51 protein-coding genes (2 of these 51 running past the window's edge) are annotated in these 55454 nt (G+C 66.0%); 20 read left to right on the top strand and 31 right to left on the bottom strand.

The genetic code is table 11. The annotated features are described in order from the left end of the window. Window positions 1-303 carry the 5' portion of a succinate dehydrogenase, cytochrome b556 subunit gene (sdhC, locus tag ACWPMZ_RS08705; protein WP_455703612.1) on the bottom strand. The gene continues 93 nt to the left of window position 1, outside the view, so 303 of the gene's 396 nt are visible here — the first part of the coding sequence; the start codon lies at window positions 301-303; its stop codon lies beyond the left edge, outside the window. 79 nt (window positions 304-382) lie between these two features. On the opposite strand from sdhC, the gene ACWPMZ_RS08710 reads away from it, so the two are divergent. From ACWPMZ_RS08710 to ACWPMZ_RS08725, 4 genes are read left to right on the top strand one after another with little or no spacing between them, the layout of a single operon-like run. Beyond that, complete coding sequence (locus ACWPMZ_RS08710; protein WP_455703613.1) at window positions 383-1093, top strand: SDR family NAD(P)-dependent oxidoreductase; 711 nt, start codon at window positions 383-385, stop codon at window positions 1091-1093. Continuing rightward, window positions 1083-1991, top strand: coding sequence for a subclass B3 metallo-beta-lactamase (bla, locus tag ACWPMZ_RS08715; RefSeq protein ID WP_455703614.1), 909 nt, complete (start codon window positions 1083-1085; stop codon window positions 1989-1991). Before ACWPMZ_RS08710 ends, bla begins: the two co-directional genes overlap by 11 nt. After that, a complete protein-coding gene (locus ACWPMZ_RS08720) occupies window positions 1984-2895 on the top strand; it encodes a 50S ribosomal protein L11 methyltransferase (protein WP_455703615.1) in 912 nt (303 codons plus the stop codon). The genes bla and ACWPMZ_RS08720 overlap by 8 nt, the downstream gene beginning before the upstream one ends. Beyond that, complete coding sequence (locus ACWPMZ_RS08725) at window positions 2868-3569, top strand: TIGR02117 family protein (protein ID WP_455703616.1); 702 nt, start codon at window positions 2868-2870, stop codon at window positions 3567-3569. The genes ACWPMZ_RS08720 and ACWPMZ_RS08725 overlap by 28 nt, the downstream gene beginning before the upstream one ends. Here the strand turns inward: ACWPMZ_RS08725 and ACWPMZ_RS08730 are convergent. The 5 genes from ACWPMZ_RS08730 to recN all read right to left on the bottom strand — a co-directional run bounded on the left by ACWPMZ_RS08730 (window position 3566) and on the right by recN (window position 9502). Continuing rightward, window positions 3566-4114 carry a hypothetical protein gene (locus ACWPMZ_RS08730; RefSeq protein ID WP_455703617.1) on the bottom strand — a complete coding sequence of 183 codons (549 nt, stop codon included), beginning with the start codon at window positions 4112-4114 and terminating at the stop codon, window positions 3566-3568. The two genes, ACWPMZ_RS08725 and ACWPMZ_RS08730, sit on opposite strands and share 4 nt — an antisense overlap. A gap of 82 nt (window positions 4115-4196) precedes the next feature. Continuing rightward, a complete protein-coding gene (locus ACWPMZ_RS08735) occupies window positions 4197-4751 on the bottom strand; it encodes a hypothetical protein (RefSeq protein ID WP_455703618.1) in 555 nt (184 codons plus the stop codon). A 75-nt stretch (window positions 4752-4826) separates the two neighbouring features. Further along, window positions 4827-6935: an NAD-dependent DNA ligase LigA gene (gene ligA, locus ACWPMZ_RS08740; RefSeq protein ID WP_455703619.1), complete on the bottom strand. Its 2109-nt coding sequence runs from the start codon at window positions 6933-6935 to the stop codon at window positions 4827-4829. Then, complete coding sequence (locus ACWPMZ_RS08745; protein WP_455703620.1) at window positions 6932-7837, bottom strand: alpha/beta hydrolase; 906 nt, start codon at window positions 7835-7837, stop codon at window positions 6932-6934. Before ACWPMZ_RS08745 ends, ligA begins: the two co-directional genes overlap by 4 nt. Then, window positions 7838-9502 carry a DNA repair protein RecN gene (recN, locus tag ACWPMZ_RS08750; protein ID WP_455703621.1) on the bottom strand — a complete coding sequence of 555 codons (1665 nt, stop codon included), beginning with the start codon at window positions 9500-9502 and terminating at the stop codon, window positions 7838-7840. It abuts the gene before it with no gap. A gap of 135 nt (window positions 9503-9637) precedes the next feature. Between recN and ACWPMZ_RS08755 the strand changes: the two genes are divergently transcribed. After that, window positions 9638-9964, top strand: a complete 327-nt coding sequence (locus ACWPMZ_RS08755; protein ID WP_455703622.1) for a PilZ domain-containing protein — start codon at window positions 9638-9640, stop codon at window positions 9962-9964. A gap of 9 nt (window positions 9965-9973) precedes the next feature. On the opposite strand, the gene ACWPMZ_RS08760 is transcribed toward ACWPMZ_RS08755, so the two are convergent. From ACWPMZ_RS08760 to ACWPMZ_RS08770, 3 genes are all read right to left on the bottom strand, one after another. Continuing rightward, entirely contained in the window at window positions 9974-10780 is an 807-nt protein-coding gene (locus ACWPMZ_RS08760; RefSeq protein WP_455703623.1) for an outer membrane protein assembly factor BamD, read from the bottom strand. A gap of 65 nt (window positions 10781-10845) precedes the next feature. After that, entirely contained in the window at window positions 10846-13404 is a 2559-nt protein-coding gene (locus ACWPMZ_RS08765; RefSeq protein ID WP_455703624.1) for a M10 family metallopeptidase, read from the bottom strand. A 167-nt stretch (window positions 13405-13571) separates the two neighbouring features. After that, entirely contained in the window at window positions 13572-14489 is a 918-nt protein-coding gene (locus ACWPMZ_RS08770) for a CmcJ/NvfI family oxidoreductase (protein WP_455703625.1), read from the bottom strand. Window positions 14490-14664: 175 nt separating this feature from the next. Here ACWPMZ_RS08770 and ACWPMZ_RS08775 point away from each other — a divergent pair, with 175 nt between their 5' ends. The 3 genes from ACWPMZ_RS08775 (at window position 14665) to ACWPMZ_RS08785 (ending at window position 18482) form a co-directional block, all read left to right on the top strand. Then, window positions 14665-16401 (top strand): serine hydrolase, encoded by a 1737-nt coding sequence (locus ACWPMZ_RS08775; RefSeq protein WP_455703626.1) that lies wholly within the window; start codon window positions 14665-14667, stop codon window positions 16399-16401. A gap of 53 nt (window positions 16402-16454) precedes the next feature. Then, window positions 16455-17516 carry a methyltransferase gene (locus ACWPMZ_RS08780; protein ID WP_455703627.1) on the top strand — a complete coding sequence of 354 codons (1062 nt, stop codon included), beginning with the start codon at window positions 16455-16457 and terminating at the stop codon, window positions 17514-17516. A 69-nt stretch (window positions 17517-17585) separates the two neighbouring features. Continuing rightward, entirely contained in the window at window positions 17586-18482 is an 897-nt protein-coding gene (locus ACWPMZ_RS08785) for a hypothetical protein (protein ID WP_455703628.1), read from the top strand. Window positions 18483-18575: 93 nt separating this feature from the next. Here ACWPMZ_RS08785 and ACWPMZ_RS08790 read toward each other — a convergent pair whose 3' ends face one another. From ACWPMZ_RS08790 to ACWPMZ_RS08815, 6 genes are all read right to left on the bottom strand, one after another. Continuing rightward, the gene (locus ACWPMZ_RS08790; RefSeq protein ID WP_455703629.1) at window positions 18576-20624 is read right to left on the bottom strand and encodes a hypothetical protein; all 2049 of its coding nucleotides are present in this window, start codon (window positions 20622-20624) and stop codon (window positions 18576-18578) included. Then, window positions 20621-21094 (bottom strand): hypothetical protein, encoded by a 474-nt coding sequence (locus ACWPMZ_RS08795; protein ID WP_455703630.1) that lies wholly within the window; start codon window positions 21092-21094, stop codon window positions 20621-20623. The genes ACWPMZ_RS08790 and ACWPMZ_RS08795 overlap by 4 nt, the downstream gene beginning before the upstream one ends. Then, window positions 21091-21816 carry a hypothetical protein gene (locus ACWPMZ_RS08800; RefSeq protein WP_455703631.1) on the bottom strand — a complete coding sequence of 242 codons (726 nt, stop codon included), beginning with the start codon at window positions 21814-21816 and terminating at the stop codon, window positions 21091-21093. Before ACWPMZ_RS08800 ends, ACWPMZ_RS08795 begins: the two co-directional genes overlap by 4 nt. Window positions 21817-22144: 328 nt before the next feature. Beyond that, window positions 22145-23962: a translation elongation factor 4 gene (gene lepA, locus ACWPMZ_RS08805; RefSeq protein ID WP_455703632.1), complete on the bottom strand. Its 1818-nt coding sequence runs from the start codon at window positions 23960-23962 to the stop codon at window positions 22145-22147. A gap of 56 nt (window positions 23963-24018) precedes the next feature. After that, window positions 24019-26247, bottom strand: a complete 2229-nt coding sequence (locus ACWPMZ_RS08810) for an EAL domain-containing protein (RefSeq protein WP_455703633.1) — start codon at window positions 26245-26247, stop codon at window positions 24019-24021. 111 nt (window positions 26248-26358) lie between these two features. After that, the gene (locus ACWPMZ_RS08815) at window positions 26359-29076 is read right to left on the bottom strand and encodes an EAL domain-containing protein (RefSeq protein WP_455703634.1); all 2718 of its coding nucleotides are present in this window, start codon (window positions 29074-29076) and stop codon (window positions 26359-26361) included. 129 nt (window positions 29077-29205) lie between these two features. Between ACWPMZ_RS08815 and ACWPMZ_RS08820 the strand changes: the two genes are divergently transcribed. Continuing rightward, entirely contained in the window at window positions 29206-30522 is a 1317-nt protein-coding gene (locus ACWPMZ_RS08820; RefSeq protein ID WP_455703635.1) for an FAD-dependent oxidoreductase, read from the top strand. Here the strand turns inward: ACWPMZ_RS08820 and dnaN are convergent. The 4 genes from dnaN to ACWPMZ_RS08840 form a co-directional block, all read right to left on the bottom strand. Continuing rightward, window positions 30519-31646 (bottom strand): DNA polymerase III subunit beta, encoded by a 1128-nt coding sequence (gene dnaN / locus ACWPMZ_RS08825; RefSeq protein ID WP_455703636.1) that lies wholly within the window; start codon window positions 31644-31646, stop codon window positions 30519-30521. The genes ACWPMZ_RS08820 and dnaN overlap by 4 nt on opposite strands. A gap of 180 nt (window positions 31647-31826) precedes the next feature. Beyond that, complete coding sequence (fabG, locus tag ACWPMZ_RS08830; protein ID WP_455703637.1) at window positions 31827-32588, bottom strand: 3-oxoacyl-[acyl-carrier-protein] reductase; 762 nt, start codon at window positions 32586-32588, stop codon at window positions 31827-31829. Between the two features lie 2 nt (window positions 32589-32590). Continuing rightward, window positions 32591-33526: an ACP S-malonyltransferase gene (gene fabD, locus ACWPMZ_RS08835; RefSeq protein WP_455703638.1), complete on the bottom strand. Its 936-nt coding sequence runs from the start codon at window positions 33524-33526 to the stop codon at window positions 32591-32593. Window positions 33527-33568: 42 nt separating this feature from the next. Beyond that, window positions 33569-34375: an LD-carboxypeptidase gene (locus tag ACWPMZ_RS08840; RefSeq protein ID WP_455703639.1), complete on the bottom strand. Its 807-nt coding sequence runs from the start codon at window positions 34373-34375 to the stop codon at window positions 33569-33571. Between the two features lie 54 nt (window positions 34376-34429). Here ACWPMZ_RS08840 and ACWPMZ_RS08845 point away from each other — a divergent pair, with 54 nt between their 5' ends. Beyond that, entirely contained in the window at window positions 34430-35851 is a 1422-nt protein-coding gene (locus ACWPMZ_RS08845; protein WP_455703640.1) for a glutamate ligase domain-containing protein, read from the top strand. On the opposite strand, the gene ACWPMZ_RS08850 is transcribed toward ACWPMZ_RS08845, so the two are convergent. Both ACWPMZ_RS08850 and ACWPMZ_RS08855 read right to left on the bottom strand, forming a co-directional pair. Next, complete coding sequence (locus tag ACWPMZ_RS08850) at window positions 35848-36798, bottom strand: DUF808 domain-containing protein (protein ID WP_455703641.1); 951 nt, start codon at window positions 36796-36798, stop codon at window positions 35848-35850. The two genes, ACWPMZ_RS08845 and ACWPMZ_RS08850, sit on opposite strands and share 4 nt — an antisense overlap. Window positions 36799-36834: 36 nt before the next feature. After that, window positions 36835-37353, bottom strand: coding sequence for a DUF3237 domain-containing protein (locus ACWPMZ_RS08855; protein ID WP_455703642.1), 519 nt, complete (start codon window positions 37351-37353; stop codon window positions 36835-36837). A 196-nt stretch (window positions 37354-37549) separates the two neighbouring features. On the opposite strand from ACWPMZ_RS08855, the gene rpsF reads away from it, so the two are divergent. From rpsF to ACWPMZ_RS08880, 5 genes are all read left to right on the top strand, one after another. Continuing rightward, complete coding sequence (rpsF, locus tag ACWPMZ_RS08860) at window positions 37550-37912, top strand: 30S ribosomal protein S6 (RefSeq protein ID WP_455703643.1); 363 nt, start codon at window positions 37550-37552, stop codon at window positions 37910-37912. After that, on the top strand, window positions 37912-38136 hold the full coding sequence (rpsR, locus tag ACWPMZ_RS08865) for a 30S ribosomal protein S18 (RefSeq protein ID WP_455703644.1): 225 nt from the start codon (window positions 37912-37914) through the stop codon (window positions 38134-38136). Before rpsF ends, rpsR begins: the two co-directional genes overlap by 1 nt. Window positions 38137-38149: 13 nt before the next feature. After that, a complete protein-coding gene (gene rplI, locus ACWPMZ_RS08870; RefSeq protein WP_455703645.1) occupies window positions 38150-38764 on the top strand; it encodes a 50S ribosomal protein L9 in 615 nt (204 codons plus the stop codon). A 98-nt stretch (window positions 38765-38862) separates the two neighbouring features. After that, on the top strand, window positions 38863-40299 hold the full coding sequence (locus ACWPMZ_RS08875; RefSeq protein WP_455703646.1) for an AMP nucleosidase: 1437 nt from the start codon (window positions 38863-38865) through the stop codon (window positions 40297-40299). A gap of 62 nt (window positions 40300-40361) precedes the next feature. Continuing rightward, entirely contained in the window at window positions 40362-40766 is a 405-nt protein-coding gene (locus tag ACWPMZ_RS08880; protein ID WP_455703647.1) for a PilZ domain-containing protein, read from the top strand. Window positions 40767-40787: 21 nt separating this feature from the next. Here the strand turns inward: ACWPMZ_RS08880 and ACWPMZ_RS08885 are convergent, their stop codons facing one another. The 3 genes from ACWPMZ_RS08885 to ACWPMZ_RS08895 form a co-directional block, all read right to left on the bottom strand. Further along, a complete protein-coding gene (locus ACWPMZ_RS08885) occupies window positions 40788-42653 on the bottom strand; it encodes a M2 family metallopeptidase (RefSeq protein ID WP_455703648.1) in 1866 nt (621 codons plus the stop codon). Window positions 42654-42718: 65 nt separating this feature from the next. Continuing rightward, window positions 42719-43474 carry an alpha/beta fold hydrolase gene (locus ACWPMZ_RS08890; protein ID WP_455703649.1) on the bottom strand — a complete coding sequence of 252 codons (756 nt, stop codon included), beginning with the start codon at window positions 43472-43474 and terminating at the stop codon, window positions 42719-42721. Continuing rightward, complete coding sequence (locus ACWPMZ_RS08895) at window positions 43471-43917, bottom strand: GFA family protein (RefSeq protein WP_455703650.1); 447 nt, start codon at window positions 43915-43917, stop codon at window positions 43471-43473. The genes ACWPMZ_RS08890 and ACWPMZ_RS08895 overlap by 4 nt, the downstream gene beginning before the upstream one ends. Before the next feature lie 107 nt (window positions 43918-44024). Between ACWPMZ_RS08895 and ACWPMZ_RS08900 the strand changes: the two genes are divergently transcribed. Both ACWPMZ_RS08900 and ACWPMZ_RS08905 read left to right on the top strand, forming a co-directional pair. Beyond that, a complete protein-coding gene (locus ACWPMZ_RS08900; RefSeq protein WP_455703651.1) occupies window positions 44025-45083 on the top strand; it encodes an HlyD family secretion protein in 1059 nt (352 codons plus the stop codon). Between the two features lie 2 nt (window positions 45084-45085). Beyond that, a complete protein-coding gene (locus tag ACWPMZ_RS08905) occupies window positions 45086-46645 on the top strand; it encodes a DHA2 family efflux MFS transporter permease subunit (protein ID WP_455703652.1) in 1560 nt (519 codons plus the stop codon). Window positions 46646-46657: 12 nt separating this feature from the next. Here ACWPMZ_RS08905 and ACWPMZ_RS08910 read toward each other — a convergent pair whose 3' ends face one another. The 6 genes from ACWPMZ_RS08910 to ACWPMZ_RS08935 form a co-directional block, all read right to left on the bottom strand. Next, window positions 46658-47260, bottom strand: a complete 603-nt coding sequence (locus ACWPMZ_RS08910) for a hypothetical protein (RefSeq protein WP_455703653.1) — start codon at window positions 47258-47260, stop codon at window positions 46658-46660. Then, window positions 47260-48285 carry an aspartate-semialdehyde dehydrogenase gene (locus ACWPMZ_RS08915; RefSeq protein ID WP_455703654.1) on the bottom strand — a complete coding sequence of 342 codons (1026 nt, stop codon included), beginning with the start codon at window positions 48283-48285 and terminating at the stop codon, window positions 47260-47262. Before ACWPMZ_RS08915 ends, ACWPMZ_RS08910 begins: the two co-directional genes overlap by 1 nt. A 114-nt stretch (window positions 48286-48399) precedes the next feature. Continuing rightward, complete coding sequence (locus ACWPMZ_RS08920) at window positions 48400-50616, bottom strand: DPP IV N-terminal domain-containing protein (RefSeq protein WP_455703655.1); 2217 nt, start codon at window positions 50614-50616, stop codon at window positions 48400-48402. A gap of 115 nt (window positions 50617-50731) precedes the next feature. Continuing rightward, window positions 50732-51100, bottom strand: coding sequence for a 50S ribosomal protein L19 (gene rplS / locus ACWPMZ_RS08925; protein ID WP_455703656.1), 369 nt, complete (start codon window positions 51098-51100; stop codon window positions 50732-50734). After that, window positions 51097-51834 (bottom strand): tRNA (guanosine(37)-N1)-methyltransferase TrmD, encoded by a 738-nt coding sequence (gene trmD, locus ACWPMZ_RS08930; protein ID WP_455703657.1) that lies wholly within the window; start codon window positions 51832-51834, stop codon window positions 51097-51099. The genes rplS and trmD overlap by 4 nt, the downstream gene beginning before the upstream one ends. After that, complete coding sequence (locus ACWPMZ_RS08935; RefSeq protein WP_455703658.1) at window positions 51831-52748, bottom strand: LysR substrate-binding domain-containing protein; 918 nt, start codon at window positions 52746-52748, stop codon at window positions 51831-51833. Before ACWPMZ_RS08935 ends, trmD begins: the two co-directional genes overlap by 4 nt. A 102-nt stretch (window positions 52749-52850) precedes the next feature. Here ACWPMZ_RS08935 and ACWPMZ_RS08940 point away from each other — a divergent pair, with 102 nt between their 5' ends. The 3 genes from ACWPMZ_RS08940 to ACWPMZ_RS08950 all read left to right on the top strand — a co-directional run bounded on the left by ACWPMZ_RS08940 (window position 52851) and on the right by ACWPMZ_RS08950 (window position 55048). Further along, window positions 52851-53153, top strand: coding sequence for a hypothetical protein (locus tag ACWPMZ_RS08940; protein WP_455703659.1), 303 nt, complete (start codon window positions 52851-52853; stop codon window positions 53151-53153). Window positions 53154-53243: 90 nt separating this feature from the next. Continuing rightward, window positions 53244-54176, top strand: coding sequence for an NAD(P)/FAD-dependent oxidoreductase (locus tag ACWPMZ_RS08945; RefSeq protein ID WP_455703660.1), 933 nt, complete (start codon window positions 53244-53246; stop codon window positions 54174-54176). Further along, window positions 54173-55048 carry an oxidoreductase gene (locus ACWPMZ_RS08950; RefSeq protein WP_455703661.1) on the top strand — a complete coding sequence of 292 codons (876 nt, stop codon included), beginning with the start codon at window positions 54173-54175 and terminating at the stop codon, window positions 55046-55048. Before ACWPMZ_RS08945 ends, ACWPMZ_RS08950 begins: the two co-directional genes overlap by 4 nt. Here ACWPMZ_RS08950 and ACWPMZ_RS08955 read toward each other — a convergent pair. Next, window positions 55045-55454 carry the 3' portion of an SRPBCC family protein gene (locus tag ACWPMZ_RS08955; protein ID WP_455703662.1) on the bottom strand. It continues 85 nt past the right edge of the window, so 410 of the gene's 495 nt are visible here — the last part of the coding sequence; the start codon falls outside the window, past its right edge; its stop codon occupies window positions 55045-55047. The two genes, ACWPMZ_RS08950 and ACWPMZ_RS08955, sit on opposite strands and share 4 nt — an antisense overlap.

Genomic DNA, 55454 nt, shown 5'->3' on the forward strand with positions numbered 1-55454 from the left:
GTTGGTCGTCAGTTCGTAGCCGGCGCCCATGTCCATCACGAAGTGGCGAATGCCCGATGACATGTGGCTGAAGAAGGCCCAGGTCAGCCCGACCAGCACGATCAGACCGTACCAGCTTCCCGCGTGCCCGGCGAAAGTGGCATAGGCTTCCGGCCCGCTCGCCAGCGCGCCGAGCCACCACAGCAGCACCGGCAACCCGACCAGCGCCATTCCGTCGCCGGTGACGCGGTGAAGGATCGAGACCGCCATGTGCGGCCCCCATTTCCAGATCGAGAGGTGCGGGGAGAGTGGGCGTTGGGCCATGGGCATTCCGTGGGATTTCGCTGGACGCGCCCCCCTTAGCGCAATGGCCAAGCGAGGCAACAGGGGCTAGAGCCCGCAAATGCCAACAGTTCTCGTTACAGGGTCGTCGCGCGGGATCGGCAAGGCCATTGCCGACGCGCTAAGGGCACGCGACTGCACGGTGATCGGCCACGCCACCCGCGCCGGCGATGCCGACACCCTTGCCGCTGACTTCCTCGATCCCCCCGCGCCGCAGATCCTCTGGCAGGCTGCGACCGAGCGCTGCGGCGGGCAGATCGACATCCTCGTCAACAATGCCGGCCTGTTTGCCGCCGACCCGCTCGACCTGTCGGACATCGAATGGCTCGACCGGTGGGAAGATATGCTGCGGATCAACCTGACCGCCGCCGCCCAGCTCAGCCGCTTCGCCGTGCGCGACTGGCTGGCCAGGGGAAGCGGGGGGCGCATCGTCCACGTCGCCAGCCGCGCAGGCCACCGCGGCGATTCTCCCGATCACTGGCACTATGCGGCCAGCAAGGGGGGCATGCTGGCGCTGCACAAGACGATCGCCCGCGCCTACGCCGCGCAAGGCATCTACAGCTATGCCATCACGCCCGGCTTCACCGACACCGCGATGGCCGGGGACTACCTCGCCAGCCGCGGCGGTGCGGGCCTGCTGGCCGACATTCCGCTCGGCCGGGTCGCCACGCCCGAGGAGATCGCGGCCTGCGCCGTGTTCTGCGCGCTCGACGCGCCGCCGAGCCTGACCGGAGCCACGCTCGACGCCAATGGAGCCAGTTATGTACGTTAGAACCCTGGGGGCCGCCCTGCTCGTGGCGGCCTGCGCGGCGCCCTCTCCTGCCCCGGCACCGCCGGCCAAGGCGCTGACCAATCCGCCGTCCGCCTGGGCTGCGCGCTGCGCCGACAACGACGAGTGGGACAAGCCCGGCCCGCCGTTCCGGCTCTACGGCAACACCTATTACGTCGGCACCTGCGGGATCAGCGCGATCCTCGTCACCGGCGAGGCGGGACATGTCCTGATCGACGGGTCGACCGACGCCGGGGCGTCCGTCGTCGCGGCGAACATCGAACAGCTCGGGTTTAAACTGTCCGACGTGAAGATCCTGCTCATCAGTCACGAGCACATCGACCACGCCGGCGGCGTGGCGCGATTGCAGCAAGCGACGGGCGGGCGGCTGCTGGTCTCTGCGCCGGCCAAGCCGGTGATGGAAACCGGCGCTGTCGGGCCGGACGATCCGGTGGCGGGCATGTTCGAGCCCTTCCCCGCCGCCAGGGTCGACGGCACGGTGCGCGACGGCGAGGTCGTCCGCCTGGGCAATATCGCCATCACCGCGATTGCGACGCCCGGCCATACCGACGGTGCGTTCTCGTGGACCTGGGACACCGACCCCACGGGCCCCGATCGCTGGCCGATGGTCTACGCCGATTCGATGACGCCCGCCTCGAACGACAGTTACCGCTTCACGGCCCACCCCGAGCGGGTCGCGGCCCTGCGGCGCAGCATCAACCGGGTCGGCGCGCTGGATTGCACTCGCCTGGTCACGCCGCACCCTTCGGCCGCGGGCCTGCGCCAGGCCATCCTCGACACCGGCGCGCCCGCCGTGCGCGAGGGGGCGTGCCGCGACTACGCCGCGGCGCTGCGCAAGCGGCTCGACGGTCGCCTCGCCGAGGAGGCCAGGGGTGGCTGACGCCTGGAAGCTCACCGCCTTCGGCCCCAAGGCGGTGATCCAGGCAGCACTGGTCGCGCAGGAGGAGGCGTGGGACTGGGACCACGCCATCGTGCTGACCGGGTTCGAGGTGGCGGAGAACCGGCCGGAGGACTGGCGGCTCGACGCCTATCTCCCGCGCAAGCCCAGCGCGGCGGACCGCAGCGCCGTCGCCCGCCTGTTCGGCGCCAGTGCGCCCGACCTCAGCGCCGAGCGCCTGCCGGACAGCGACTGGGTGACCCAGAGCCAACAAGGGCTCGAGCCGATCCGCGCGGGCCGCTTCCACGTCCACACGCCGGAGCGCGAGGCGAGCGACGAGCCCGGCGTGCGCAATTTCAGCATCCCCGCCAGCCAGGCCTTCGGCACCGGCCAGCATGCGACGACCGCCGGATGCCTCGCCATGCTGACCGCGATGAAGCGCCGCGGGCTCTCTCCGCGCCGCATCGCCGACATCGGCACCGGCACCGGACTGCTCGCCTTCGCCGCGCTCGATCTCTGGCCCCGCGCCCATGCGGTCGCCAGCGACATCGATCCGGTCTGCGGCCCGGTTGTGGCGGAGAATGCCGCGGCCAACGGCTTCGCCATCGGCCCGCGCGCCGGGCAGCTTGCGGTTGCCATCGCGGCGGGCATGGACGACCCGCTGCTGCGCGCCTGCGGACCCTACGACCTGCTCATCGCCAATATTCTAGCCGGGCCGCTGGTCGAACTGGCGCCCGATTTCGCCGTTGCCGTGCCGCCGCGCGGCAATCTCCTGCTGGCGGGCCTGCTCGAAACGCAGGAGGCAGCGGTTCGCCGCGCCTATCGCGCCGAGGGGTTCCACCTCGTCTCGCAGCTGGTCAACGGGGACTGGTCGATCCTGTGGCTGCGCCGCCGCATCGTCGGCTGATCTGGCGCCCGGCCAGGTGGATTGCCGGGGCGATCGCCGCCGCGGTCGTCCTGTTCCTGCTAGCCGCCTGGATCGGCAGTTCGATTCCGCGCAACGACGACTGGCAACAGCCGACCCCGACCGATCCCGGCGCGGTCGAGATCATGGTCGAGACCAACGGCGTGCACACCGCTCTGGTGCTGCCCGCCATCACGCCCGAGCGGAATTGGCATGCGACCTTCCCGCCGGCCGACGTCGCCCGGCCCGACCGCGAATACAGCCACGTCTCGATCTCCTGGGGCGAGCGGCAGGTGTTCCTTGAAACGCCGACCTGGTGGGACCTGAGCCCCGTCACCGTGCTGCGCATCCTCGGCGTGGGGGGTGACGGATTGCTGCATGTCGCGCATTACGTCCGCCCTGCCCCGGGCGCCGATATTCGCACCCTGCGCCTGACCCGAGCGCAGTATCGCCGGCTGGTCGCGCGGATCGACCGCGTCATCCCGCGCGGCAACGCGGTGCGCCATGCGGGCTACGGCCACTACGACGTGTTCTACGATGCGCCGGGCCGCTACACTTTCCGCAACACCTGCAACCAGTGGACCAGCGACACGCTGGCCGCGGCGGGGGTGAAGACCGGGTGGTGGACGCCGTTCGCGGGCGGCGTCATGAAATGGGTCCCTCGCCCGGCCGGCTAGGCGCCCTGCGCCGCCTGCGCCAGGCGGTCGGTGTGCGAGGTGCAGGCATGCTGGCGCACGATCTTCGCCCGCGCCGGAACCTTGATGACCAGGTTGATCGAGCCGTAGTCGGGACACGGCGGCACATGCCCCGGCTCCTCGAGGAAGGTGCGCGAGGCGAGAATGGCGTCGATCTCGGCCGCCTGCTCCGTGCGCGCCTGGCGCCAGCCGCCATTCTCGGCGACCAGCCACTGCCCGTCGCGCCGCATCATCAGCGCCATGGGGGGCGTGGGCCGCCAGGTGGGATTATCGGGAGGCGGCGGGGGCAGCATCCCGAAATAGCGCTTGGTGGCGAGCCAGGCCGGCGCGCGCATCGCTTCGTCCACCAGCGTCGCCCCGAACCGTTCGCGCGCGCTGGAAACGACATCGGTTTCGACGCGGGCGAGGTCATACCCCGGCTGCGTCGAAGGATTGCGCGGATCGTCGCCGTCGCCGGTCGCCGGGACGGTAGCGCAGCCGCCAAGCTGCAGGGCGAGGAGCGCAAAAGCGAGAGTTCGCAAGGTCATGCCGGCACAAAGCCCCCGGCACCGCCCCGGTTCCATCCGCCATCTGCGAACGGCATTCCCGCCACGTCCGGCGAAGCGCTCGTCAGCTGCTGCTCCACTTGTCGAGCTTTGCCTTGTAGCTCTCGCGCGCCTTGTCCAGCTCGCGCTGCAGGCGGCCGATCGCCTTTTCATGGCGCGCTTCGAGTTCCGCGCGCTTTTCCTTGATTTCGGCGATCTGCTGCTCGAGCGCCCGGCTTTCCTGCGCGTTGCTGTCCTCCGCTTCCGCCAGCGCCTGTTCCGCCGCCTCCAACGCGTCGCGGCTGGGCGGGCGCGGCCGGGGTTTTGGTTTGGGTGTGGGCTTTGCCTTGCCCGCAGTCGGCGCCAACGTTGCTTCGGGCTTGGGCTTGGCGGCTCGCTTCTTCGGGCCGAGTGCGGCGATCTGCGCCGCTAGATCCCCGCGCGAGACCGCGATCACCTCGCCGGGGCGGGCGAGCGGATCGGCGGTCAGCGCGGGATCGGTGACTTCCTCCGCCATACCGCGAGCGAACAGGTCGGCGGTCGCGCCCCAGGCTTCCAGCGCGGCCTTGCGACTCGGGGCGGCGACATAGGCGTCGTGAAACCCCGTCGCGGTGCGGAAGACCTTGAGCTTTCGAGCCATACCCCTTGTGGTCGGCGGCAGATCGCCGCGCCCCTTTCGCCGCAATCAACAAGGCACCAGGTGCCCGGTTCCGCGCTATCCGGCAGCGGCGACGATCGCGGCCCAGGCGGCTTCGTCGATCACCTCGATGCCCAGCTCGGCCGCCTTCTTCAGCTTGCTCCCCGCGCCCGGCCCGGCGACCACCAGGTCCGTCTTCGGGCTGACCGACCCGGCCGACTTGGCGCCCAGCCGCTCGGCCTGCGCCTTGGCCTCGTCGCGGCTCATCGTCTCCAGCTTGCCGGTGAAGACGACGGTCTTGCCCGACACGGCGCTGGCCTTCGTTTCGACCACATAGGGCGGTGGCGACACTTCGGACAGCAGATCGTCCCACACCGCGCGGTTGTGGTCCTCGTGGAAGAAGTCGCCCAGCGCCTCGACCACGACCGGCCCCACGCCGTCGATGCTGGTCAGTTCGCCCGCCGCCTCCGCGTCTCCGCCCCGCGCCGCGACGGCAGCCGCACGCAACGCCGGCAGATCGCGGAAGTGCTTGAGCAGGTCGCGGGCGGTGACCGCCCCGACATGGCGGATGCCCAGCCCGAACAGCAGCCGCGCGGCATCGGGCGCGCGCTTTGCCTCTATCGCCGCCAACAGGTTGTCCACAGACTTGTCCTGCCATCCCTCGCGGCCGAGCAGATCGTTCCGATGGTCCTTCAGGCGAAAGATGTCGCCCGGCCCGCGCTCCAGCCAGCCCAGTTCCATGAACTCGGCGATGGTCTTCTCGCCGAGGCCCTCGATATCGAGCGCCGCGCGGCTGACGAAATGGCGCAGGCGTTCGAACTGCTGCGCCTTGCACACCAGCCCGCCGGTGCAGCGCACGTCGACCTCGCCATCCTCTGCCACCGCCTCACTGCCGCAGACCGGGCAATGGTCGGGAAAGGCATAGGCCGGGCGGCTCTCCTCGCGCGTCAGATTGTCGACCACCTGCGGGATCACGTCGCCCGCGCGTTGAATGACGATCCGGTCACCCTCGCGAAGGCCCAGCCGGGCGATTTCGTCGCGGTTGTGCAGCGTGACGTTGTAGACGGTGACCCCGCCCACCAGCACGCCAGCAAGCCGCCCCACGGGCGTGAGCTTGCCGGTCCGCCCCACCTGGATGTCGATCCGCTCCAGTGTCGTCTCGGCCCGCTCGGCGGGAAACTTGTGCGCCAGCGCCCAGCGCGGCGCCTTGGCCACGAAGCCGAGCCGCTGCTGCAAAGCCAGATCGTCGACCTTGTAGACGACTCCATCGATATCGTAGCCGAGCCCGCCGCGCCGCTCGCCGATGCTGCGGTAATGCTGCAGCATTTCGTCGGTCGAACTGCACAACCGCAGGTCTGGCGAGATCGGCAGGCCCCATTCGGCGATGCGCGCCATCATCTCGTGCTGCGATCCTGCCGGCACCTCGCTCGCCGCACCCCAGCCATGCGCCAGGAAGCGCAGCGGGCGCGCGGCGGTGACCGCGGCATCCTTCTGTCGCAGCGATCCGGCGGCGGCGTTGCGCGGCGTGGCGAACTGTCGGACAGTGGCTTCCTCGAAAGCCTCCCCTTTCGCCTCGGCCCGCTCGCGCGCCTCGTCCATCAGCCGTTCGTTGAGCGCGGCAAACGCCTGTTTCTCCATGTAGACTTCGCCGCGAACCTCGAACACTGCGGGGACCGCGCCGGCAAGCTGCTGCGGGATGTCGGGAATGTGCGCGACGTTGGCCGTCACGTCCTCGCCCACCTGCCCGTCGCCGCGCGTGGCCGCACGGACCAGCGCCCCGTTCTCGTAGCGCAGCGAGCAGGACAGGCCGTCGATCTTGTCTTCCGCGGTGAATGCCAGCGGGGCATCCTCGGGCAGGTTGAGGAACCGGTGCACCCGGGCGACGAACTCCGCCACCTCCTCGTCGGAGAAGGCGTTGTCGAGGCTCATCATGCGCACTTCGTGGCGCACCTTGGACAGCGGCGAGGCCGCAACTTCGTGGCCGACAGCAGCGCTGGGGCTGTCGGGGCGGACCAGATGGGGAAACTGCGCCTCGAGCTCGGCATTTCGCCGCACCAGCGCGTCGTACTCCGCATCGGTTATCTCGGGAGCGTCGTCGGCATGGTAGAGCCGGTTGTGATGCGCGATCGCCCGCGCGAGGCGCATCAGTTCGTTGGCTGCTTCGGCTTCCGACACGTCGCCAGTCATTTGCCGCGCAGCACCGTCAAAATGGCCGGCTCCATGGCCGAGTATATCGGGTCGCCCGGGGTAACGACCGAGAAATGGCTGGCGCCCGGGTTGGTCCGGACGGCCAGGCGAGTTGTGCCCGCGCCGACCGCTTGCTTGATCGCATCGCCCGGGGGTGGCAGGACCGCCTGAACGACGAGCGCCTCCTCCAGCGCCACCTCGTGGCCAAGCGGGGAGATCGCGTCATAGCGTTGCGGTACCTCGTCGGGTGATCCACCCATGAAGGTATCGACCGCGGCGAAGCGGCACAGCCCATCGAACGCTGCCCGGTCGCCCCGAACGTCGCCCGGACCGTCGAGCACGATCGCAGCGCGCACCGCGACGGGCGCTCGCGCTCCGACCGGCCCCGATGCATCCTGCGCCATCGCCAACCATAGCGGCGGAAGTCCGCCCGCAGAATGACCGGCCAGGGTCACGCGGCTGCGATCGATCGGATGCTCGCGCGCGACGCGGTCGATCAATTGCGCGGCCGCCTGCCAGTCCTGGAAGCTTCCCGGCCAGCCCCCGCCATCGTCGACTTCACGGTAGTCGACGTTGAGCGTAGCAATACCGAGTTGCTGCCAGCGGGTCGCGAGCGGACCCATAATGGCCTGCGTGGCAAGCCCGGTTTTCCAGCACCCCCCGTGAAAGATGACCGCCAGCGGAAACGGTCCGCTACCTGCGGGCATGCGAAGTTCGGCAAAGGCGCGGGGATGTTCGCCGTAACGAAGGACAGTGTCGGGGCGGGAGGCCGAGAGATGCGCATCGGCTCCGCGCAGATCTTCTTTCGCCGCCCCGCTACCGTTGCCAGCGGCGGGCCCGTGTTCGCTTCCCGCGCATCCCGCCATCAGCAGGGCAGAGGCAAGGATCGCGCGCTTCATCATCTACACACCTTCCAACAGCCGGTCGGCTTGTGCCCGTGCCTCGCTGGTGATTTCCGCGCCGCTCAGCATGCGCGCGATTTCCTCCTGCCGGCCCGCCGCGTCGAGCAAGTGGACCGAGGTGCGGGTGACCGTGCCTTCGCTGGACTTTGCAATGACATAGTGCAGGCCGCCGCGTGCCGCCACCTGCGGCGAATGGGTCACCGCCAGAAGCTGTCCGCCGCTCGCCAGCCGGGCCAGCCGCTCGCCGATCGCGCTCGCCACAGCGCCGCCGACCCCGCGGTCGATCTCGTCGAAGATCACCGTCGCCGCCCCGCCCCGTTCGGCCAGCGCCACCTTGAGCGCGAGGATGAAGCGGCTCAGTTCGCCGCCGCTGGCGATCTTGCCGAGCGGCGCGAAGTCCGCCCCGGGGTTGGTCGCGATGAGGAATTCCACCGCGTCCATGCCGTGCGGTCCCCAGCGCTCCTCGGGCAGCTCGGAAACGGACGTGCGGAAGCGGGCGGCATCGAGCCTGAGCGGCGCCAGTTCGGCCGCCACCGCCTCGTCCAGCCGCATCGCCGCCGCCACGCGGTTGGCATGCAGGGCCCCGGCGCGGGCGACGTAGACTTCGTGCGCCGCACGTTCGGCTGTCTCCAGCCCGGCGATATTCGCGTCGGCCGTCTCGATCGCATCGAGCTGTTCGCGCATCCGGGCCATGACGGCGGGAAGCTCGTCGACTTCGACGCGGTGCTTGCGAGCAAGCGCGCGCAGCTCGAACAGGCGGGTCTCGATGCAATCGAGCTCCGCCGGGTCGTGGGTCAGCGCCTCGGCCGCCTGGTTCAGCTTTTCCTCAGCCTCACCGGCCTCGATCACGGCACGGTCGAGCGCGGCCAGCGCCTCGGCCAGCAGCGCGTGTTCGCCCGCGATCCGGTCCAGCTTGCGGGCCGCACCGCGCAGGCTCGCAAGCGCCGAGTCCGACCCGTCCCACAGCGTTCGCAAGTCCTCCAGGTCGCCCGAAAGCTTCTCGCCCTTCTGCATGTCGGCACGGGCGCCGGCGAGACGCTCCTCCTCGCCCACCTGCGGGTCCAACGTGCCCAGTTCGGCGAGGTAGCCGGTCAGCAGGTCCTCATCGGCCTTGGCCTGCTCGATCCCCGAGCGTGCGGCGGCGAGCGCGGCCTGCGCGGCGCGCCACTCGCGCCACGCGGCCTCGACCCCCGCAGCGTCTCCGCCGGCGTAGCGGTCGAGCAAGGCGCGGTGGCCGCGCGGATTGACCAGACCGCGATCGTCGTGCTGACCGTGCAGTTCGACGAGCGCCGGGGCGAGTTCGCGGAGCAGGGCCACGCCGACCGGCTGGTCGTTGATCCAGGCGCGGCTGCCGCCATCGGCCTTGACCGAACGGCGCAGGATCACCGGTTCGCCCGCCTCTATCTCCACTTCCGCCTCGCCCAGCACGTCGCGCACCAGGGCAGGAATCTGGGCGAACTCGAACGTGGCGGTCACGCCCGCCTTGTCCTCGCCAGCGCGCACCAGCCCGCTGTCCGCCCGGTCGCCCAGCACCAGGCCCAGCGCATCGAGCAGGATGGACTTGCCCGCGCCGGTCTCGCCCGTCAGCACGCCCAGCCCGCCGGCGAAGGCGAGATCGAGCGCCTCGATCAACACGATGTTGCGGATGGAAAGCCGGGTGAGCATTCCTGCCTGCATTACGGGGCGCGTCCGCCCTCCGCAACGCCCGCGGAAATCTGCACGCAGTGCGCGCACGACAAGGAATTCTTAACCTCCCTCTGGTGTCCTGTGGATAACCATTGGGGGAAAGGGTTCGCCGCCGTGTCAGTCCTCGTCATTCGCGCAAACAAGCGCTTCGCCGTCAGACGGTCCGTCCTGCTGCGTGGAGGCAAGGCGAAGCGTCGCGGCGGCCTGATGATCGAGCTTTCGAGCGAAGGCTGCCGGATCAGCAACGCGGCCTCGCTGGACTACGCCGTCGACCAGGACGTGACGGTGGAGCTCGACTGCGGCAAGAGCCTGCCGGGCAAGGTCCGCTGGGCGCACGACGGCTTCGTCGGCGTGAAGTTCATGCAGGCCTTGCGCCAGTGCGAGTTAACCGGCCTGCTCGAGGTCAGCCGCGCTCCGGAGTATCGCGCCGCGGTGGCGTGACCGGGGCGCCTAGCTGGCGCTTGCCACCAGCGAAGGCTCGTGACGCTCCATCAGGGCGAAGGCCTTCTGGTACCATTCGCTGCCGGGATAGTTGGCGCCCAGCACGGCCGAATACTTCTTCGCTTCCTGCGGAATGCCGAGCGCCAGGTTGGTCTCGGTCAGGCGGAACAGCGCTTCGGGCGTGTGGCTGGTGGTCTGGTACTTTTCGATCACGTTCTGGAAACGGATCTGCGCGGCGAGCCAGCGGCCCGACCGCTCGTAATAACGGCCGATTTCCATTTCCTTGCCCGCGAGGTGGTCGTTGACCAGGTCGATCTTGAGGCGGGCGTCGGCGGCATAGCGCGTGGCGGGATAGCGGCGATCCACTTCCTGCAGCGCGGTCAGCGCCTGCTGGGTCACCCGCTGGTCGCGGTCGACGTCGCTCATCTGCTCATAGTAGCTGAGCGCGATCAGGTAATAGGCGTAAGGTGCATCGCGATTGCCCGGATGGATCGCCAGGAAGCGCTGCGCACCTTCGACGGTCTTGTCGTAGTCGCGCTGCAGGTAGTTCGCGAAAGCGCCCATCAACTGCGCGCGGCGGGCCCACGGCGAATAGGGGTGCTGCCGCTCGACCTCGTCGAACAGGGCGGCCGCGACCTTGGTGTCGCCCCGATCGAGCCGCTCCTTCGCCTCGGCATAAAGCGATTCGACGTCGCGCGCGATGTAGGCAGTGTCGGCGTCGCCCTTGCCGCTGAACATCGAACACCCCGAAAGGGCGAGCGCGGCGACGGAGGCAAAGGCGGCGGCGCGCAGGGCGCGGGCTGGCAGACGAGGCATGGAGGGGCCTATAGCCAGCCTGCGAATGAACGCCAAGTGAAGTTGCCGTCCACCGCGCTCCACCCTCACACCACCACGAAATCGCTCGCCGCAATGGCGGCGGGGTGGCTGGTCTCGCCCAGCACTGCGAACAGCAGCGCGGCCTGGCCGCCGGTGCCGTCGGGGTCGAAGAACAACTTGCCGCTGGCAGCGTCGTAGAGGATCCGGTCGTCGCCGTCGTGCGCCGCCGTGCCGGCCCAGAAGGCGCCGGCCGCCAGCGTGCCCACGGGCAGGCCGGGGAAGGCGGCGGCGCTGAGCTCGATCCGGTCGACGCCCGTCGCGAAGTCGAGGATCAGGTCGACGTTGGGATTGCCCCAGATGCTGGTGGCACCCGGCGCGTAGGTGAACATGAACACGTCCGCCCCGCCGGCACCAAGCAGCGTATCGGCGCCCATAGCGCCGTTGAGGCGGTTGGCGCCGTCGTTGCCGATGAAGAAATCGTCCATCAGCCCGCCGACCAGGTGCTCGACGCCCTCGTAGGTATCGCCCTCGGCCGCGTTGTTGTAGCCCTTGGCCAGCGTCAGGTTGATGAACACGACGCCCGAGTTGTCCTCGTAGCTCGCCCAGTCGAAACCGCTGCCGCCGATGATGACGTCCGCCCCCACCGCGCCGATGATCGTGTCGTCGCCGCCTGCGCCGTCGAGCCGGTTCACGCCCGGATCGCCGATGACGAAGTCGTTGTAGGCGGTGCCGATGACGTTCTCGATGCTGTCGTAGGTATCGCCGAAGCTGGCGTTGCCATAGCCGCGGCCGAGCGACAGGTTGACGAACACGCCGCCTTCGTCGTTCTCGTAACTGGCGGTGTCGATGCCGGCGCCGCCGATAAGCGTGTCGGCGCCTGTTCCCCCGAACAAGGCGTCGTTGCCGCCGTTGCCGGTCAGCCTGTTGTTGGCGCTGTTGCCGATGATCAGGTCCGCGCCCCCGCCGCCGATCGCGTTCTCGATCACCGTCCCGCGCGCAATCGAAACGGTGCCGACGCGGCCGCCGATGTCCGAAAAAGCCTCCTGCCGCAGGTCGATCCGCTGGGCGACGGAGAACCCGGAATAATTCAGGGTGTCGTTCCCCCCGCTGTCGAACACGGTGTACGCAAGACCGGGATACTGGCTGGCATCGTACACCGCCCGGCCCGCCGTGCTGCCGAAGCCATAGACGGTGTCGCCGGTCCGCGTTGTCGTCGCCGCGCCGTAGAGGTTGGCCACGGCAACCCCGTCGGCCACCCGGGGCGTTCCGACGTAGACACTGCTGAACGACTGCGCAGCGGTGTAGGTGTTCTCGGTCGGGCTGAAATACGACATGACCGTCACAGCCCAACTGTCGTTCAGATAGATCGCGTCGTACGCGTATTCTGCGGTGGTGTTGTAGTTGCCCGCATGGCCCAGACCCAGAGCATGTCCGGTTTCGTGCAGATAGGCCTGGAACGTGTAGTCATCCAGATCCGCGCCGTACTTCGTAAGCCAGGTCTTATCGACGTTGACGTTCGACCTGACGGTTACGTCGCCCGCCAACTCCGACCCGGCAAAGGCCCCTTCCTCTTCGTCGTCGTAATTGATCTGGGCGCTGCCCCCGACCTCGACGAAATTGATCCCGGTCACGTCCGACCAGATGCCGAGGGCGATCCGCGCAAGAGACTGCCCCTCGGGCGTCAGCGCCGTGACGTTGTAGGTCAACTGGCCGCCTGCAGTGACATCGAAATGATGATCGTAGCGCTGCCAATAATTCTCGGTCAGCTGAAGCGCGATCTGGTCGATCGAGAAGACGGTCGGAGTCGGCGCCTTGAACGCCGAGAGGACGAACTGACCGGCAACGCCGCCCACATCGAGATAATAGGTTCCGCTTGCAGTCGGCGTATAACGAATCCCGGAAAATACGCCTTCGTTGACGTCGTCGTTCTGCGCGACCACCGCACCGGACGAACTTCGCAACGCGAGCGTCGTATCGGTCTCGGCGTCGATTGCCGCCGCCCCCGTGCGAAACAGGTAGGTCTGCCCGGCAACCAGCTGGATGGCGTAGAAGTCGTGATCGGCTCCGGCGTTGATCGCTCCTTGAACGCTGCCGTTGACCGCCAGGGAAGATGCCGTCGCAATCGAGCCGCCGACGAGATCCGGCTCGATCGGTATCCATTCCGCGACCGTCAGATAGAAACTGCCGGTGGTGAGATTGTCCCATGTCCCCGCGTCGATGTAGTAGGTGCCGCTCGTCTGCGCGGTGAAGGCGAAGGCGGCATTGTTCGCCTCCCCCCCGTCGTCGTTGGCGGCGATTTCGGCGCCCGTCGCGTTGCGCAGGCTGAGATGAGCGTCGGTGTTGCTGGCGTCGAAGTGCGTGAGGAAGGAGTAGACCTTGCCCGCCGTGAGCTGGACGGCATACCAGTCGCGGTCGCCGAGCGCCTCGACCGACACCGTGACGCTGCCGCCAACTGCGATGGATCCCGCCCCGGCGATGCCGGCAGGTACGTCTGCCGCCGCCCCCGGGATCGGAGCGTACTGGTTCGTATTGCTGAACGCCGATGGGACATTGGCCCCGGAGGTCAGGCCCTGCACGTCAGGCGCCAGGCCCGCGAAGTCCACATCGCCCAAATCGCGAAACATCGGCAACCCTCTTCACTGAATGGTGACCCCGGCACCGCCCGACACATGTCGCGCAAATGCCGCATCCTGCGGAAAACCGAGCGGTTTTATCGCAGGGTGACGGTACGACAGATGAACGAGACGCCGAAAATCCTCCGCCGCAGGCACAGTGCGCGGGCGCGGCAAGGCTACTCCCAGAACGCGACGCTGCGGCACTCGATGCTCTCGCGGATGTTGGCATCGGGAAAGCTCGGATCGATGAAAGCGGTGTGCGGGCAGCGCCAGGTGCGCGAATGATCGCTGTCGTGGAACTTGAACAACAGGGCATCGTCGGCCTGCATGTTCGAAAAGTACCACCAGCGCATGGCCGGGTTGTGGCTGAAGATCGACGCGGCCATCAGCAGGTCCTCGCCCTCGACCGGCCGCACGGAATCCTCTTCGCTGGGAAACTCGTCGACGATGAAGAGCGTGTTCGATTTCTCCTCCCCGCCGAAGCTGGTGCGCCCGTCGCACAGCGCCAGCGGCACGTCCTGCGGCGGGGGCGAGAAGGTCCGCCAGAACGAGGTGACGAGGAAGCGCTTGTAACCCGGCCCATCGGGAAAGTGCTGCTTGTAGGTCGCGTCGGCCATCCTGCGGGCGGTCGCGGTGTTGACGTCGACGTGCGCCTCGCCGGCCGGCGGCTGGATGCCGCCTGCATGCTTGTAACCCTCGACCTTTTCCTGAGCCTTGTGGCTGAGGTCGGCCGACGTGCGGATCATCCATCCGCGCGCGATCACCTTGTCGGCCCCGGTCAGCCGCTGAACCGCGGCTTCCACTTCGCGTTCGTAGAGCCGCTCGACCTGCGCCTTGTCGTGGAAATCGGTCAACGCGCTGGGGCAACTGGCGATCCGAAACCCGTGAACGTCGAGGTCGAAGTGATCGCGGATCGGCATTCCGTCGCGCACACGCACGACGTGATCGGAATAGGTCCCGGTATTCATCTCCCGCCCCGCGCTGACATAGCGGCGGGTCAGGAAATCGCCCGGGTCGACGAATCGGATCTGCGTTTCGACCTGCCGCTGGGCGTCTTCGATATCGTCGTGCATCGTGGTGGCTGCAGTGGCCATTGTCGTCCTCTCCGGCGGCGGCGGTTCTAACGCTCGTTACGATCATGCCACGGGGCGGCGAGGCAGGCAAAACGTTTTCCGCTGCGCGCTAGCTCCCCTAACTCACGAATCTGGGTGGGCACCGCGGGCATCGGGATTTAAGGGTCCGGACGACGTCGACCCGGGGGGATGAAGAGTGAAATCCACGCGTTATGGCCTGCATGCCTTCATTGCAGGCGCCGCAATCGTCTGTTCTGCGCCGGCATCGGCGCAGGATGCGGCCGGGTACTGGGAAGGTCGGCTCGCCGTCACTCCGACGCTTGCGCTGCGGATCGCTGCAACGATCAAGCGCGGCGACGATGGGGTGCTCAAGGGCACGCTCGACAGCCCGGACCAGAACTCGTTCGGCATTCCGCTCGGCGAGGTGACGCAAACGGGCGATCGGCTGGTCTTCACCGTGCCCGCGGTCGGTGCCCGCTACGAGGGCCAGTGGGACGGTGCGGCTTCGGCCTGGAAGGGCGGCGTCACCCAGGGCGGAAATGCCATGCCGCTGGTTCTCACGGCCGCTGATCCCGCTACCAGGGGCAAACCTGTGGTCCTGCCCGCCGATTGGCAAATCCCGGGCTCCGCGGAACTGGGCACGCTGCTGGAGCAGCGTATCGCGCAGCGCCCGGGGGCGGGCATGGTGCTGGGTGTGCTCGACGCTGGCGGACAGCGGTATGTGGCTCGCGGTCCGGCCGGCGGGGCGCCCTTCGACGAGAACACGGTCTTCGAGATCGGCTCGATGACCAAGGTCTTCACCGCGCTGCTCTTGGCCGACATGGCCCTGAAGGGCGAGGTCGCGCTCGACGATCCGGTCGAGAAGTATCTTCCCGCCGGGGCCAAGATGCCTTCGCGAAGCGGCAAGGCAATCACCCTGCGGATGCTTTCGATGCAGGATTCCGGCCTGCCGCGCCTGCCCGACAACATGCAATTCGCGGATCAGGCGGATCCCTATGCCGACTACGACGAGAAGCTGCTGCTCGAATTTCTCGCTGGCTACCAGATGACCCGCGACCCGGGGGAAACCTACGAGTATTCCAACCTCGGCGTGGGCCTGCTGGGATATGTCCTGGCGCGCGCGGCCGGCACCGATTTCGAAGGCCTGGTGCGCAGCCGCATTCTCGATCCGCTGGGAATGCGCGATACCGCCATTGCGCTCTCGCCCGCGCAGGCGGCACGTTTCGCCACCCCGCACGACGATTACATGCGGCCGACCAAGCCCTGGGCCTTGCCCACCCTGGCGGGCGCGGGCGCGCTCCGCTCGACGGCGAAGGACATGCTGACTTTTGTCGCGGCTGCGATGAACCCGGACTCGCCGATCGGTGCGGCGATGCGCCTGACGCTGACGGACCGGCGCGGCTCGGCGCAGGGCGCGCAGACGGCGCTCGGCTGGATGCTGCTCCATCCGCCCAGCGGCGAGGTCCAGCACCACGGCGGCGGCACCGGCGGGTTCCGCACGCACATGGCGCTGCAGCCGGACAAAGGGCGCGCCGTCGTGGTTCTGACCAATGCCGCGCCCGAACCCTCGGCACAGGATATCGCCTTCCACGCCCTGTTTGGCGCTCCCGTGTCCGATGCGGCTCCGGTGCCCCCGCCTCCGCCTGTCGCGGTGGAGCGGACCGAAGTCACCCTGAGCGCGGCGCAACTCGACCATGTCGTCGGCGTCTACGAACTCGCGCCGGGCGTGCGCGCCACGATCCGCCGCAACGGCGACGTGCTGACGGCGCAGATCACCGGACAGGGCGCGCTGCCGATCTTCCCCGAAGGCCCGCTCGCGTTCTTCTACCGCGCGGTCGATGCGCAGATCTCGTTCACCGAGGAAAGCGGGTTGGTGACCGGCGGCACGTTCCATCAGAACGGGCGAGCGATGCCGATCAAGAAGGTGGAATAGGCCCGGCCCCCGCGCTAACCACTTGCCCAGATAAACAAGGGGGGGAGAGTCGGATGGCGCAGCTGGCAGGCGATATGGGCGGGCCTTTGCCCCCCACGGTGGACGACCGCGAGATCTGGGACGCCTGGCTCTCGATGTTCAAGCTGCCGGTGCTGACCACCGCGATCGACGCCGGCCTGTTCCCCGCCCTGTCGGCCCGGCCGCTGACGACAGCCGAGCTGGCTGCCGAATGCGCGGTGGATGAGCGCGCGCTGGCCATGTACCTCGCCGCGCTGTGCGACCTTGGCTATGTCGAGAAGCGGCTCGGCAGGTGGCAGGCGACCAGCCTGGCGCGCACCTGGCTCCACCCCGACGGGCAGGGCTACTGGGGCAACTTCTTCCTCGCGATGGACCGCAACGAGCACCTGCGTGCCCGCCTGGCGGAATCGCTGCGCACCGGCAAGCGCCCCGCCAGCGGGACGGACGAGCGCCCGGTCGGCTGGGAACAGGGCACCATGGCGCCCGAGGTGGCTGCCAACATTGCCGCCTTCATGCAGGCGCACAGCCAGGCCCCGGCGCTCGGAGCGGCGCGGATGCCGGTGTGGGCCGGCGTGCGGCACCTGATGGACGTGGGCTGCGGCAGCGGCGTCTACGGCATCGAGATCGCGCGGGCCCATCCGCACCTGCGGGTCACGCTGATGGATCTCAAGGAAGTTGCCTACGAGGCCGGCAAGTACGCCGCCGCCGCGGGGACGGACGGGCGGGTCGGCACGGCCGGCGTCAACATGTTCACCGAGGACTGGCCCGCCGGCGGCGACGACGGCCCGGACGCGCATTTCTTCTCCAACGTGTTCCACGACTGGAGCGACGAAACCAACCTCGACCTCGCCCGCCGCAGCTTCGCCGCGCTCCCCTCGGGCGGCCGGATCTTCCTCAACGAGATCCTGATGAACGACGACTACACCGGTCCCTACGCAGCCGCCGCCTTCAGCCTGCTGATGCTGACCGGCACGCTGGGCAAGCAGTACAGCCTCGCCGAGTTCAAGGTCATCCTCGAGGAAGCCGGCTTCACCGAGGTGCAGGCGCAGCGCACCGGCGGCGGGTATTACTCGCTGGTGAGCGCCCGCAAGCCCTAGAAACAACTTTCCTACACGCGGCGAATTTGCTCGATCCTGACCGGTTTGCCCCGATCAGGAAGGAAAGTGATGACCCGCCGCAAGGACCGCGCCGAGACCCGCACGCCCGTCGCCCGCGCCGATCTCCCGCAGTTCGAGCCCGTCCCGCGCAAGCCGCGCCACGACGGCTGGACGCCCGAGCGCCAGCGCGCCTTCATCGGGGCGCTGGCCGACACCGGCAGCGTCAAGCGCGCCGCGCGCCACGTCAACATGAGCCCCGAGGGCGCCTATTACCTGCGCCGCCAGCCCGGCTCGGAAAGCTTCCGCCGCGCGTGGGAGGCCGCGCTCAATCTCGGCGTCCAGCGACTCAAGGACGAGATGTTCGACCGCGCGCTCCACGGCCAGCTCAAGCCGGTCTTCGTCGGCGGCAAGCTCAAGGGATTCCAGCGCGTGCGCAACGACCGGCTGCTGATGTTCGCCCTGCGCATGAACGCGATGGACGAACGCGGCCGCCGCCTTTCCGCCAGCTACTTCGACCCCGCCGCCGAGCGCCTGAGCGGCAGCTCGCTCGCACCGCTGCCGGGCGAGCGGGATGCCGGGGGCGGGGAAAATCTCCCCTCCAGCCTGGGGGAGGCGCCGGGGATGGGCCTGAGAAGACTGTACACCCCCCTCCCCCTCACCCGCGCCGAGCACGACGACATGAACGCCGCCCTGGTCGAACACTTCGCGCCCGTCGACATGACCCTGAAGGAGATCGAGGCGATGCAGGCCCACCTGGCCGACCTCGCCGCCCGCAAGCGCGCCGAGGCCCCCGAAGACGACACCGACCCCGCCTTCGTCGAACTGCGCAGCAGCGACTGGAAGGAAGCGGGGGAGTTGGAGGGCCTGGTCCCGGAGGACGACGCGCTGGAGCCGTTCAACCCGGACGAGGATGATTGGAGGGGGTTGGATCTGGGGGATGATGTGGAGGGAGACAGGCCGGGATAGGTATCTCATCCCTCGAAGCCCTTTTTGCCAGTTCTTCGGCGAGCTCATGTCGGTGGAGCGAATGGTGGAGACCCGGGGTGCGGCGCTACGTGGTTAGGTCAAGGGCTTCAGTATGAAGCCATCTATCTCATGAATGGTCGCTCCTGAGTCCGCTACCGCGTCGCGAACCTTTTGTCTCTGCTGGGAAGTCGTCACGATCACCTGGAATTCGGACTTCACGTGTCGAGACGACCACCGGAGCATTTCGTGAAGATCGATGTCTTTCATTTGCTGCTGGCCCGGTTCGTCAAAAACAAGAAAGCCCAAATGATTCAGCCTCGCCGATTGCGCAAGTGATAGAATTGCCAAGTAGTAAGCCCACTTCAACCGAATCCCATCACTCGCAGAAGCTTCGAATCCTATATCACGAAGCTGAAGCTCTTCATCTTCTGACCGGGTAAGAACTTGAGGACGAAAGTCGTCCTCCGATAGTCCGATTTCATTAGATTTGAGTGACGAAAACCCAAATTTTCTCAAGAGTTCTTGAAGCGCCGTGGTGAGGTTAGTCACTTTGTTGCGATCTTGAAGGGTAAGGCCCCCCAAGCCGAGTTTATTCAATTCCGTGCGAGTTTTGGCTGCCGCCTCCGCAATCTCGCGCAGCGAGTCGATCTGCGCATCGATGCGTTCCTGAATATCTAACCACCGATCTAATAATGTTTCCCTTCGGACTATCTCTTCAAGCCGCGAGCGAGTTGGACTAGAGTTAGGCCTAACCAAATCATCCTTAATCGCTCTTATTCGTCCTCGAGCCTCTTCGATTTCGTTATTCAAGCTCTGATACTTAACCCTTAATTCATCAATATGGTCGTTTGCATACCCCTGACTTGAACGGTAAAGATCAAGTTGGTTACGTACAAAGAGAATGTTCTCTTCAATTCCCATCGTTTCAACAGAGATAAGCGGGAGCAGTTCAGAGTTGACCCCCTGTTTGCAAGTTGGGCATTGCCCTGTCGCCGCATGCGTTCCCAACGTCGAACCGAGGTCCTCAAGTTTCTTGGCGTCAAGGTTTCGCTTGAGGTCAATTTCAAGCGCCGACACTCTGCGTTGGAACGCATTGCGTTCCTCGACCGCCAAGTCAAAATCTTGCCTGACTAGGGCGAGGTTTCCGCTTATCTCGGCGTAGCGCTTCTCGGCTGCTTTCAAATCCTCTCTAAGTTGATCGACTTTGGGCCCGACATCCTCAATCTCGTTCTGATCAAGCTCCGTAATTTCGCGGCGCATGATGGAAACAACATCCTCAACCGGCATCCACTCACCTGCATGGAACGCAGTCAGGCGCCCGACACCCTCTGCCGCAAAGTCCTCGTTGGGCTTGTGCGGAATGCCAGCCACTCGAACAAGCCGTCCAGCATCATCGATTACATCCTGTCGACGGCTTGCAAAGTGCGCCTCAATCCCAGCTAGCTCCCTCCTAAGTTCTGCTCGCCTACGTCGTGTCCTACCTGCATCTAAGTCTAAGACAAATTCCATCACGCGGCGAGATAAGTCCTGAATCCCAAGGTAGGTCGGCAGGGGGCCTAGCGTGGTGCTCCAGCCCCGCTTTTGCTCGACGAAAAACATTGGAATGAGCGTCTCTAGGTACAAAATTCCTTCAGCCCCGTCGAAGCGCGGAACCTCCGGCAATTCCCATCCGATGAAATTCGCGAGATGATGGTGGAAACCATCTTCCCGGATGGCCGCCCCAGGATCGTACAAAAAGAAGTCTCTCTCAGAAGCTTCACCGTTTGGAATCTGATCGATTGGCCTTCGCCACGTCCGGACAAGCTTCTTGTCAGAACCTCCTCGTATGTCACGGCGGACGGTGAGCACTTCTCCTTTAGAATTACGCAATTCGAGCATAACGAATGAGCGAATGACCTGCTCATATTTGCTGTCCGGCGTTTCCTCAATTTGCTCCCGCATGGCGTACGGAAGCGGAACCTGTCGGCCCGGACTCAAGGCTCCTTCCATACCCAGGCCAAAAATGATGGATTGCACGGTAGTTGATTTGCCGGAGGTGTTGTCAGCTTGGATGATATTCAGGCCGCCTGAAAGACTGATGTCAGCACCAAACTCCCTCGTATCGGTGATCGACCTGAGGCGCACTTTGGAAACCTGGATCACGAACCGTACCTTCCAAAGCCTATCAGTGCAGACACGAATGCCTCAGACGCGTTTTTAGACAAGTATCGAACGTTCTCTTCATTTAATCCTTCGTAATCGGCATTGTTTGAAATTGCCCGCTCCGCAACCTCGCCTTTAGGAAGTAGTTGCACATACATTTTACCGCCTGATGCTTCCCATCGAGCAAAGCCCTCTCCGATCAAAAAGTCGACAGCGCGACTAAGTGCCGGCTCGACGCGCAAGCGCCAATCAAGCATCGGGCGCCGCTCATTCATCATGTCGAGAAGTTTTAAGCGAGATCGTTCCGAACGAGTCGCGTCATTCAGAACGTGCAGCTTCGCCATGGAGGCTTTCTTCGAGCGGCTGGCTGCCAGGATGATCAATAAGAGAGCTATCCGCCAAGAGATTCTCAAATCACCTGCGCAGGGCTTCGGCCTCTCGCGGAAAACAATTTGTTCGCTCTCTGTCATGTCGGATCAAAATCCAACGGGCACTCGATGAGCCATTGGCCTATCTGGCCATGAGCAATGGCCGTGAGACTGGTTGGTTCGATCGAAGGTAGTGAATCGGCTAATGCTCCACGCAATGCGGCCCTTTCAGAGTTGAGATGAGTTGCTGCCACGGCAGAGGCTCCAGAGCCAGTCACCAAGCGCTCTTCTTCCAAGAGTATCGTACGCATAGCCCTGTCCCAAAGCTCGGGCATTTCCACCCTCATTTGGTCGAGCAGGTTTTCGCTACGTAGAGCCGCCTTGATAAGAGTCAGTTTCTGCTCTGCGCGCCGATCCTCGGAGAAATGTGGGAAACCTCTCAAAAGCTTTTCATCGAGCCGATCGGACAACGTAGACAGGGCCGTAACAACGTCGCCGGCTGTAGGGTCGTTTACCCGAATGACCGCGCCGACATTCTGTTGGCGAAGCCTTGTGATTTCGGTTTGAAAATCGTCGGGGCAATGGACTAGGCCGTAGAAGCTGCTGTCGAGATACGAAACACCGAGATTGAGAATTTCTTTCGCCTTCCCTCCGACGTATTTAACGACATCTTTATCGTCTAAGAAAGGGCATAGAAGTATCCACCTCTTAATCACTAGTCCGTTGAGAAGATCCTCGATATCCTTCTCGTTAGATTTGAGTTTCTTCAAATCCCGGTAAGCTTTTCGTTTCATGGCGCTGGCCGCCTTCGAGGTGTCGCTCACCTCTTGCGGTGCGTACGATTGGTAGCAACAGCCGTCCAACGTGAAGCACTCTAGACCCGCATCCCCTCGAACCATGTCGGGGACTAGTTGGACGTTAGCTGCTCCATGGCGCTCTTGGACTAATCGAAGCGAGAAATGCTCCCAGTCCTTTCCCTCCCATCGTCGGGGTATATTTTGCAAAAGCAATGACGCACTCCCCCGTCCAGCTAAGCCATGAGTGGAAAGAACTTAATTCGCCTAGATCATTCCGTCAAAGTCCATCGAGCGAATTCCAGCAAAGAGTCCGGTTACGTACCGTTTCGCATATTCAATTCCGCTAGCGCAGCGTCTACTCCTCCCCCATCCGCAGCGCCGCGATAAACGCCTCCTGCGGAATGCTCACGTTGCCATACTCCCGCATCCGCGCCTTGCCCTTCTTTTGCTTGTCGAGCAGTTTCTTCTTGCGGCTGATGTCGCCGCCGTAGCACTTGGCGGTGACGTCCTTCCGCAGGGCGGCGATGGTTTCGCGGGCGATGACCTTGCCGCCGATCGCGGCCTGGATCGGGATCTTGAACAGGTGGCGGGGGATGAGGTCCTTCAGGCGCTCGCACATGCCGCGGCCGCGTTCCTCGGCCACCGCGCGGTGGACGATCATGGATAGCGCGTCGACCGGGTCGCCGTTGACCATGATCGACATCTTCACCAGGTCGCCTTCGCGCAGGCCGATCTGTTCGTAATCGAAGCTGGCGTAGCCGCGGCTGATCGATTTCAGGCGGTCGTAGAAGTCGAACACCACCTCGTTCAGCGGCAGCTCGTAGGTCACCTGCGCACGGCCGCCCACGTAGGTCAGGTCGGTCTGGATGCCGCGCCGGTCCTGGCACAGCTTGAGGATCGAGCCGAGGTATTCGTCGGGCGTGTAGATCGTGGCCTTGATCCACGGCTCCTCGATCGTCTCGATACGGCTGGGATCGGGGTAGTCGGCCGGGTTGTGCAGCATGATCGTAGCCGCGTCGTCGGTGCGGCTGGCGCGCAGGACGATGCGATAGACCACGCTGGGCGCGGTGGTGATGAGATCGAGGTCGTATTCGCGGGTCAGCCGTTCCTGGATGATCTCGAGGTGCAGCAGGCCGAGGAACCCGCAGCGGAAGCCGAAGCCGAGCGCGGCGCTGGTCTCCATTTCGTAGGAGAAGCTGGCGTCGTTGAGGCGCAGCTTGCCGATCGATTCGCGCAGCTTCTCGAAGTCGGCCGCGTCGACCGGGAAGAGGCCGCAGAAGACCACCGGCTGGACGTCCTTGTAGCCGGGCAGCGCCTGGGTTGCGCCGTTCTTGACCGTGGTGATGGTGTCGCCCACGCGGGCCTGCTCGACCTCCTTGATCTGCGCGGTGATGAAGCCGATCTCGCCCGGGCCGAGTTCGGGCAGCTCGACGCGCTTGGGGGTGAAGGCGCCCACGCGGTCGACCAGGTGCTCGGTCCCGCCCTGCATGAAGCGGACCGGCAGGCCCTTCTTGAGGACGCCGTCGAGCACGCGCACCAAGATGACCACGCCGAGGTAGGGATCGTACCAGGAATCGACCAGCAGCGCGCGCAGCGGGGCCGCGCGGTCGCCCTTGGGCGGGGGGATGCGGGCGACGACGGCTTCCAGCACGTCCTCGATGCCGATGCCGGACTTGGCGCTGGTGAGCACCGCTTGCGACGCATCGATGCCGATGATGTCCTCGATCTCGGCCTTGACCTTCTCGGGCTCGGCGGCGGGGAGGTCGATCTTGTTGATGACGGGGACGATCTCGTGGTCGTGCTCGATCGACTGGTAGACGTTGGCGAGGGTCTGCGCCTCCACGCCCTGCGCCGCGTCGACCACCAGCAGCGCGCCCTCGCACGCGGCGAGGGAGCGGCTGACCTCGTAGGCGAAGTCGACGTGGCCGGGGGTGTCCATGAGGTTAAGCTCGTAGGTCTGCCCGTCGGACGCGGTGTAGGCCAGGCGCACGGTCTGCGCCTTGATGGTGATGCCGCGCTCGCGCTCGATGTCCATGTTGTCGAGCACCTGCTCGCTCATCTCGCGCGCGGTCAGTCCGCCCGTGGCCTGGATCAACCGGTCCGCCAGGGTCGACTTCCCATGGTCGATGTGGGCTATGATCGAGAAATTGCGGATCAGGGAAAGGTCGGTCATCGGGGGCCCTTAGCGGCGCCCCGCCCTGCTGTCAGCAAACTCTCGCAAAGGGCGCGCTAGGCGGCGCGGCTGGCGCCCATGCCGACATCGACCTGCATGAAGCGCCGGGCGTTCGACCTGCTGCCGCCACGCCTTTCGGGCAGGCCATAGTGCCCCGCCGGCAAGGCGGCGAGCGGCATGCCGGCCGCAGCGAGCAGGTAGGGCGAGATGCGGTGGCGTGTGCACAGACCGTCGGCGCCGTCGCTGACCAGCGGCATCTCGAACTCGACGCCCTGTGTGGCATCCTGAGAGCGCCGGACCGTGCACACGGCCAGTTGCCCCTCGCCCAGATCGAGCACGAGCGGCGTGCCCACCGGAACCTCCAGCAGCCCCTCGATCATCGCCCCCGAACGCGATAGGTTGCGCAGCACCGCTTCATAGCGGTGATCCTCGTGGATCACGCCGATGCGGCGGAACACCGTGCGGCGCTGCGAGCGGGCGCGTTCCGGCCCGTTGGGAAGGTAGCGGAAATTGCCGTCGGCCAGCTTTTCCAGCAGTTCCTGCTGCGGCACGGCGCGCGAGAAGATGAAGCCCTGGATCAGGGTGGCGCCGCGTTTGCAGACGAGTTCCAGCTCGTCCATCGCCTCCACCCCTTCGGCGGTCGTTTCCATGTCGAGCGCCTGGGCCAGGCTGACGATCGCGGCAATGATCGCCGAGTTCGAATTGTCGTTCTCGGTCGAACCGCGAACGAACGACTGATCGATCTTGATCTTGTCGAAAGGCGCCTTGCGCAGATAGCCGAGCGAGGAATAGCCGGTGCCGAAATCGTCGAGCGCAAGGCGCACGCCGATCTTCTTCAGCCGGTTGAACATCGCATCGGTCGCCTCGGCATCCCCCATGAAGACGCTCTCGGTGATCTCCAGCTCGAGCCGGTCGGGCTTCAGTCCGGACGACGCCAGCGCGCTCGTGACGACCATCGGCAGATTGTCCGAACCGAACTGGTGCGCCGAGATATTGACCGAGACCGTCAGTTCCTCGGGCCATTGGGCCGCATCCTCGCAGGACTTGCGCAGCGCCCAATCGCCAAGGGTGACGATCAGGTTCGTCTCTTCGGCGATGGGAATGAACACGCTGGGGCTGATCGCCCCTCGCTCGGGGTGATCCCAGCGCATCAGTGCCTCGAAGCCGCGGACCTCGTGCGTCTTGGCGCAGACGACGGGCTGGTAGTGCATCTGCAGTTCGCCGCGCGTGAGCGCGTCGCGCAGGTCTTCCTCGATCTCGCGGCGCTGCTGCGCGCTGTCTTTCAGGTCGTTGGAATAGAAGCGGTACTGTCCTCGCCCGCCGCCTTTGGCGGCATACAACGCGAGGTCGGCGCTCTTGACCAGTTCGGCGGGCTCGATCCCGTCATAGGGGGCAATCGCCATGCCGACCGACGTGCCGATGATCGCCCGGCTGCCATCCAGTGAGTACGGCTGCGAGATCATCTGGATGATACGGTGAGCGAGATCGCCCAGTTCTCCGCGATCGTCGATGTCGGGCAGGATCACCTGGAATTCGTCGCCGCCCAGGCGGCCGATTTCGCCCTTGGTGCCGATGATCCGTTCGAGCCGCTGCGCGACCTGCTTCAGCAGTTCGTCGCCCGCAGGATGGCCCAGCGTGTCGTTGACCGCCTTGAACCGGTCGAGATCGAGCATCATCAGCGCGCAGCTGCGCTTGGCCGCCTTGTAGGCGGTGAGCAGCGCCGTCAGACGGCGGCCCATGCGGTTGCGGTTGGCCAGGCCCGTCAGCGAATCGTATTGCGCCGCGCGGTTGTTGTCCCTCTGGCGCTCGAAGTCGGCGGTGACGTCGTTCGCGCCGCCGCGATAGCCGATGTAGGTACCGGTCCGATCGAACGAGGGCTTGCCGTTGATCTGCCACCAGCGGATCTGGCCATTGACCTCTACCCGAACGGTCACGTTGACGATCTTCGACCGCGCGCTCAGCTGAAACTGCAGGGGCCGTTCGGCGCCTTCGTCGCTGTCGTCCTGCTCGATGGCAAAAATCGATGACAGGGGATTTCCGGTCAGGGAAGCCGCCTCCACCCCCAAAGCTTCGCAGGCCCCGGACGAGAGATAGCTCAGGCGATTGAGTTCGTCGGTCGCCCAGAACCAGGCGATCCCGCCGGCCTCGAACTCCTCGAGCATTTTCAGGCGGCTGGCGGCGTCCTGCATTGCGTGGGCCGATCCCGCAGCACCGCCCGAACCCGACGCGCCTTCAGGGGCGGCGCCCTTGCCGCCGAAGCCCCTGAGGATTCCGCGCATCGTCATTCTCGATTTACCTTCGCAACTCGCTAGCGGTTCGACCTTCGCTTTTATGGGTCCGGAGATAGAGGCCGTGGCTTAAATATTCGCTAAATGCGGCTCCACTTGCGCGCCCTTTCAACCGGCCTTTCGCAGCTCCGCCGCCCGCCCCGACGGAACCCTGTCCCGACCGGCCGGGCTGACCGCGGGAATTTCGCGCCGGATCGGTGTGGCGAACTCCACACCCATGCGGTCATCCTGGCTCCATCGCGTCGTCGCCGTGACGCTGGCACCCTTGGCGAGCTGGATCTGGAAGATGGTCCCGACGGGCACGTTCCAGAGCCCTTCGATCATCGCGCCGCCGCTCGAGATGTTGCGCACGGTGCCGTTGTAGATTGCCCCCTGGTGATCGAGCAGGACCTTGCGCAGCGTGGTCTGGCGCGGTGCGCGTGCCGAGCGGGGACCCCTGGCGACCGCGGCGAGCCCCGTTTCCAGGCGCTCGGTCGCCGCATCCGCGGCGAGAGGCTGCTCGTAGATGTATCCCTGGACATGGCTGCACCCGTGCATTCGCACCAAGTCGAGTTCGTCGAGCGTTTCGACGCCCTCCGCGGTGGTATCCATGCCGAGCTGCTGGGCCAGGCTGGTAATGGACGCGATGATCGCGCCGTTGCGGCTCCCTGGCTCGGTCGCACCGCGAACGAAGCTCTGGTCGATCTTGATCTTGTCGAACGGCGCCTTCTTCAAGTAGCCGAGCGAGGAGTAGCCGGTTCCGAAATCGTCGAGCGCCAGGCGCACGCCGATCCCCTTCAGCGCGGCGAACATCGCGTCGGTTCCCTCGTCGTCGTTGAGGAACACGCTCTCGGTGATCTCCAGCTCGAGCCGGGCCGGATCGATCTCCGCCGACGCGATCGCATGGGTCACTATGGCCGGAAGGTTGCGGTTGGCGAACTGCAAAGGCGATACGTTGACCGCGCAGCGGACCGATTCCGGCCAGCGCGCCAGGTCGGCGCAAGCGGTGCGCAGCGCCCATTCGCCCATCTGCGAAATCAGGCCGCTGTCCTCTGCGATGGAGATGAACTTGCTGGGAGGTATCCATCCGCGCTTGGGATGCTTCCAGCGCATCAGCGCCTCGAAGCCGACGATCTGCTCGGTGGCCGTCGCAACCACCGGCTGATAGAACAACTGGAGCTCGCCGAGCTGAATGGCGGCCCGCAGGTCCTTCTCCAGCGAGGCGCGCGCTTCCGCCTCGGCGTGAAGCTCCTGCGCGTAGAAATGGAAGCGGCCCCGGCCGCCGTCCTTCGCGGCATAAAGCGCGAGGTCGGCGTTGCGGATGAGTTCCTCGCTCGTCTTCCCGTCGGCGGGCGACAGGGCGATGCCGACCGACGCCCCGATGATCGCGGTGTGTCCGTCGAGCGAATAGGGTTGAGAGAGCGAATGGATCACGCGCTCCGCCAGTTCGCCCAGGCGCCGGCGCTCGATCCGGTTGGGAATGATGATCTTGAACTCGTCGCCCCCCAGCCGGCCGACCATGCCCATCTTTCCGACCGCACGCTCCAGACGCTGCGCCACCTGCTTGAGCAAGGCGTCGCCTGCCGGATGCCCGAGGGTATCGTTGACCTGCTTGAAGCGATCGAGATCGATCAGGAAGACCGCGCAGCAGCGGTGCATTTCCTGCGGCGCGGACAGGATCTTCTCCAGGGACTGGGCCATCTGGAACCGGTTGGCGAGGCCGGTCAGTGAATCGAACGTAGCCAGGCGGGTCGCATGTTCCTGGCTGCGCCGCTTTTCGGTGAGGTCGGTGCCCGACCCGCGAAAGCCGACGAAATTGTCGAAGTGGTCGTAGATCGGGCGCCCGCTGACCGACCACCACCTCTCGTCCGCCGTGGCGGCGCGAACGGCGAGTTCCTGGAAAGCCGACCGCGCCGACAGATGAAAGGTTAGCGTTCGCTCCCCTTCCTGCGCCTGTGAGAGGTCGAACAGCGTCTTGAGCGGCCGGCCGAGAAGGTCTTCGGTTTCGCCGCCGAGCATTTCGGCGACGGGTGACGAGACGTAGGTCAACTGGGACCGGCGATCGGTTTCCCAGAACCATCCCTGGCCGGTTTCCTCGTATTCGGCGAGGATGTCGCGGGCGCGGGAATGCACCCGTTCGCGGGCTTGCCTTTCCAGTTCCTCCCTCAGGTCCATCGCGATCTGTTCGCGGCTCACGATGACCGCGATGACGAAGCTGTACGCCAGACCGACAAACGCGGTCATGGATGGGGTCGCCAGCACGAACGGAAGCCAGATCGAGATCTTTGATACGAAGATCAGGACCGGGTGGCGCCGCGTGTAAACCGCCGCCACGCCGCTGAGCAGGAGAAGCGCGGCTGTGGTCGCCTCGTCGGTCAATGGCGAGTACTCCCGCCACAATTGCATGCCCGAGGCAAACAGGACGAGAGGCAGGCTGACCGTGGCGATCGCCACCGCGTGGGCCCGGACCCCTTCCAGGTGCTGCTCGACCTGGCGCGCCCTGGCGCGCGCGAAAGTCCCCAGCATCGCGCATCCCATCAGGATCATCGCCGGGAATGTCGGGAATTCCTTCACGGTCCAGGTCGCCAAGGCGACCGACAGCAGCATGGTGACGGGAAAGAGCGGCCACCCCGCCGGCAGCCAGGTGGTCCCGACGTGCGTGGTGGCGCGGGCAGTCAGCAGCCGGGAAATTCCGGTGTTGCGGCGTGCGCCATTACGGCGATCGGCATCGCTGGGTGCCAGCGCTGCATCCGTAACGGCGGGCGACGAAACCTTTCGGGCAGGAGGGCCTGCTCGTTGCGACACCGTTTCGCGCTCGTCGCTTGCTACGTGAACGGGCCGGACCATGAGGCCGCTTTGCCTGTTTCAATTTGAGAAACGGTTAAGCCCTGTCCCAGACAGCGATTACGGGGTCCTGAGCAAACCGCTTGCGGTGGAGCCGCCCGGCTATAATCTCACGGGTCGGGAGGATCGTCCATGCGGCATATCGCGATCATCGGCTCCGGCCCCGCCGGATATTACACGGCGGAAGCGGCGCAAAAGGCCTTTGGCGAGGATGTTCGCGTGGACGTGTTCGACCGCCTGCCCGTTCCCTATGGCCTCATCCGCTCCGGCGTCGCGCCCGATCACCAGTCGATCAAGGGCGTATCCAAGCGCTACGAGAAGACCGCGCTGACCGAAAACGTGCGTTTCGTGGGCAACGTGGCGGTCGGCAGCGACGTGTCGATCCCGGAATTGTCGGCGCTGTACGACGCGGTCGTGCTGGCCACGGGCGCGCCGGCGGATCGGCCTCTTGAACTGCCGGGCGCCGAGCTGGCCAACGTGTTCGGCAGCGCCGCCTTCGTCGGCTGGTACAACGGGCATCCGCAGTTTGCCGGGCTCGATCCCGACCTGTCGGGCAAGACCGCGGTCGTGATCGGAATGGGCAACGTCGCGCTGGATGTGGCGCGCATCCTCGCCAAGACCGAAGCCGAGTTTGCCGGGAGCGACATCGTGCTTCACGCGCTCGACGCGCTGTCGCGCTCCAATATCGAGCGGATCGTCATTCTGGGCCGGCGCGGGCCGCACCAGATCATGATGACGCCCAAGGAGCTCGGCGAGCTTGGCGTGCTGGAACGGGCTGCGCCCCATGTGGAAGCGCGCGACCTGCCGGATCTGGTGGACGACGCCTTGCTCGAACCCGGCCTGCGGAAGTCGGTGACCCTTTTGCGGGGCTTCGCTGCGGTGCCGGAGCATCTGAAAGCGGAAAAGCCCATCGCCATCGAGTTCGATTTCTTCGCCCAGCCCGTCGCCCTCGTCGGCGAGACAACTGTCGAAGCCATCGAGGTCGAGCGAACGGAAGTGACGGCGGGCCGGGCCGTCGCGACCGGCGAAACCTACCGCATCCCCGCCAGCCTCGTGGTCAGCTGCATCGGTTATCGCACCCACCCCATCCCCCACGTTCCGTTCGACGAGCGCGCCGGACGCTTCGCGAACGACGAAGGCCGCATCCTGCCCGGCCTCTATTGCGTAGGCTGGGCGCGCCGCGGCCCCTCGGGCACGATCGGCACCAATAGGCCCGACGGATATTCGGTGGTCGAGAAGATCGTGCAGGACATCGATGGCGGAGTGCTCGGCCGCGGCGGCAAGGCCGGGCGCGAGGGCTTCGATCGCCTGGCCGCCGAACGCGGGCTCGACCTCGTAACCTTCCGCGACTGGAAGAAGATCGAAGAGGCCGAGGAATCAGCCGCCCGCGCAGGCTCCCCGCGCGAGAAGTTCGTCGACGTCGAAGCGATGATCCGGGCTGGCCGCTAGACCCGCATCGGCATCAGGACGTAGAGCGCGGGGCTCTTGTCGTTCTGACGGATCAGGGTCGGCGCGCCCGCGTCGGCCAGGTGCAGTTCGACAGTATCGCCATCGATCTGCCCCAGGATATCCTTGAGGTAGTTGGCGTTGAACCCGATCTCGAACCCTTCGGCCTTGTAGTCGGCGGCGATTTCCTCGGCCGCGGTCCCGTTGTCGGGGCTGGTGACCGACAGCGTGACCTTGTCCGGCTCGAGACCCATCTTCACCGCCCGGGTCCGCTCGGTGGCGATGGTCGCCACGCGGTCGACGCCTTCGAAGAACGACTTCGGGTCGAGCCTCAGCAGCTTGTCGTTACCGGTTGGAATGACGCGCGAATAATCCGGGAAGGTGCCGTCGATCAGCTTGCTGGTGAGGACCACCCCGCCCTCGCCGCCCAGCGTGAAGCGGATCTTGCTGGCCGAAAGATCGATCTGCACGCTTCCGTCCTGCCCTTCCTCGAGCAGCTTGCGCAATTCGGACACTGCCTTTCGCGGCACGATGACGTCGGGCATCCCCGCCGCGCCTTCGGGCCGCGCGATGGTGAAGCGGGCAAGCCGGTGGCCGTCGGTCGCCGCAGCCTTGAGCAGCGGCTGGTCCTCGTCCGACACGTGCAGGAAAATCCCGTTGAGGTAGTAGCGCGTCTCTTCGGTCGAGATGGCGAAACGCGTCCGGTCGATCATCTCGGACAGCAGCTTGGCCGGAATTTCGAAGCTCGTCGGAAGGTCGCCTTCGACGATGGTCGGAAAATCGTCACGCGGGAGGGTCGGCAACTGAAACCGGCTGCGCCCGGCCTTGACCGTCATGCGGTTGTCTGCCGCCTCGAGGCTGACCTGCGCCCCGTCGGGCAGCTTGCGGGCAATGTCGAACAGCAGGTGCGCCGACACGGTGATCGCACCCGCCGTCTCCACCGATGCGGCATCGAGGCTTTCGATCACCTGCAGGTCGAGGTCGGTCGCCATGATCTTCACGAGGCCATCGGCCGACGCTTCGATCAGGACATTCGACAGGATCGGGATGGTGTTGCGCCGTTCCACCACAGACTGCACGTGAGAGAGGCACCGCAGCAACTTGGCACGTTCGATTGTGGCCTTCATCGGTCCGCTTTCAACCCCGGTTGGGCGCTACGGACATCCGCACCAGTGACCAGACTGGGCCGGAGTCGCCCGCGAGCGCCGGAAAACAGTCCCGATACCCTTAACGAAAGGGACTTAGGCGGCAAGGCTGCGAGCACGTCGCAAGGGTGAAACTGGGGATAAATGCGCGCTCGCGGAAGCTTACGAAAACATCGCCATCCCGCCGTTGACGTGCAGGACCTGGCCCGTGACGTACGAGGCCTCGCGGCTGGCGAGATAGGCGACCGCGGCGCCGATCTCCGGCCCCTCGCCCATCCGGCCCATCGGGATACGCGCATTGAGCGCGTCCTTCTGCGCATCGGGCAGGGTATCGGTCATTGCCGTCCGGATGAAACCGGGCGCCACACAGTTGGCGGTGATCCCGCGGCTGGCGACTTCCTGGGCGAAGCTCTTGGTCATGCCGACGAGCCCGGCCTTGGCGGCGGCATAGTTCATCTGGCCGGGATTGCCGGTGCTGCCGACCACGCTGGTGATGGTCACGATGCGCCCGAAGCGAGCCTTCATCATCGGCCGGGCGGCCGCGCGCATCAGGCGGAAGGCGGCCTCGAGGTTGATCTTCATCACCGCGTCCCATTCCTCGTCCTTCATCCGCAGGGCGAGATTGTCGCGCGTGACGCCGGCGTTGTTCACCAGAATGTCGACCTGGCCCAGGGTATCGAGCGCGGCAGGTATGAGTTCCTCGACCTGCGTCGTGTTCGACAAGTCGCAGGTGATTTCGACATGGTCACCGCTGTCGTGCTTGAACTGGTCGTTCAGTTCCTCGCGAAATGCCCGCAGCTTCGCGCCGTTCGAGCCCGACAGCGCGAGGCGCGCGCCCTGCCCCGCCAGCGCGCGGGCGATGGAGGAGCCGATGCCGCCACTGGCGCCGGTCACGAGGGCGGTCATTCCGGTAAGGTCGAACATGCTCAGAGTTCCTTCGCCAGTGCTTCGATATCGGCCATCGTCGCCACGCTGGTGACCGTCACGTCGTCGACCGTGCGGCCGACCATCGGGCCGACGACCTTGCCGCCAAGCTCTACGAAATGCTCCATCCCTGCATCGCGCATGGCGATCACGCTTTCGCGCCAGCGGACGCGGCCGGTGACCTGCCGGACCAGCAGATCGCGCTCGGCAACGGGGTCGGTCACTTCGGCTGCAGTGACGTTGGCATAAAGTGGCAGGCGGAAAGCGCCGGGCGGAGTCCTCCCCAGCGCCTCGTCCATCGCCTCGGCCGCGGGGCCCATCAGCGAACAGTGGAACGGGGCCGAGACCGGCAGCAGGACGCCGCGCTTGATGCCATGGTCCTTCACCATCGCCACGGCGCGCTCGATGGCGCTGCGGTGGCCGGACAGGACGACCTGGCCCGGATCGTTGTCATTGGCGACTTCGCACACCTCGCCGTTCGCCGCTGCGGCGGCAAGCGCGGTCGCCTTCTCGATATCGGCCCCCAGCAGCGCGCACATCGCGCCGATCCCGACGGGGACGGCCGCCTGCATGGCCTGGCCCCGCAGCTTCAGGAGCCGCGCCGTATCGGCGAGCGAGAACGCCCCCGCGGCGGCAAGAGCCGTGTATTCGCCCAGGCTGTGCCCGGCCACGCAGTCACCCTTGTCGACCAGCGACACGCCGAAGTCGCGCTCCAGCACGCGCACGGTGGCCAAGGCGTTTGCCATGATCGCCGGTTGTGCGTTCTCGGTCAGCGTCAGTTGGTCCTCGGGCCCCTCGCGCATGATCGCCCAGAGGTTCTGGCCGAGCGCCTCGTCGACCTCCTGGAACACCTCGCGGGCGGCGGCGCTGGCCTCGGCCAAGTCGGCGCCCATGCCGACTTTCTGGCTGCCCTGGCCGGGAAACAGGAATGCTCTCATCGAAATCTCCTCACGGTCTCGCGCCTATGAAGGAGTGCGCCATCAGGCAAGGCCGAAGGGCACGATCCTGTTGGTCGCGGTGTGGCCGATCTCGGCCCGGCCCAGGAACGGTATTCCCGCCCGGGCGCACCATTTCTCGGCGATCTCCTGCGCGGTGGAGCCGAACGGTCGGTCGTTTTCGGGCACGTCGGTAACGTCTCCCAGCCGCAGGCCGGCGATACCCCCAAGGCAGTTCGCAATGTGGAAAAAGAGCCGGTCGACCGCATAGAGATGCTCCGACACTTCCTCGACGATCACGACGTGACCCGTGAGATCGGGAAGAAATTCGGTCCCGGCGAGCATCGCCAGGGTCATCAGGTTGAAGGCCACCGTGGGACGCCCGTCGAGGGTGGGTTCGAGCCCGCCGCGATCCCCGGCCAGGAAAGCGAGCGCCCGGCGGACCGTCTCGTCGCCGCCTTCACGCCTCACGTCGGTGACCATGGGTCCATGGACCGGGCGGCCGATGCCCCGCCCGTAAAGCATGGCGAGCAGGTACCCCATGTCGGAATAGCCGAGGTAGGTCTTCTCGCCCGCGGCGGGAGCCAAGCCGTCGCTCGCCGCTGCGAGGATCTGCGCCGATCCGTATCCGCCCCTGGCGAACCAGACGGCATCGAACGCGGGATCGTTGGCGCACTCCAGAAACGCCGCGAGGCGCGCGGATTCCGGACCCGCGAAGTGACCTTCTTCGAGGAAACACTGGTCGTGGAAGTACAGCTGCAGCGAGGGAAATTCCTGTGCGATCACGCCAACCTTCTCGGCGACCTCGGGCAGGAGCGGTCCGGCGGGAGCACAGATGGCGATACGGGGCATGGCGGGCTTCTAGCTGCCTTGTGCGCGGTGCGACAACCGCTTAGCGAAAGGCCGATGACCGACACGCCCGACGTTCTTTCGCGCCCCCTGTTTTTCTGCGGCATCGGCGGATCGGGCATGTTGCCGCTGGCGATGATCGCGCGCGGGCTGGGCGCCGCGGTGGCCGGGTCGGATCGCAGCCGCGACCAGGGGCGCACGCCGGAGAAATTCGCCTGGCTCGAAGCGCAAGGGTGCCAGCTCTATCCGCAGAACGGCAGCGGCATCGTTTCGGCCGAGCAGGTGCTGGTAGCAAGCGCCGCGATCGAGGACACCGTCCCCGAGGTCGCGCGGGCAAGAGAACTGGGCTGTCCGCGCATGACCCGCGCGGAGCTGCTTTCGGCGCTGTTCAATGCCTCGGCGTGCGGCGTTGCGATCGGCGGAACGAGCGGCAAGTCGACCGTGACGGGTATGCTCGGCTGGATAATGCAGGACATCGGCCGATCGCCGACGATCATGAACGGCGCGGTGATGAAGAATTTCGTCTCCGACGCGTCGCCGTTCGCAAGCGCGACAGTCGGGGATGGCGGAGTTTTCGTCTCCGAAGTCGACGAAAGCGACGGGTCCATCGCGCTGTACCGGCCGCAAGTGGCCGTGCTGCTCAACGTCAGCCTCGACCACAAGAGCTTGGCGGAACTGCGCGTCCTCTTCGGCAATTTCCTCCGGTCCGCCCAGTATCGCGCGGTCAATTTCGACAACGAGGAAGCCTGGGTCCTCGCCCGCGACATGGACAGTGTCGTGTCCTTCGGCGTCGACCACCCCGCGGCGCGCTTCGGTATTGTCGAGGACACGATCGAGGACACCGACACCGGGATCCGCGCCTTGCTGGTCGACCGCGGCGACGATGACCGGGTTCACGCCCTGCGGGTGAATATGCCGGGCCACCACAACCTGTCCAACGCGCTCGCCGCCGTGGCCGGGGCGGTCGCGGCAGGCGTCTCCCCACACGAGGCGTGCCTGGCGCTGTCGACGTTCGCCGGTCTTGGCCGGCGGTTCGACGTCATCGGGACCAGTCCGGGCGGAGTTACGGTGATCGACGATTTCGGTCACAACCCTGAGAAATGCCGCGCCACCCTCCGCACGCTAAAGGCGCGCGAAGGACGGGTCATCGCGTTCTTCCAGCCGCACGGATACGGCCCGCTTCGACAGATGGGGCAGGAACTGGCGGAAACCTTCGCCCATGAACTCGGGCCGGACGACCTCACGATCCTGTGCGACCCGGTCTATTTCGGCGGGACCGTCGACCGGTCGGAAGGAAGCCAGCGCATTGTCGACCTCATCGTCGCTGCTGGTGGCCGGGCGGAATATGTTCCGAAGCGGGCAGCGGTGGCCGACAGGATCGTCAGCCTGGCCCGCCCCGGCGACCGCGTGGTCGTGATGGGCGCGCGCGACGATACCCTGACGACATTCGCCAGGGATCTGCTTGCTCGCCTGGATTAATGCGCCCCGGGCTCGTGCCCCACTTTGAAGACTTTGTGCAGTACGAACACGATCAAGGCACCCAGGGCCAAGCCGAAGACGGCCGACAGGGCGGCTGAGGTCGTCCAGCCCAGAACGCCGGAAAGCGATCCGGTCGATACCTCGACAGCGTGCTGGATATCGTGAACCCAGTGCGCGGGCGCGCCCAGGCCGAGTTCCTCCAGCCCGTGCAGCACGATCCCGCCGCCGACCCACAGCATCGCGATGGTGCCTACGAACGACAGGACCTTGAGCAGGATGGGCATGGCATGCAGCAGCATGCGCCCCATCGCCTGGGCAGCAGACGAAGCCTTCTTCGCCAGATGCAGCCCGATGTCGTCCATCTTCACGATCAGCGCCACCGCGCCATAGACGCATACGGTCACCGCGACGCCCACCAGTGCCAAGACCACCGCGCGGGTGACAAGGGTTTCGGCCGCCACCTCGTTCAGCGTGATGGCCATGATCTCGCCCGAAAGGATCAGGTCGGTTCGGATGGCCCCGGCGGTCCGCTCTTTCTCGAACTTGGCCGGGTCTTCGATCTTGTCGTCAAGCGTCTTGCCGTGCTTTTCGCCGCCCAGCTTCTCGACGACCTTTTCGGCGCCCTCGTAGCACAGGTAGGCACCGCCGAGCATCAGGAGGGGGATGATCGCCCAGGGCAGGAACTCGCTGAGCAGCAGCGCGCCCGGCAACAGGATGATCAGCTTGTTCTTCAGGCTGCCCTTCGCGATGTTCGCAATCAGCGGCAGCTCCCGGTCGGGTGTCAGGCCGGTGACGTAGGACGGGGTCACCGCGGCATCGTCAATCACCACACCCGCGGTCTTGCTGCCCGCACGCCCCGCAGCCACGCCGACGTCGTCGATGGAGGCTGCAGCGGCACGGGCGATGACGGCAACGTCGTCGAGCAATGCGGTAAGTCCGCCGGGCATTCGGGAGTTCCTCGGGTCAGGGCCGCTCGCGGCCGGTCAGTTGGACTTGTATATGGTTATCACGACCGCTGGTTCCTTCACGGTCGGATCGAACCCCAAGGTGCCGATGTAGGCGCCCTTGTTGAGCCAATCGTATTTGCCGAGCGGAGCCTCGAACACCGGGCTCGTACGGATCGGGGCTACCGGCTGGCCGTCGACAGGTCGGCAAAGCGCACCCGAATTGACCACGTTGATGATCACTCCGTCATCGGTCTTGATGAAATAGTCCGCCACGATCTGCGAGCAGCCGTCGGGCGTGTCGAGTTGCCAGTCCCAGCCCATCGGCAGGATTTCGCCCTTCATCCTGGGCCCTTCGAACGTCCCGCCGATGATTGGGATGAAGCGGCGCTTGCCGCGCTGGGTCTGCCCCACCTCGACTGCCGGGCTGAGCTTGACCACCGAGCGATAGAGCAGTTCCAGGCCCGGGGCCGGCGGGGCGGGCGGCGCCGGTTGCTCTTGCGCGGCACCCGGCGCGGCCAGCAGAACGGCACTTGCCAATACGAACCAGCCTCGCATCGAATCCCCCCCTCGGAACGGCGCGATGCTGCTGCGCCGGCCGGCCCGCGTCAATGCCGCCTCTTGCCTTGCATTGAGGGCGAAAACCTGTATGTGCGCCGCTTCCCATCCGACTGGACGGGATGAAGAAAGCCGGAGGGGCCCCGCGATCCGCGCGGACAAGCCAGCGATCGGCATCATGTGAAAGGAACGAGGGATGGCTCTGTACGAGCACGTCTTTCTCGCCCGCCAGGATCTGAGCCAGGCTCAGGTCGACGCATTGGCGGCGAGCGCTACCGAAATCGTCGAAGGTATGAAGGGCAAGGTCACCAAGACGGAGACCTGGGGCCTGAAGAACCTCGCCTACAAGATCGACCGTAACCGCAAGGCTCACTTCGTGATGCTCAACATCGAGGGTCCCGGCGATATCGTCGCCGAGCTCGAGCGGCAGAACCGGATCAACGAAGACGTGATCCGTTGGATCACGATCGCCGTCGAAGAGCACGAGACCGGCCCGTCGGTCATGATGCGCAAGAACGAGCGCGACAAGCGTCGCCGTTCGGAGCGGGGAGAAGACTGATGGCCCGTGCATTTTTCCGCCGCCGCAAGTCCTGCCCGTTTTCGGCCAAGGACGCTCCGCAGATCGACTACAAGGACGTGCGCCTGCTGCAGGGCTTCATGTCCGAGCGTGGCAAGATCGTGCCCAGCCGCATCACCGCCGTTTCCGCCAAGAAGCAGCGTGAACTGGCCAAGGCGATCAAGCGCGCCCGCCACCTGGGCCTGCTGCCCTACATCGTGAAGTAAGGGAGGAACGGTCATGAATATCATTCTTCTCGAACGCATCGAGAACCTCGGCACGATCGGCGACGTCGTGTCGGTCAAGGACGGCTACGCCCGCAATTACCTGCTCCCGCAGAAGAAGGCGCTGCGCGCCAACGATGCGAACAAGCAGGTGTTCGAAGCGAACCGCGAACGCCTCGAAAACGAGAACGCCGAACGCCGCTCCGACGCCGAAAAGGCCGGCGAGAAGGTCGAAGGGGCCGAGGTCGTGCTGATCCGCGCTTCGTCGAACTCGGGCCAGCTCTACGGTTCGGTCAACGTGCGCGACATCGCCCTTGCCCTCGCCGAGCAGGGTTATGACGTGGACAAGCGCCAGGTCATCATGGGCAGCCCGATCAAGGCGATCGGCATGCACGACGTCACCGTTCAGCTTCACCCCGAAGTGCGCGTCACGGTGAAGGCCAATGTCGCCCGTTCGGACGACGAAGCCGAACTGCAACGCCAGGGTGTCGACGTCATGGCCCAGGCCTTCGAGGATGAGCACGGCGGCGACGCCGGTGGCTTCACCGAAGAGGTGGACCGGACGCTCGAGCCCGGCGAAATTCCCGCCGACATGCTCGAGAAGCCGGCCGGCGACGAAGCCGAAGCCTGATCTCTCGAAATCGAACGACACGAAAGGGCGTCTTCCGCATGGAAGGCGCCCTTTTCGTTTGCCTTTGAATTGACCATTTGATGGCGCTATCGGCTCTCATGGATTCCAAGACCGTCATCGCCGAACTTTCGGCCATCTACGACGCCGCGATCGAGCGTCTGCGCAGCGACATTGCCGCGTACGTCACCGAAGGGACCCAGCCCCCGCCCGAACGGCGATCCGACGGTTCCTATTGCTATCCCGAGGTGCGCGTCCGCTATTTCGGCGGAACGCCGGCGAACGACCGAACGCGCGCATTCGGCAGGCTGCACGAAGCAGGCACCTATTCCACCACGGTCACTCGCCCCGAACACTTCGAAGGCTACCTGACCGAGCAGCTCGACCTGCTCCTCGAAGATTTCGATATCGAGATCGAAACCGGCCGATCGCAGCAGGAAATACCCTTTCCCTATGTCCTCGATGGACAAGCCGGGGCCGCCATGGCCGGTGTCAGCCCCACCGATCTGGCGCGCTTCTTCCCCACTACCGAGCTTGCCCTGATCGGTGACGAACTGGCGGATTCCATCCTCGAGCAGGATCCCGGCGCTCCGCTCCCGCTCAGCCTGTTCGACGGCCTGCGAACCGATTTCAGCCTTGCGCGCCTGGCGCATTACACCGGGACGGCGCCGCGCGATTTCCAGCGCTTCGTGCTGCTGACCAATTATCACCGCTACATCGACGAGTTCGTCGACTGGGCCGGGGAGCAGATCGGCCAGGGGGTCTACACGTCGCTGACCGGGGCCGGCGGACTGGCGCTAACGAAGAAGACCAAGAACGCCCACGCCCAGCTCAACGAAACGACGTGGCGCAGGCACCAGATGCCCGCCTATCATCTCAAGTCCGAAAACGGCCTGGGGATCACCCTGGTCAACATCGGCGTAGGTCCCTCCAACGCCAAGACGATTACGGACCACCTGGCGGTCTTGCGCCCGGAGGCGTGGCTGATGATCGGGCATTGCGGCGGATTGCGCCCGAGCCAGAAGATCGGCGATTTCGTGCTGGCGCACGCCTATTTACGTGACGACCATGTCCTAGACGACGTGCTGCCGCCGGAAATCCCGATCCCGGCAATCGCTGAAGTACAGCAGGCGCTCTACGGGGCGGCCGAGGAAGTCAGCGGCGCGCAAGGTGCCGACCTCAAGCAGCGCATGCGCACCGGCACCGTGGTGACGACCGACGATCGCAACTGGGAACTGCGCTATACCCTCACCGCCCGGCGCCTCAGTCAGAGCCGCGCGGTGGGCATCGAGATGGAAAGCGCCACGGTCGCCGCGCAAGGGTATCGCTTCAGGGTTCCGTACGGAACCTTGCTGTGCGTATCAGACAAGCCGCTGCACGGCGAAATCAAGCTGCCCGGCCAGGCCAACACCTTCTACGAACAGGCGATCGCTGCCCATCTGATGATGGGTATCCGCGCCTGCGAGCGGCTGCGCGCAGAAGGGCCTCGGCTGCACAGCCGCAAGCTGCGCGCCTTCAACGAGCCGCCGTTTCGCTGAACGCACAGGGAAAACGAACAGCGTTTACCCGAAACTAACCTGACCTGGGGGAAGCTGCGCGCATGGTCATGCGGTCGCTTCCCCTTCCGAACCCGATGGAAAGGCGCACGGCGGAGCGCCGGGAGGTTTCCTGCCCGGCCGCGCTCTGCACGCCCTACGCCCGCCTGCCGGGCGAACTGTCGGACATTTCCACCGGGGGTGCCTGCTTCCGGACACCCGATTCGCCCCGCCCCGGAACGATGGCCATGCTCGACTGGGACGGCCGCGAATTCATGTGCCGCGTCGTCTGGTCGAAGAAGGACATGTGCGGCCTCTCGTTCGACAAGCCGCTGCCGCCCGAACTGGTCGGCGAAACGGTCGAAACGTGGAAACCGGCCGAACCTGCCGCGGCCATGGGCAACATTCAGATGGGCGCGCGCCGCAACCGGTTCCGTCTGGCCACGACGGACGAACCCGACGCGACCTGACGGTCCCGGCCTTCCCGCAGCTTACCAGCCCTGCGGCTTGCCCTTGTTCTGCTCGTCGAGCCACGCCTTCAACGGGGCGAAGTACTCCGCCATCGCCTTGCCGCTCATTTCGCGGCTGCCGGTGAACGCCTCCAGCGCGTCGGGCCAGGGCTTGCTGGCGCCCATCGCGAGCATCTTGTTGAGATTTTCGCCGACCTGCTTGTTGCCGTAGAAGCTGCAGCGGTGCAGCGGCCCGGTCCACCCGGCCTGGTCGCACGCTGCCTTGTAGAACTGGAACTGCAGCAACCGGGCAAGGAAGTAGCGCGTGTACGGGGTGTTGCCCGGCACGTGATACTTTGCCCCGGCGTCGAACCCGTCGACGGGGCGCTCCACCGGGGGCGTGATCCCCTGGTAATCGAGCCGCATCTTGTTCCACGCGGTGTTGTAGTCGGCCGGCGCGATCGTGCCGTCGAAGATGCCCCAGCGATAGCGATCGACCAGCAGCCCGAACGGGAGGAACGCCACCTTGTCCATCGCCTGGCGCAGCAGCAGCCCGATGTCCTTGTCCGGCCCGGGGACCTTGCTGCGATCGAGCAGCCCGATCTGGACGAGGTATTCGGGCGTGATGGAGAGCGCGACAGCATCCCCGATGGCCTCGTGGAAGCCATCGTTGGCACCGTCGAGGTGCAGGTAGTCCTGCTTGTTGTAGGCGCGCTGGTAGTAGTTGTGGCCAAGCTCGTGGTGGATGGTCACGAAATCGGTCGTGTTCTTCTTAATGCACATCTTGATGCGCAGGTCGTCGACATTGTCGAGGTTCCACGCACTCGCGTGGCAGGTCACTTCGCGATCGCGCGGCTTGAGGAACATCGAGCGGGTCCAGAACGTCTCGGGCAGGGGTTCGAAGCCGAGCGAGGAAAAGAAGCCCTCGCCGGTCTTCACCATGTCCATTTCGTCCTTGCCCTTCTCGGCAAGCAGGTCGGTAATCTCGTAACCGATGTCGCCCGATCCCGGCGGGGCGACCAGCGGATAGATCGGGCCCCATTCCTGCGCCCACATGTTGCCCAGCAGGTCCGCGCGGATAGGGCCGGTCTTGGGCTGCACGGCATCGCCGTACTTCTCGTTGAGCTTCCAACGCACATAGGTGTGCAGGCTCTGGTAGAGCGGCTTCACGTCCTGCCACATCTTCTCGGTCAGGGCGGCGAACTCGGCCGGCGGCATGTCGTAATTGGCGCGCCACATGTCGCCCACGTCGGCAAACCCGAGCTCCTTGGCGCCGGCGTTGCCGAGGTCGACCATGCGAACGTAGTCCGCCTTCGACGGAGCGCCGACATTGTCGTGCCAGCTGGTCCACATCTCGGCGAATTCGGCCGGGGTGTGGTCGAGGTTGCCCATCTGCTCTTCGATATCGACCCCGGCGATCGGCTTGCCGTTCAACGTCCCCTGGCCCTTGCCGTAGTCGGAGCTGAGCTTGGTGGTGATCTGGCTGAGCTCGTCAGCGGCGCCGGGCCGGGTCGAGGCAGGCATCACGATCCGGCTGCGCAGTGTGTCGAGCTTGCGCTTCACTTCGGGATCGAGCCCGGGCACCGCGGCATACTTCGCCGCGTCGATGGCGTAGCGCACGCTCATTTCGGTGTCGCGCGCACTGTAGGTCGCGGCGAGCGCATCGCTGGTATCGTTGATGTACGTCGCGTTGAGCCAGGACACGCGCGCGTTTTCGATGCCGAAGTCGAAAAGTTCCTTTTCCGCCGCAGCGACGAAGTCAGCCGCGCCCTGCGGGGTGAGTGGAAACGCCGGAGCCTCGGCGGCGGCTGCGACCGGAGTGCTCACGGGGGCCGTCGCCGGTGCGGTGGCACAGGCGGACAGCGAGATGGCCAGCGCCAGCGGCGCGACGGAAGCCTTGAACGTCATGGGGTGCGAACCTCGAAGCGATTTGGTTTCTGTTGGAACCGCATTGCACGGGGCTGCGCGGTTGATCAAGCCGTTAGGAAGCGCACGATCTCGGTGGAAAGTTCCGGCTGCGTGACCGAACTCATGTGCGTGCCGGGAATTTCGACGAAATGCCCGTCGGGAAGCGCCTGCGCCAGGGCCATGGGGGAGCCGTTGTCGCGGTCCTGCGCGCCGCACACGACCAGCGTCGGCATCGTCACCGCCTGAAGATCGGCCTCGGCATTTCCCGCGACCGACTGGAGCAACAGGCGCGAGGCGACCAGGTCCACCTTCTGCGTCTTCATGAAAGCCACCGCGAAGAACGCCGGGTCGCCGCGCTTCACCTGCTCGTACCTGTCGATGGCGTCGATGAAGAAGCCGGCGCGCCGCTCGAACCCGGCCAGGCCCTCCATGCCCATGCCGGCGATGACCAGGCGCCGCGGAGCGATCCCCTCGACCACGCAGCCTACCGCCGTGCGCGCGCCCAGCGAGAAGCCAGCGAGGTCGAAATCGCGCAGTCCCAGATGCGCCACCAGTGCCTCGACATCGCGCAGCAGGACGTCGGGCGGATAGGCGCCGGGATCGTGCGGCCTGCCGCTGTGCCCGTGCGCCCGCAGGTCCGGCATCAGCACCTCGAAACCGGCCTCCGCTAGCCGGGCGGCGTGTCCGAACTTGATCCAGTTCGTTTCGGCGTCGGAAAACAGGCCGTGGAGCAGAACGACCGGCCGCCCTTTCCCAATCCGATGCAGCGCCAGCTCCGTGCCCCCGAAGCCGGCGAACGTTTCGACCTTCGGTGACGTCACTCCGGCACCTCGAGGCCCGCGGCCTGCCAGCGGGTGACGACGCTGTCGGTCTGGTCGCTGCGCTGGCGCGGGAGGTCGCGGGTGTCGAGCCAGACTTCGTGCAGGCTTTCCGCGCCGGCGTGGGCCGTCGGCACGAAGTCGGACGGATCGTCGAAGCTGCCCACCGTGAGGTCGAACCCCTTGCCGTCGTTGAACGTGAAGCCGAGCGGCGTTCCGCAGGTGCTGCAGAAAGGGCGCCTGGCGATCGGCGAACTGGCGTACCAGTCGGGCTCGCTCTGCCAGCTCACATGCTCGTTGGGCACGTTTACGAAGGCGGCGGCGAAGCCTCCGGTCGCCTTCTGGCACATGCGGCAATGGCACAGGTACGCGTCGGTCGGATCGACGTTGGCCGAATATCGCACGCGGCCGCACTGGCAGCCGCCATCCTTGAGGCTACGTTCCATGCCGCCAGTCATCGCGCCGATGGGTGCCGAAAACAAGGTTCGCAACGCATTGTTATTGGCGGCAAGGTATCTTATTTGCCGGCGCAGAGCGTTGCATTTGGAAACCGATGGCCGAAGCCGATCCCCAACTTGACACCCTCGGGACGACCGAAGAGCCGAAGAAACAGCGCCGGTTGGGGCGCGTGCTGGTCATGCTCTCGCTTCCCGTCGCGCTCCTGATCGGCGGGCTTCTCTACTGGCAGAGCCTCCAGGGCAAGGTCACCACCGACAATGCCTATGTCCAGCAGGACATGGTGGCCGTGAGCGCGGAAGTCGGCGGCAAGATCGTCGACGTCATGACCGGCGAGGACCGGAGCGTAAAGGCCGGCGATCTCCTGTTCCGGATCGATCCCGAGCCGTTCGAACTCCAGGTCGCCCAGGCCGACGCGGCGATCGCTACCGCGCAGGCCAACGTCACCGCGCTCGCCAATTCGGCCGATCTTTCGGGAGCGGACATTTCCGGCGCGCGCGAGGATATCGCCTTCGCCCAGTCGCGCTTCCGCCGGCAGCAGGAACTGATGGACCGGGGCTTCACCACCAAGGCAGACTACGACGCCGCGCGTCACGCGGTGGAACAGGCGCGCGAGGAACTGCGCCAGGCCGAGGCCAAGCAGACGGCGGCGCGCGCACGGTTGGCCGAAGGCGCCGCGGTCCCGGGCAAGAACCCGCAGATTGCCGCGGCCGAGGCGCAGCGCGCCAACGCCCAGCTCAGCCTGCGGCGGACCGAAGTGCGTGCCCCGGTCGGCGGTCGCGTAGCCCAGGCTGACCGCTTGCAGGTGGGCCAGCAGCTGCTGCCTAACCTCCCGGTCCTGACCATCGTCGCCGACGGCAGCACCTACATCGAGGCGAATTTCAAGGAAACCGACCTTGCCCAGATGGCCGTCGGCCAGCGTGCGGAGCTCAGTTTCGACGCCTATCCCGGCATGCGCATAAAGGGCCACGTCGAATCGATCGGGGCCGGCACGGGGTCGGAGTTCTCCGTCCTTCCGGCGCAGAACGCCACCGGAAACTGGGTGAAGGTCACCCAGCGCGTGCCGGTGCGCATTGCGCTGGACGAGAAAAGCGCCCGGCCCCTGCTGGCCGGTCTGTCCACCCACGTGACGGTGTTCACGAGCGAAGAGAGCTGACCGTGGCATCGGCCGCGCCTGCCCGCGGCGATCGCCGGGCGGCCGCCGTGCCGCTCGAGGACGTAGCCTCCCTGCCGGCGGAAAATCCGCGTCTCCTCATCGTGGGCGTGATGCTGGCGAGCCTGCTGCAGGTGCTCGACATCACGATTGCCAACGTGGCGATCCCGCACATGCAATCGGCCCTGGGCGCGACCGCCGACAGCGTTACCTGGGTGCTGACCAGCTACATCATCGCGACAGCCATCGCGATGCCGATTACCGGCTGGCTGGCCGACCGGTTCGGCGCGCGGCGGCTGTTCATCCTTTCGACCGCCGGCTTCATCGCCAGTTCGGTGCTGTGCGGCCTGGCGCAGAACCTGACGGAAATGGTCATGTTCCGCGCGCTGCAGGGCGTCACTGGCGCCTTCATCGGGCCGCTGAGCCAGAGCTTCATGCTGGATTCGGCCAAACCCAGCAAGCACCCGCAGATGATGGCGATCTGGGGCCTTGGGGTCATGATCGGCCCTATCGTCGGCCCGGTCCTGGGCGGATGGCTGACCGAGAACTGGAACTGGCGCTTCGTGTTCTTCGTCAACCTGCCGCTCGGCATCGTCGCTCTCGCATTGCTGATTACGACCCTGCCGCGCAGACCCACCCGGCGGCGGCGTTTCGACCTGGCAGGGTTCTTCTATCTCGCCCTGTCACTGTCGGCTCTGCAACTGATGCTCGACCGCGGACAGCACGTCGACTGGTTCGATTCCGTCGAAGTCTGGCTCTACGCTTTCCTTGCCGTCAGCGGCGTCTGGTTCGCCGTGGTCCATTTCTCCACGGCGAAGGATCCGCTGTTCGAACGCGAGCTGTTCGCGGACCGCAATTTCGTCGTCGCGGTGCTGTTCATGCTCGTCGTCGGGATCGTGATGTTCGCTGTCATGGCCCTGTTACCACCGATGATGCAGCGACTGCTCGGTTACGGCGTGATCGATACCGGCATGGCGCTGATGCCCCGGGGCGTCGGCGTGCTGATTTCGATGCAGCTCGCCGCGCTCGGCAGCAAGATGGGTATCGACCCCAGGGCGATGGTGGCCTCGGGGTTCGTCGTCGTGGGGCTATCGTTGTGGGAAATGGCGCACTGGTCGCTCGGGGTCGATTACGGCCATATCTGGTGGACCGGCGCCTTCCAGGGCCTGGGCATGGGTTTTATCTTCATTCCATTGCAGGCCGTCGCCTTCGCCACCCTGCCCCCGCGGTTCCGGACCGACGGATCGAGCCTGCTCAACCTCCTCCGCTCGCTGGGCTCGTCGGTCGGCATCTCGATCACTACGACGCTGCTGATCCGCTCGATGCAAGTCAGCCATGCCGATCTTGCGAGCGAGGTGACCGCTGCCAGCAGTTCGGTGTTCGACCTGTCCAAGATGGATCAATACCAGACCGTCGGCGAGGCGGGGCTGCAGTTGCTCGACCTGGAGATCAATCGCCAGGCGGCGATGATCGGCTATGCCAACGACTTCTGGTTCATGATGTGGATCTGCTTCCTGAGCGTGCCGCTCGTGATGTTCATGAACAAGCCGCCGCGCAGGCGCTGACGCAGCGGCCGCTCAGCGGAAGTTGCAGGCAATTCCCGCCCACAGGACCTGCACTTTCGCAGATTCCCTATCCCCGTCGAAAATTCCCGACAGATTGCTCTCGCCCGAACTCGGTGTGAGCGTGAATTCGGCGCCCAGCGTACTGCCCTCGACCATTGCGATCGTTCTGGCCGCTTCGACTTCGCGCCGGGTCGAGCCGATCCCGATCCCGTCCATCGTGGTCAGGCGCGGCAGACCCTCGTCGAGCGACCAGCCGACGAATTCGCCATCCATGAAATGAAGCTTCAGCGCGCCGAAGGCCGAAAAGTCCATCGGCCCGGCCGGGCATTCGCCCAGGTGCGAGAGCTCGGCTGTCTGCCCTGTCGCCTTCGCGACGATCGCGTCGACCGTGCTGCGCGGCATGCCGAACGACAGGGCAGTGGTCTTGCCGCTGCCGGGGTCTACCAGACGCAGCCCGCCGATATCGAGTGCCACCGCCGGTCCGGCAGGTGTTTCCGCCGCCGGCTCTGCAGCCGTCGCGGTAGGCGTGGTCGCGGGCTGCGCTTCCGGTTCCGCCTCGCCCGCGCCGCATGACGCCAGCAACAGGGCGAGCGCGAAGGCGGCGGCGCTCCGCATCAGCCCTTCTTTAGGTGGCGCCGGCCGAGCAGCTCGGCGATCTGCACCGCGTTCAGCGCGGCGCCCTTGCGCAGATTGTCGCTGACGCACCAGAGGTTGAGGCCATTGTCGACCGTCGGGTCCTCGCGCACGCGGCTGATGAAGGTCGCATTGTCGCCGACGCATTCGATCGGGGTGATGTATCCACCGTCCTCGCGCTTGTCGATCAGCATGATGCCGGGCGCCTCGCGCAGGATGTCCATTGCCGCCTCTGCGGATATATCGCGCTCGAACTCGATGTTGATCGCTTCCGAATGGCCGACGAAGACCGGCACGCGCACGCAGGTGGCGGTGACCTTGATCTTGGGGTCGAGGATCTTCTTGGTCTCGACGACCATCTTCCACTCTTCCTTGGTGGACCCGTCATCCATGAACACGTCGATGTGGGGGATCACGTTGAAGGCGATTTGCTTGGTGAACTTGCTCGCCGTTACGGCATCGCCGACGAAGATCGCGCGGCTCTGCTCGAACAGCTCGTCCATCCCGGCCTTTCCGGCGCCCGAGGTCGACTGATAGGTGCTGACCACCACGCGCTTGATGCCGAAGGCGTCGTGCAGCGGCTTGAGCGCCACGACCATCTGCGCGGTCGAGCAGTTGGGATTGGCGATGATGTTGCGCCGAACATAGCCGTCGATCGCGTCGGGGTTCACCTCGGGCACGATCAACGGAACGTCAGGATCCATGCGGTAGTACGAGCTGTTGTCGATCACCACGCAGCCCTGGCTCGCGGCCTTGGGTGCATACTCCTGCGCCGGACCCGACCCGGCCGAGAACAGCGCGATGTCGAAGCCGGTGAAGTCGAAGTGTTCGATGTTCTTGCACTTCAGCATCTTGCCGGTGTCGCCGAATTCGACCTCGGTGTTGGTCGAGCGCGAGCTGGCGACAGCGGCGATCTCGTCGATCGGGAACTCGCGCTCGGCCAGCGTGGCGAGCATTTCGCGCCCGACATTGCCCGTCGCTCCGACCACTGCCACCCGGTAACCCATCGCACACTCCATCGCTCGAAGAGCGGCGGCGATAGGCGCACCGGCGGATTAGTCAATCAAGCGGGTCTGGTTCCGGGCCAAGGTTCACTTGGCGGGGAACGGCGCAATGGGGAGTTACTCGGGCGGCGTTACCCCGTGCCGCTCGAGGAAGCGGAAGACCGTTTCGTACAGGTGCGGGCTGATCATGGGGCCGCCGATCGAATGGGTCTGCCCGGGGTAGAGCATCATTTCGAACGGCACGTTCTCCGCCTGCAGCTTGGCGACCAGTTCGGACGTGTTCTCGAAGATCACGTTGTCGTCGGCCATGCCGTGGATGACCAGCAGCGGGTCTGCGATCCTGCCCGAATCCGCCAGCGCGTTCGCCTTGCGATAGGCTTCCGCGTCGGCCACCGGATCGCCCATGTAGCGCTCGGTGTAGAACGTGTCGTAGAGCTCCCACCGCGTGACCAAAGCGACCGCGATGCCCGCCGCGTAGAGTCCGGGATCCGCCTCGAGCTGCTTGAGCGTCATGTATCCGCCGTACGACCAGCCGAACGTGGCGATCTTGGCCGGATCGACGAACGGTAGCGACTTGAGATAGGCGGCTCCTGCCTTCTGGTCCTCGACCTCGACCCCGCCCATTGCGCGGAATATCGCCTTCTCGAACTCCACGCCGCGGTTGTCCGATCCACGGTTGTCGATCTCGAACCAGATGTAGCCTCGATCGACGATCGCCTGCGCCAGCCCCCCGCCCCAATTGCGGTAGACGTCCTGGTGGTGCGGCCCGCCGTAGTGGGAGAAGAACACCGGGTAGCGCTTGCCCGGCTTGAGTTCGGGCGTGATCATCTCCCAGTGCATGGTCGTGCCGTCCGGACCGATCAGTTCGCCATACTGCGTCGGCCGATGGCCGGGAAGGAACGGTGCGTAGGGATGGCCGACATCCAGCGCGTTCTCTTCCAGCCATGCCAGCCGCTGTCCTTCACCATCGGCAAGATAGACCTGCGGAGGCTGGCTTGGGTTCGACCGGCTGACCAGCAAGGTCCGGCCCTTGCCATCCATTGTCGCCGAGTTGGTGAAGGCGGGGTCCGTCAGCCGGACAGGCTCCCCGCCGGTGCGCCAGTGGAGCGAATAGACCTGCGGCGCGGTGACGTGATCTTTCGTTCCGGTGAAAAAGAGCCGGCCGGCGGCCTCGTCCACGCCCACCAGCTTGCTCACGACCCATTCGCCGCGAGTCAATTGGGTCCAGGCGCCGTCCGCGAAACGGTAGAGATGCCCGAAGCCGTCGCGCTCCGAGCGCCAGATCAGGCTGCCGTCCTTCAGGAAGCGGTAGGCGTCGGACAGGTTGATCCAGTGCCCCTCGGCCGCCGTTTCGCTGAACAGCAGCCGCGTCGCCCCGGTCGCCGGATCGGCCGCCAGCATGTCGAGCCGGTCCTGCGCGCGGTTGATCCGCTGGACGTAGAGCGTGCGGGCGTCGGGCGACCAATCCACCCGGCCGAGATAGATGTCGCGTTCCGCCCCCAGGTCAACCTCGACCTTGTTCTTGCCGTCCGGGTCCATCACGAACAGCCGCACGTCGGCGTTGGGCGTCCCGGCAGCGGGGTAGCGCTGGTCGAAGGTGCGGGTTCCCGTCGCGCCGATCGACGCGCGGGTGACGACGCCGACGGGCGCCTCATCGAACCGCTCGACCGCGATGCGCGCTTCATCGGGTGACCACCAGTAACCGCGCTTGCGGTCCATTTCCTCCTGCGCGACGAACTCGGCCTCACCCCAATGGACCAGGTCGCCCTCTGCAGGCGTGATCGCGCCGACAGCGCCACCCAGCTTGCCGACGTGCAGGCCGTTGTCGCGCAGGTAGGACAGATAGGTGCCCTTGGGGCTGAGCTCGGGATCGAGCTGCCCCGCCCCGCCCTGCGTCAGGCGCTCGACTGTCCCGTCGAGCCGGGCAAGGAACAGGTCGCCGTCCAGCGGCACCAGCAGACTCTGCCCGTCCGCATTCCAGGAATAGGAGACGATGCCGGTGAGCGAACCGATGCGGCTGCGCTCGCGCTGCATCTTCTCGGCTTCCGACAATTCCGCGCCCGATCCGACCTTGGCCGAATCGACCAGCATCCGCCATTCACCGCTCGTGCGGTCATATCCCCACAGGTCGTAGCGCTGGCGATCGTCCTCGCGGTTGCGCAGCACGGCCAGCCAGCGTCCGTCCGGCGACAACTTGGCCAGGCGCGGCGCCGGGCCGTTGAGCGATGGGCTGGCAAAGACCCGCTCGAAGGTCAGTTTGGGCGCCTGCTCGGCAGTCATCTCGGTCCTCTCTTTGGCAAGGGCGGTAGCGGATTGGAAAGCGCCCGCAAGCATGACTGCTGCGGCTAGAAGGCCAAATTTCGACAACGTGGATGCGACTCCAAACGAGAAAGGGCGCCCCTCGCGGAGCGCCCCATCCCGTTACCCGTGAAACCGGATGCAGGAAAGCTCAGCCTTCCTTCTGCACCTCGCGACGCTCCGCGATGCGGGCGCGCTTGCCGGTCCGGCCGCGCAGATAATAGAGCTTCGCGCGGCGCACCACGCCCTTGCGGACGACGGTGATGCTCTCGACGTTCGGCGAATAGAGCGGGAAGACGCGCTCCACACCTTCGCCGAAGCTCATCTTGCGGACGGTGAAATTGCTGTTGATGCCGCGGTTGGAGCGGGCGATGCAGACGCCTTCGAAGTTCTGCACGCGGGTACGCTCACCTTCGACGACGCGCACGCCTACCTTGAGGGTGTCGCCGGCGCGGAATTCGGGAATGTCCTTCCCGAGGTTCTCGATGGCTTCCGCCTCGAGCTGCTGAATCAGGTTCACTTGCCCTGGTCCTTCTTCGTTCGCCGCGCGCTAGAGGCAGGCTGAACCCGAGCACCGACATGGCGCTCCCAAAGGTCCGGCCTGCGTAACCGTGTGTCGGATTCGCTCATGGCCTTGCGCCATGCGGCAATCCTCGCATGATCCCCCGATCGCAGCACTTCAGGGATCGTGCGCCCTTCCCATTCGACAGGTCGGGTATAGTGCGGATATTCGAGCAATCCCTCTTCGAAGGATTCCTCGGCCCCGCTGGAAGGCGCGCCCATTACTCCGGGCAGCAGCCGAATGCAAGCGTCGAGAAGCGCGATCGCCGCCGGCTCTCCGCCCGACAAGACGATGTCACCGAGCGAGATTTCCTCGACCCCCCGGCCCTCGAAGATGCGCTCGTCGAAACCCTCGAACCGGCCGCACAGTACGATGACCCCAGGTCCCGCGGCGAGTTCCCGCACCCGGGCCTGGGTCAGCGGCTTGCCGCGCGGGGTCATCGCCAGGACCGGCCGCCCGCGCTCGACGCTGTCGATCGCCGCCGCCAGCACGTCCACCTTGAGTACCATGCCCGCCCCGCCACCGGCCGGCGTGTCGTCCACCGTCCGGTGCCTGTCGGCCGCGAAGTCGCGGATTTGCACCGTGTCGAGGCTCCACGCCCCTTCTGCCAGCGCCCGCCCGGCGAGCGACACGCCGAGCGGCCCGGGGAACATCTCGGGATAGAGCGTCAGAACGGTTGCGGTGAAAGTCATTCGGGTCGGATCCAGATTTCTGGAGCGGTTCGCATGCGGTCTGCTGCCAGTTCGTCCTGCAGCCACTCGCGGAACCGCTCGATCTTGCGCACGCCGACCCGCCCTACCGGGTGAACCAGGAAGTGCGAACTGCGCGGCAGGTAGAGGGTTTCGAACGGCTGCACCAGACGCCCGCTGTCGAGATCCGCCTGCCAGTAGAACGGCGTCATGACGGCCACGCCGAAGCCGCCGAGAATGGCGCTCGCTTCCTGCATCTGGCTGTCCATCACCACGCCGAGGCGGCTCTGCGGGGGATCGGCGACGCCCGCCGCGGCGAACCAGCCGTTCCACAGGCCGTCGTTCGGTGTCAGCCGGTCGACCCGCAGCAGATCCTCGGGTGCGCGGATCGCGTTGCGCTCGACGAACTCGGGCGTGCAGATCGGCGCGAAATGCTGGCGGAACAGGAAATCGGCCCGGATGCCCGGCCATTCGCCGGAGCCCGAACGCAGCGCCACGTCGATCCTGCCGCCCGACAGGTCGACGATGTCGTTGGCCAGCGAGAGGCGCACCGCGATGTCGGGATGGCGCAACTGGAACCGGCCGATGCGAGAGGAAAGCCACGCGCCGCCGATCGACATTGCCGCGTTGACCGAAAGCACCTCGGTATCCTCGTCGCGCAGGGCGTCGAATGCCTCGGCCATGCCGGCAAAACCCTGCGTCAGGGCGGGCAGCAGGCGGCGCCCGCTGTCGGACAGCCGCACCCGGCCTTTCTCGCGCACGAACAGCGACTTGCCCAACCGGTCTTCCAGTTGCCGCACCTGATAGCTGACTGCGGCTTGGGTCATCCCCAACTCCTCCGCCGCGCGGCTGAAGTTCTCCAGCCGTCCCGCGGCTTCGAAGGCGCGGATGGCGGACAGCGGCGGCAGACGTGACATCCGCTCTCCATAAGGTCGACTTATGACCTCCGCCAAGCGTTTTGTTGGCGCGAAGGGTCGGCCGGGTACATTTGGGATTCACCAACAGGAAGGAAGCGAGAAATGCAGGACACCTTGATGATGCGGCACTGGGCCGCCCACCACGAAGAATTCAGCGCGGCGGTCACCGCGACCTTGGCCAAGGCGGCGGCGAAGTTCTGGCCGGCCCGGCCGATAGGTTCGGCTTATGGCCGGTGGAGCGCGGCGCGCGGCCCCGCGCTGCTCGCCGGCAGCATCGCCAGCGTTGCCACCACCGCGATGATCGCCGCGCTGCTCACGGTCGTCATGCCGCTGGGTGCCGCATCCCAGGGCGACTCCGCCATTGCCGTCGAGACGCCGCAGGCAGGGGCCCCCCGCCCCGCCTGAGGCGCCATCAGGGGCCGAAGCTTGCCCTGTCCGGTCTCCAGTCCCGGACCGGCGGGGAAAGTTTCGGCCCCGCCAGCGTTAGCGCTGGCAATGGACGACTGCATCATCATCGGGGCCGGCCCGGCGGGATTGACCGCCGCGATCTATCTGGCGCGCTATCACCTCTCGATCCGGCTGTTCGACAACGGCACCAGCCGCGCGGCCTGGATCCCCACCAGCCACAACCACGCCGGCTTTCCCGACGGGATCAACGGCAAGGAACTGCTGGGCCGAATGTACGCCCAGGCGCACAGGTACGGCGCGATTCGCGAGGAGAAAGAGGTCGCGCACCTCGCGCTGACCGGCGACCACTTCACCGTCGGCACCGACAGCGGGACCTACACCGCGCGCACCGTGCTGCTGGCGACCGGCGTGGTGAACCGGCGCCCGGCCAGCCTGCCCGACGACATTCACGACGCCGCGCTCGCTGCCGGAATGCTCCGCTACTGCCCGGTCTGCGATGGCTACGAGGTGACCGACAAGCGCGTGGCGGTCGTCGGCACGAGCGATCACGGCACGGCCGAGGCAATGTTCCTGCGCGGCTTCACCGCCGATCTCACGCTGATTTCTCCCGACGGAGAGCACGATCTCGACGAGACCTGCGCGGCCAAGCTGGCCGACGCGGGCATAGAAGTCGTCGCCGGCCCTTGTGGCGGCTGGAAGATCGAGGGGAGTCGCCTCACGCTCGATACTGCCGAGGGCCGAAAGGAATTCGACAGCGTCTATCCGGCGCTAGGCTCCCACGTCCGCTCCGAACTGGCCGAACTCGCCGGGGCGAAGCGCACCGACGAAGGTTGCGTCCTCGTCGACAGCCACATGGAGACGAGCGTGCCGGGCCTGTTCGCAGCGGGCGACGTGGTCATCGGGCTCGACCAGATCAGCCACGCCATGGGCCAGGCCGGGGTTGCGGCAACGACCATCCGCAATCATCTGGCGGAAGAACGGCCGCTGCTGCGCGGCGAACCGACGGGAGACGAGGCATGAGCGAGCCGACGGGGAACTTAGGCGGCACGTATCGGCTGGGCGACCGGACGGTTCACCGGATGGGCTACGGCGCGATGCAGCTTGCCGGCCCCGGCGTTTTCGGGCCGCCGCGCGACCGGGACCAGGCGCTGGCCGTGCTGCGCGAGGCCATAGCGCTGGGCATCGATCACATCGACACCAGCGACTACTACGGCCCGCATGTCGTCAATGACCTGATCCACGAAGCCCTGGCGCCCTACCCCGCCGACCTCGTCCTCGTCACCAAGCTGGGCGCGCGGCGCGACGAGAAGGGCGGCTGGCTGCAATGGAATGCGCCCGCCGAGCTCGAACGCGGCCTGCGCGACAATCTCGAGCGGCTCGGGATCGAGGCGATGGAGGTCGCGAACCTGCGGCTGATGTTCGGCCACGTCGGCCCGGCCGACGGCGATATCCGCCCGCTGGTCGAGGCGATGATCCGGCTGAAGGACATGGGCATCCTGCGCCACATCGGCATCAGCAACGCCACGCCCGCGCAGGTGCGCGAGGCGCGGTCCATGACCGAGATCGCCTGCGTCCAGAACGCCTACAACCTGGCCCACCGCGGCGACGACGCCCTGATCGACGAGCTGGCGGCCGACGGCATCCCCTACGTCCCGTTCTTCCCGCTCGGCGGCTTCAACCCGCTGCAATCGGAGACGTTGAACGCGGTCGCCGCGGAGCTTGGCGCCACGCCGATGCAAGTCGCGCTCGCCTGGCTGCTGCAGCGCTCGCCGAACATTCTGCTGATCCCGGGCACCTCGTCGCCCGATCACCTGCGCGAAAACGTTGCCGCGGCCGACCTGGAGCTGCCAGCCGGGGCGCTCGCCCGGCTGGACGGCATCGCGGCAGCCTAGCCGGCGAGGAACTCGTCCAGCTTGTCGAAGCTGCCGCCCCAGCCGCCCTTCATGCTGGCCATCTGCTGGGCAAACATTGCGAGCGACGCCTCGTCGTACTCGATCGGGGTCCAGTGCAGCGTGACCTCCGTCTGACCCCCGCGGTCGACCAGGTCGACCTCAGTCAGCAGGGTCTTGGGCCAGTTCTCGAAGAACGGCGGGGCGATCTTGTTGCCCTGTGCGTCGCAGATGCTTTGCTCCCACGCGACGCGCGTCGGCCGGGTGAATTCGCGCCACAGGCACAGTGCGTAAAGCTCGAAGTCGGCGCTCGCATTGCGCGCGATCGAAGTCTTGCCCTCGGCCACTTCGCCCTCGACGATCTCGTAGGTCGAGCCCTTGGGTCCCGACCATCGGATCATCTGCTCGG

The sequence above is a fragment of the Tsuneonella sp. HG222 genome, from assembly GCF_053819185.1.

What these genes read in the sequence shown, in the direction of transcription:
- ACWPMZ_RS08710 (WP_455703613.1), top strand. Translation starts at nt 383, where the DNA reads ATGCCAACAGTTCTCGTTACAGGGTCGTCGCGCGGGATCGGCAAGGCC.
- bla (WP_455703614.1), top strand. Translation starts at nt 1,083, where the DNA reads ATGTACGTTAGAACCCTGGGGGCCGCCCTGCTCGTGGCGGCCTGCGCG.
- ACWPMZ_RS08730 (WP_455703617.1), bottom strand. Translation starts at nt 4,114, where the DNA reads ATGACCTTGCGAACTCTCGCTTTTGCGCTCCTCGCCCTGCAGCTTGGC.
- ACWPMZ_RS08735 (WP_455703618.1), bottom strand. Translation starts at nt 4,751, where the DNA reads ATGGCTCGAAAGCTCAAGGTCTTCCGCACCGCGACGGGGTTTCACGAC.
- ligA (WP_455703619.1), bottom strand. Translation starts at nt 6,935, where the DNA reads ATGACTGGCGACGTGTCGGAAGCCGAAGCAGCCAACGAACTGATGCGC.
- ACWPMZ_RS08745 (WP_455703620.1), bottom strand. Translation starts at nt 7,837, where the DNA reads ATGATGAAGCGCGCGATCCTTGCCTCTGCCCTGCTGATGGCGGGATGC.
- recN (WP_455703621.1), bottom strand. Translation starts at nt 9,502, where the DNA reads ATGCTCACCCGGCTTTCCATCCGCAACATCGTGTTGATCGAGGCGCTC.
- ACWPMZ_RS08760 (WP_455703623.1), bottom strand. Translation starts at nt 10,780, where the DNA reads ATGCCTCGTCTGCCAGCCCGCGCCCTGCGCGCCGCCGCCTTTGCCTCC.
- ACWPMZ_RS08765 (WP_455703624.1), bottom strand. Translation starts at nt 13,404, where the DNA reads ATGTTTCGCGATTTGGGCGATGTGGACTTCGCGGGCCTGGCGCCTGAC.
- ACWPMZ_RS08770 (WP_455703625.1), bottom strand. Translation starts at nt 14,489, where the DNA reads ATGGCCACTGCAGCCACCACGATGCACGACGATATCGAAGACGCCCAG.
- ACWPMZ_RS08780 (WP_455703627.1), top strand. Translation starts at nt 16,455, where the DNA reads ATGGCGCAGCTGGCAGGCGATATGGGCGGGCCTTTGCCCCCCACGGTG.
- ACWPMZ_RS08785 (WP_455703628.1), top strand. Translation starts at nt 17,586, where the DNA reads ATGACCCGCCGCAAGGACCGCGCCGAGACCCGCACGCCCGTCGCCCGC.
- ACWPMZ_RS08795 (WP_455703630.1), bottom strand. Translation starts at nt 21,094, where the DNA reads ATGACAGAGAGCGAACAAATTGTTTTCCGCGAGAGGCCGAAGCCCTGC.
- lepA (WP_455703632.1), bottom strand. Translation starts at nt 23,962, where the DNA reads ATGACCGACCTTTCCCTGATCCGCAATTTCTCGATCATAGCCCACATC.
- ACWPMZ_RS08810 (WP_455703633.1), bottom strand. Translation starts at nt 26,247, where the DNA reads ATGACGATGCGCGGAATCCTCAGGGGCTTCGGCGGCAAGGGCGCCGCC.
- ACWPMZ_RS08815 (WP_455703634.1), bottom strand. Translation starts at nt 29,076, where the DNA reads ATGGTCCGGCCCGTTCACGTAGCAAGCGACGAGCGCGAAACGGTGTCG.
- ACWPMZ_RS08820 (WP_455703635.1), top strand. Translation starts at nt 29,206, where the DNA reads ATGCGGCATATCGCGATCATCGGCTCCGGCCCCGCCGGATATTACACG.
- dnaN (WP_455703636.1), bottom strand. Translation starts at nt 31,646, where the DNA reads ATGAAGGCCACAATCGAACGTGCCAAGTTGCTGCGGTGCCTCTCTCAC.
- fabG (WP_455703637.1), bottom strand. Translation starts at nt 32,588, where the DNA reads ATGTTCGACCTTACCGGAATGACCGCCCTCGTGACCGGCGCCAGTGGC.
- fabD (WP_455703638.1), bottom strand. Translation starts at nt 33,526, where the DNA reads ATGAGAGCATTCCTGTTTCCCGGCCAGGGCAGCCAGAAAGTCGGCATG.
- ACWPMZ_RS08840 (WP_455703639.1), bottom strand. Translation starts at nt 34,375, where the DNA reads ATGCCCCGTATCGCCATCTGTGCTCCCGCCGGACCGCTCCTGCCCGAG.
- ACWPMZ_RS08845 (WP_455703640.1), top strand. Translation starts at nt 34,430, where the DNA reads ATGACCGACACGCCCGACGTTCTTTCGCGCCCCCTGTTTTTCTGCGGC.
- ACWPMZ_RS08850 (WP_455703641.1), bottom strand. Translation starts at nt 36,798, where the DNA reads ATGCCCGGCGGACTTACCGCATTGCTCGACGACGTTGCCGTCATCGCC.
- ACWPMZ_RS08855 (WP_455703642.1), bottom strand. Translation starts at nt 37,353, where the DNA reads ATGCGAGGCTGGTTCGTATTGGCAAGTGCCGTTCTGCTGGCCGCGCCG.
- rpsF (WP_455703643.1), top strand. Translation starts at nt 37,550, where the DNA reads ATGGCTCTGTACGAGCACGTCTTTCTCGCCCGCCAGGATCTGAGCCAG.
- rpsR (WP_455703644.1), top strand. Translation starts at nt 37,912, where the DNA reads ATGGCCCGTGCATTTTTCCGCCGCCGCAAGTCCTGCCCGTTTTCGGCC.
- rplI (WP_455703645.1), top strand. Translation starts at nt 38,150, where the DNA reads ATGAATATCATTCTTCTCGAACGCATCGAGAACCTCGGCACGATCGGC.
- ACWPMZ_RS08875 (WP_455703646.1), top strand. Translation starts at nt 38,863, where the DNA reads ATGGATTCCAAGACCGTCATCGCCGAACTTTCGGCCATCTACGACGCC.
- ACWPMZ_RS08880 (WP_455703647.1), top strand. Translation starts at nt 40,362, where the DNA reads ATGGTCATGCGGTCGCTTCCCCTTCCGAACCCGATGGAAAGGCGCACG.
- ACWPMZ_RS08885 (WP_455703648.1), bottom strand. Translation starts at nt 42,653, where the DNA reads ATGACGTTCAAGGCTTCCGTCGCGCCGCTGGCGCTGGCCATCTCGCTG.
- ACWPMZ_RS08895 (WP_455703650.1), bottom strand. Translation starts at nt 43,917, where the DNA reads ATGGAACGTAGCCTCAAGGATGGCGGCTGCCAGTGCGGCCGCGTGCGA.
- ACWPMZ_RS08900 (WP_455703651.1), top strand. Translation starts at nt 44,025, where the DNA reads ATGGCCGAAGCCGATCCCCAACTTGACACCCTCGGGACGACCGAAGAG.
- ACWPMZ_RS08910 (WP_455703653.1), bottom strand. Translation starts at nt 47,260, where the DNA reads ATGCGGAGCGCCGCCGCCTTCGCGCTCGCCCTGTTGCTGGCGTCATGC.
- ACWPMZ_RS08915 (WP_455703654.1), bottom strand. Translation starts at nt 48,285, where the DNA reads ATGGGTTACCGGGTGGCAGTGGTCGGAGCGACGGGCAATGTCGGGCGC.
- ACWPMZ_RS08920 (WP_455703655.1), bottom strand. Translation starts at nt 50,616, where the DNA reads ATGCTTGCGGGCGCTTTCCAATCCGCTACCGCCCTTGCCAAAGAGAGG.
- trmD (WP_455703657.1), bottom strand. Translation starts at nt 51,834, where the DNA reads ATGACTTTCACCGCAACCGTTCTGACGCTCTATCCCGAGATGTTCCCC.
- ACWPMZ_RS08935 (WP_455703658.1), bottom strand. Translation starts at nt 52,748, where the DNA reads ATGTCACGTCTGCCGCCGCTGTCCGCCATCCGCGCCTTCGAAGCCGCG.
- ACWPMZ_RS08940 (WP_455703659.1), top strand. Translation starts at nt 52,851, where the DNA reads ATGCAGGACACCTTGATGATGCGGCACTGGGCCGCCCACCACGAAGAA.
- ACWPMZ_RS08945 (WP_455703660.1), top strand. Translation starts at nt 53,244, where the DNA reads ATGGACGACTGCATCATCATCGGGGCCGGCCCGGCGGGATTGACCGCC.
- ACWPMZ_RS08950 (WP_455703661.1), top strand. Translation starts at nt 54,173, where the DNA reads ATGAGCGAGCCGACGGGGAACTTAGGCGGCACGTATCGGCTGGGCGAC.